The sequence below is a fragment of the Polynucleobacter sp. 39-46-10 genome (genome assembly GCF_002282275.1).
On sequence record NZ_NCJB01000005.1, the window covers coordinates 1 to 42,770 of the forward strand.

48 protein-coding genes are annotated in these 42,770 nt (G+C 46.0%); 24 read left to right on the forward strand and 24 right to left on the reverse strand.

Going from position 1 to position 42,770, the window contains the following annotated elements; genetic code table 11:
- Nucleotides 1–12: 12 nt before the first annotated feature.
- From phaZ to senB, 5 genes are read left to right on the forward strand one after another with little or no spacing between them, the layout of a single operon-like run.
- Complete coding sequence (gene phaZ / locus B7X71_RS01065) at nucleotides 13–1,311, forward strand: polyhydroxyalkanoate depolymerase (protein WP_293600127.1); 1,299 nt, start codon at nucleotides 13–15, stop codon at nucleotides 1,309–1,311.
- A gap of 54 nt (nucleotides 1,312–1,365) precedes the next feature.
- Nucleotides 1,366–2,058 carry an electron transport complex subunit RsxB gene (gene rsxB, locus B7X71_RS01070; RefSeq protein ID WP_293600116.1) on the forward strand — a complete coding sequence of 231 codons (693 nt, stop codon included), beginning with the start codon at nucleotides 1,366–1,368 and terminating at the stop codon, nucleotides 2,056–2,058.
- Nucleotides 2,058–2,714, forward strand: a complete 657-nt coding sequence (gene nth / locus B7X71_RS01075; protein ID WP_293600117.1) for an endonuclease III — start codon at nucleotides 2,058–2,060, stop codon at nucleotides 2,712–2,714. Before rsxB ends, nth begins: the two co-directional genes overlap by 1 nt.
- Nucleotides 2,707–3,132, forward strand: coding sequence for a DUF1841 family protein (locus B7X71_RS01080; protein WP_293600128.1), 426 nt, complete (start codon nucleotides 2,707–2,709; stop codon nucleotides 3,130–3,132). Before nth ends, B7X71_RS01080 begins: the two co-directional genes overlap by 8 nt.
- Before the next feature lie 24 nt (nucleotides 3,133–3,156).
- On the forward strand, nucleotides 3,157–4,113 hold the full coding sequence (senB, locus tag B7X71_RS01085; protein WP_293600118.1) for a selenoneine biosynthesis selenosugar synthase SenB: 957 nt from the start codon (nucleotides 3,157–3,159) through the stop codon (nucleotides 4,111–4,113).
- A 19-nt stretch (nucleotides 4,114–4,132) separates the two neighbouring features.
- Here the strand turns inward: senB and egtD are convergent, their stop codons facing one another.
- The 11 genes from egtD to clpB form a co-directional block, all read right to left on the reverse strand.
- Nucleotides 4,133–5,050 (reverse strand): L-histidine N(alpha)-methyltransferase, encoded by a 918-nt coding sequence (gene egtD / locus B7X71_RS01090; protein ID WP_293600129.1) that lies wholly within the window; start codon nucleotides 5,048–5,050, stop codon nucleotides 4,133–4,135.
- A 5-nt stretch (nucleotides 5,051–5,055) separates the two neighbouring features.
- Nucleotides 5,056–6,096: a selenide, water dikinase SelD gene (selD, locus tag B7X71_RS01095; protein WP_293600119.1), complete on the reverse strand. Its 1,041-nt coding sequence runs from the start codon at nucleotides 6,094–6,096 to the stop codon at nucleotides 5,056–5,058.
- A gap of 62 nt (nucleotides 6,097–6,158) precedes the next feature.
- Nucleotides 6,159–7,256 (reverse strand): SUMF1/EgtB/PvdO family nonheme iron enzyme, encoded by a 1,098-nt coding sequence (locus B7X71_RS01100; RefSeq protein WP_293600120.1) that lies wholly within the window; start codon nucleotides 7,254–7,256, stop codon nucleotides 6,159–6,161.
- Nucleotides 7,257–7,360: 104 nt separating this feature from the next.
- Complete coding sequence (locus tag B7X71_RS01105; RefSeq protein ID WP_293600121.1) at nucleotides 7,361–8,176, reverse strand: serine hydrolase; 816 nt, start codon at nucleotides 8,174–8,176, stop codon at nucleotides 7,361–7,363.
- Nucleotides 8,177–8,502: 326 nt separating this feature from the next.
- Nucleotides 8,503–9,009: a hypothetical protein gene (locus tag B7X71_RS01110; RefSeq protein ID WP_293600122.1), complete on the reverse strand. Its 507-nt coding sequence runs from the start codon at nucleotides 9,007–9,009 to the stop codon at nucleotides 8,503–8,505.
- A gap of 76 nt (nucleotides 9,010–9,085) precedes the next feature.
- Nucleotides 9,086–9,580: a peptidoglycan-associated lipoprotein Pal gene (gene pal, locus B7X71_RS01115; protein ID WP_293600123.1), complete on the reverse strand. Its 495-nt coding sequence runs from the start codon at nucleotides 9,578–9,580 to the stop codon at nucleotides 9,086–9,088.
- An 86-nt stretch (nucleotides 9,581–9,666) separates the two neighbouring features.
- On the reverse strand, nucleotides 9,667–10,020 hold the full coding sequence (locus tag B7X71_RS01120) for a hypothetical protein (RefSeq protein ID WP_293600124.1): 354 nt from the start codon (nucleotides 10,018–10,020) through the stop codon (nucleotides 9,667–9,669).
- A gap of 59 nt (nucleotides 10,021–10,079) precedes the next feature.
- Entirely contained in the window at nucleotides 10,080–10,520 is a 441-nt protein-coding gene (locus tag B7X71_RS01125) for an HIT family protein (protein ID WP_293600125.1), read from the reverse strand.
- Nucleotides 10,521–10,626: 106 nt separating this feature from the next.
- Entirely contained in the window at nucleotides 10,627–11,925 is a 1,299-nt protein-coding gene (gene aceA / locus B7X71_RS01130) for an isocitrate lyase (protein WP_215307964.1), read from the reverse strand.
- 270 nt (nucleotides 11,926–12,195) lie between these two features.
- Nucleotides 12,196–13,434: an MFS transporter gene (locus B7X71_RS01135; RefSeq protein WP_293596965.1), complete on the reverse strand. Its 1,239-nt coding sequence runs from the start codon at nucleotides 13,432–13,434 to the stop codon at nucleotides 12,196–12,198.
- 48 nt (nucleotides 13,435–13,482) lie between these two features.
- A complete protein-coding gene (gene clpB / locus B7X71_RS01140; RefSeq protein ID WP_293596966.1) occupies nucleotides 13,483–16,077 on the reverse strand; it encodes an ATP-dependent chaperone ClpB in 2,595 nt (864 codons plus the stop codon).
- Between the two features lie 114 nt (nucleotides 16,078–16,191).
- Here clpB and B7X71_RS01145 point away from each other — a divergent pair, with 114 nt between their 5' ends.
- A complete protein-coding gene (locus B7X71_RS01145; protein WP_293596967.1) occupies nucleotides 16,192–16,452 on the forward strand; it encodes a GIY-YIG nuclease family protein in 261 nt (86 codons plus the stop codon).
- On the opposite strand, the gene B7X71_RS01150 is transcribed toward B7X71_RS01145, so the two are convergent.
- From B7X71_RS01150 to B7X71_RS01170, 5 genes are all read right to left on the reverse strand, one after another.
- A complete protein-coding gene (locus tag B7X71_RS01150) occupies nucleotides 16,449–17,858 on the reverse strand; it encodes an exonuclease domain-containing protein (RefSeq protein WP_293596968.1) in 1,410 nt (469 codons plus the stop codon). The two genes, B7X71_RS01145 and B7X71_RS01150, sit on opposite strands and share 4 nt — an antisense overlap.
- Nucleotides 17,859–17,871: 13 nt before the next feature.
- Complete coding sequence (locus B7X71_RS01155; RefSeq protein WP_293596969.1) at nucleotides 17,872–18,345, reverse strand: tetratricopeptide repeat protein; 474 nt, start codon at nucleotides 18,343–18,345, stop codon at nucleotides 17,872–17,874.
- Nucleotides 18,346–18,359: 14 nt separating this feature from the next.
- The gene (locus tag B7X71_RS01160; RefSeq protein WP_293596970.1) at nucleotides 18,360–18,926 is read right to left on the reverse strand and encodes an Rrf2 family transcriptional regulator; all 567 of its coding nucleotides are present in this window, start codon (nucleotides 18,924–18,926) and stop codon (nucleotides 18,360–18,362) included.
- Between the two features lie 99 nt (nucleotides 18,927–19,025).
- Nucleotides 19,026–19,454 (reverse strand): DUF2244 domain-containing protein, encoded by a 429-nt coding sequence (locus B7X71_RS01165; protein ID WP_293600126.1) that lies wholly within the window; start codon nucleotides 19,452–19,454, stop codon nucleotides 19,026–19,028.
- Between the two features lie 32 nt (nucleotides 19,455–19,486).
- The gene (locus tag B7X71_RS01170; protein WP_293596972.1) at nucleotides 19,487–19,639 is read right to left on the reverse strand and encodes a hypothetical protein; all 153 of its coding nucleotides are present in this window, start codon (nucleotides 19,637–19,639) and stop codon (nucleotides 19,487–19,489) included.
- 111 nt (nucleotides 19,640–19,750) lie between these two features.
- Here B7X71_RS01170 and B7X71_RS01175 point away from each other — a divergent pair, with 111 nt between their 5' ends.
- The 4 genes from B7X71_RS01175 to B7X71_RS01190 are packed head-to-tail and all read left to right on the forward strand — an operon-like array spanning nucleotide 19,751 to nucleotide 21,993.
- Nucleotides 19,751–20,398 (forward strand): LON peptidase substrate-binding domain-containing protein, encoded by a 648-nt coding sequence (locus B7X71_RS01175; RefSeq protein ID WP_293596973.1) that lies wholly within the window; start codon nucleotides 19,751–19,753, stop codon nucleotides 20,396–20,398.
- 5 nt (nucleotides 20,399–20,403) lie between these two features.
- Nucleotides 20,404–21,273, forward strand: coding sequence for an oxygenase MpaB family protein (locus B7X71_RS01180; protein WP_293596974.1), 870 nt, complete (start codon nucleotides 20,404–20,406; stop codon nucleotides 21,271–21,273).
- The gene (locus tag B7X71_RS01185) at nucleotides 21,257–21,661 is read left to right on the forward strand and encodes a DUF4149 domain-containing protein (protein ID WP_293596975.1); all 405 of its coding nucleotides are present in this window, start codon (nucleotides 21,257–21,259) and stop codon (nucleotides 21,659–21,661) included. The genes B7X71_RS01180 and B7X71_RS01185 overlap by 17 nt, the downstream gene beginning before the upstream one ends.
- Nucleotides 21,658–21,993, forward strand: a complete 336-nt coding sequence (locus B7X71_RS01190) for a hypothetical protein (protein ID WP_293596976.1) — start codon at nucleotides 21,658–21,660, stop codon at nucleotides 21,991–21,993. The genes B7X71_RS01185 and B7X71_RS01190 overlap by 4 nt, the downstream gene beginning before the upstream one ends.
- On the opposite strand, the gene B7X71_RS01195 is transcribed toward B7X71_RS01190, so the two are convergent.
- Entirely contained in the window at nucleotides 21,965–22,156 is a 192-nt protein-coding gene (locus B7X71_RS01195; RefSeq protein ID WP_293596977.1) for a hypothetical protein, read from the reverse strand. The two genes, B7X71_RS01190 and B7X71_RS01195, sit on opposite strands and share 29 nt — an antisense overlap.
- A 92-nt stretch (nucleotides 22,157–22,248) precedes the next feature.
- On the opposite strand from B7X71_RS01195, the gene B7X71_RS01200 reads away from it, so the two are divergent.
- Both B7X71_RS01200 and B7X71_RS01205 read left to right on the forward strand, forming a co-directional pair.
- A complete protein-coding gene (locus B7X71_RS01200; RefSeq protein WP_293596978.1) occupies nucleotides 22,249–22,872 on the forward strand; it encodes an alpha-ketoglutarate-dependent dioxygenase AlkB in 624 nt (207 codons plus the stop codon).
- Entirely contained in the window at nucleotides 22,869–23,858 is a 990-nt protein-coding gene (locus tag B7X71_RS01205) for an FAD-dependent oxidoreductase (protein WP_293596979.1), read from the forward strand. Before B7X71_RS01200 ends, B7X71_RS01205 begins: the two co-directional genes overlap by 4 nt.
- 7 nt (nucleotides 23,859–23,865) lie before the next feature.
- Here the strand turns inward: B7X71_RS01205 and moaE are convergent, their stop codons facing one another.
- The 6 genes from moaE to B7X71_RS01235 are packed head-to-tail and all read right to left on the reverse strand — an operon-like array spanning nucleotide 23,866 to nucleotide 29,891.
- Nucleotides 23,866–24,324, reverse strand: a complete 459-nt coding sequence (gene moaE / locus B7X71_RS01210; protein ID WP_293596980.1) for a molybdopterin synthase catalytic subunit MoaE — start codon at nucleotides 24,322–24,324, stop codon at nucleotides 23,866–23,868.
- 1 nt (nucleotide 24,325) lies between these two features.
- Complete coding sequence (gene moaD / locus B7X71_RS01215; RefSeq protein WP_293596981.1) at nucleotides 24,326–24,583, reverse strand: molybdopterin converting factor subunit 1; 258 nt, start codon at nucleotides 24,581–24,583, stop codon at nucleotides 24,326–24,328.
- Between the two features lie 18 nt (nucleotides 24,584–24,601).
- Nucleotides 24,602–25,840: a gephyrin-like molybdotransferase Glp gene (gene glp / locus B7X71_RS01220; RefSeq protein WP_293596997.1), complete on the reverse strand. Its 1,239-nt coding sequence runs from the start codon at nucleotides 25,838–25,840 to the stop codon at nucleotides 24,602–24,604.
- 32 nt (nucleotides 25,841–25,872) lie between these two features.
- A complete protein-coding gene (gene thrC, locus B7X71_RS01225; protein WP_293596982.1) occupies nucleotides 25,873–27,315 on the reverse strand; it encodes a threonine synthase in 1,443 nt (480 codons plus the stop codon).
- Nucleotides 27,316–27,324: 9 nt separating this feature from the next.
- Entirely contained in the window at nucleotides 27,325–28,635 is a 1,311-nt protein-coding gene (locus B7X71_RS01230; RefSeq protein ID WP_293596983.1) for a homoserine dehydrogenase, read from the reverse strand.
- Nucleotides 28,632–29,891: a pyridoxal phosphate-dependent aminotransferase gene (locus B7X71_RS01235; RefSeq protein WP_293596984.1), complete on the reverse strand. Its 1,260-nt coding sequence runs from the start codon at nucleotides 29,889–29,891 to the stop codon at nucleotides 28,632–28,634. Before B7X71_RS01235 ends, B7X71_RS01230 begins: the two co-directional genes overlap by 4 nt.
- Nucleotides 29,892–29,970: 79 nt before the next feature.
- On the opposite strand from B7X71_RS01235, the gene B7X71_RS01240 reads away from it, so the two are divergent.
- The 12 genes from B7X71_RS01240 (at nucleotide 29,971) to B7X71_RS01295 (ending at nucleotide 41,284) form a co-directional block, all read left to right on the forward strand.
- Nucleotides 29,971–30,348, forward strand: coding sequence for an Mth938-like domain-containing protein (locus B7X71_RS01240; RefSeq protein WP_293596985.1), 378 nt, complete (start codon nucleotides 29,971–29,973; stop codon nucleotides 30,346–30,348).
- Nucleotides 30,348–32,042: a glycosyltransferase family 39 protein gene (locus B7X71_RS01245; protein WP_293596986.1), complete on the forward strand. Its 1,695-nt coding sequence runs from the start codon at nucleotides 30,348–30,350 to the stop codon at nucleotides 32,040–32,042. The genes B7X71_RS01240 and B7X71_RS01245 overlap by 1 nt, the downstream gene beginning before the upstream one ends.
- 15 nt (nucleotides 32,043–32,057) lie before the next feature.
- The gene (locus tag B7X71_RS01250) at nucleotides 32,058–33,230 is read left to right on the forward strand and encodes a DegT/DnrJ/EryC1/StrS aminotransferase family protein (RefSeq protein ID WP_293596987.1); all 1,173 of its coding nucleotides are present in this window, start codon (nucleotides 32,058–32,060) and stop codon (nucleotides 33,228–33,230) included.
- Between the two features lie 31 nt (nucleotides 33,231–33,261).
- On the forward strand, nucleotides 33,262–34,233 hold the full coding sequence (locus B7X71_RS01255) for a glycosyltransferase (RefSeq protein WP_293596988.1): 972 nt from the start codon (nucleotides 33,262–33,264) through the stop codon (nucleotides 34,231–34,233).
- Entirely contained in the window at nucleotides 34,234–35,103 is an 870-nt protein-coding gene (locus tag B7X71_RS01260; protein ID WP_293596989.1) for a formyltransferase, read from the forward strand.
- A gap of 46 nt (nucleotides 35,104–35,149) precedes the next feature.
- Complete coding sequence (locus tag B7X71_RS01265) at nucleotides 35,150–36,196, forward strand: bifunctional UDP-4-keto-pentose/UDP-xylose synthase (RefSeq protein ID WP_293596990.1); 1,047 nt, start codon at nucleotides 35,150–35,152, stop codon at nucleotides 36,194–36,196.
- A 12-nt stretch (nucleotides 36,197–36,208) separates the two neighbouring features.
- Nucleotides 36,209–37,126, forward strand: a complete 918-nt coding sequence (locus B7X71_RS01270; protein WP_293596991.1) for a polysaccharide deacetylase family protein — start codon at nucleotides 36,209–36,211, stop codon at nucleotides 37,124–37,126.
- Nucleotides 37,127–37,158: 32 nt separating this feature from the next.
- Nucleotides 37,159–37,626, forward strand: a complete 468-nt coding sequence (locus B7X71_RS01275) for a peroxiredoxin (RefSeq protein ID WP_293596992.1) — start codon at nucleotides 37,159–37,161, stop codon at nucleotides 37,624–37,626.
- A gap of 234 nt (nucleotides 37,627–37,860) precedes the next feature.
- Nucleotides 37,861–39,537, forward strand: a complete 1,677-nt coding sequence (locus B7X71_RS01280; RefSeq protein WP_293596993.1) for a PhoH family protein — start codon at nucleotides 37,861–37,863, stop codon at nucleotides 39,535–39,537.
- Complete coding sequence (locus tag B7X71_RS01285; protein WP_293596994.1) at nucleotides 39,518–40,057, forward strand: C40 family peptidase; 540 nt, start codon at nucleotides 39,518–39,520, stop codon at nucleotides 40,055–40,057. Before B7X71_RS01280 ends, B7X71_RS01285 begins: the two co-directional genes overlap by 20 nt.
- Nucleotides 40,058–40,164: 107 nt before the next feature.
- Nucleotides 40,165–40,986, forward strand: coding sequence for a mechanosensitive ion channel family protein (locus B7X71_RS01290; protein WP_293596995.1), 822 nt, complete (start codon nucleotides 40,165–40,167; stop codon nucleotides 40,984–40,986).
- A gap of 31 nt (nucleotides 40,987–41,017) precedes the next feature.
- A complete protein-coding gene (locus tag B7X71_RS01295; RefSeq protein WP_293596996.1) occupies nucleotides 41,018–41,284 on the forward strand; it encodes a hypothetical protein in 267 nt (88 codons plus the stop codon).
- A gap of 93 nt (nucleotides 41,285–41,377) precedes the next feature.
- On the opposite strand, the gene dnaB is transcribed toward B7X71_RS01295, so the two are convergent.
- Entirely contained in the window at nucleotides 41,378–42,751 is a 1,374-nt protein-coding gene (gene dnaB / locus B7X71_RS01300; RefSeq protein WP_293596998.1) for a replicative DNA helicase, read from the reverse strand.
- Between the last annotated feature and the right edge of the window lie 19 nt (nucleotides 42,752–42,770).

Below are 42,770 nucleotides of genomic sequence, written 5' to 3' on the forward strand. Positions count from 1 at the left end.
TCAGGAGGCAACATGCTATATCAGTTACATGAATTTCAAAAAGCTTTACTTCAACCAGTAAGCTCATGGGCTCGAGCAGCATCTGAAGCATTTATTAATGCTTCCAATCCTGCATCCAAGGTTCCAGGGTCAGATCGCTTAGCTGCTAGTTATGAACTGCTTTACCGCCTAGGAAAAAACTACAAGAAACCAGAATTTGGTATTCGCTCTGTACAGGCTCATGGTCGCGAAGTGGCGATTCATGAGAGAACTGTTGTAGCCAAACCATTTTGCAATCTGATTCGCTTCAAGCGTTTCTCCGATGATCTTGATGTCATCAAGAAGCTCAAAGACGATCCAGCAGTATTGGTTGTTGCCCCACTATCTGGACATCACTCCACATTGCTGCGTGACACCGTGCGCACACTCCTGCAAGACCACAAGGTATACATCACTGATTGGATTGATGCTCGCATTGTTCCTGCAGATGCTGGTGATTTTGGTCTAGACGACTATGTTCATTATGTACAAGATTTCATCCGCGCAATCGGCGCTGAGAACTTGCATGTGATCTCCGTATGTCAACCAACAGTTCCAACATTAGGCGCAATCTCTTTGATGGCCTCGGCTGGGGAAAAGACGCCGGCCTCCATGATCATGATGGGTGGCCCAATTGATGCACGTAAATCACCGACTGCTGTTAATAACTTGGCCGATCAAAAATCTTATGACTGGTTTGAAAGTCATGTGATTTACAAAGTGCCACCTAGTTACCCAGGTGCTGGCCGCAAAGTGTATCCAGGCTTCTTACAACACACTGGCTTTATTGCCATGAACCCTCAGAACCACTTGCAGTCTCATTGGGATTACTTCCAAAACTTAGTGCGCGGCGATGAACAAGATGCTGAATCCCACATTCGCTTCTATGATGAATACAACGCGGTTCTCGATATGGATGCGAAATTTTACTTAGACACCATTAAGACGGTATTCCAGGACTACTCATTACCAAATGGCACTTGGGCAGTATCCGGTGATCTAGTGAAGCCGCAGGATATTAGTAAAACCGCCCTTCTCACTGTTGAAGGTGAATTAGACGATATCTCTGGTAGCGGCCAAACCCGCTCAGCCCATGCCTTGTGTACAGGCATTCCGAAGGCCAATAAAGACCATTACGAAGTTGCGGGTGCAGGTCACTACGGCATCTTCTCTGGCCGTCGTTGGCGTGAGAAGGTATATCCAAAAATTAAATCGTTTATTCGTGAGCACCAAGGTGTGCAGAAAAAAACAAAAGCTAGACCCCCAAAGCTGGGAACTAAGAAAGCAGCATAAATCAGCGGCGCGACTTTCGGGTCGCGCTTCTAGTTTTAGAGCACTCAAATTGCAATGAATATCCAGCAGACGAAAGAACTTGCCAATCGTCTCGAGGATGCACTTCCTCAAACACAATGCACAAAGTGCAGCTACCCAGACTGCAGGGGCTATGCAGAAGCCATGGCGATGGATGAGGCTTTGCCTAATCGTTGCCCTCCCGGAGGTATAGAGGGCATTCAAAGACTGAGTGCCATCCTGACTCCCGTCTTTCCTCAGGACGCTTTTGAACTACACCCTACGATCGATCCTGAGTGCGGCATCGAACGCCCCAGAGCAGTCGCCTTTATTGATCCGAAGACTTGTATTGGTTGCACCCTGTGTATTCAGGCATGCCCTGTAGATGCGATTGTTGGTGCTTCAAAGCAAATGCACGTGGTCTTGAATGATTGGTGCACTGGTTGCGATCTTTGTATACCGCCCTGCCCTGTAGATTGCATCACCATGATTGATGTCACTAGCGAGAAAACTGGCTGGGATGCGTGGTCACCTGAATTAGCAGAGATTGCACGCTCAAGATACGAAACGCGTGACCTACGATTAGATCGCGAACAACGCGACAATGATGAGCGATTGGCCAAGAAAGCTGCAGCCAAATTAGTAGCAGTCAATGCAGAGAATCCAGACTCAGAAGAAGCTCTAAAAGAACAAGAAAGAAAGCGTGCCATCATCGCCGCCGCCATTGCGAGAGCCCAGGAAAAGAAATAATGAATCTCGAAAAGCGCCAAGCATTTTTTGAATTGCTCAGGGAAAATAATCCCCATCCAGAAACTGAGCTGGAATACAGCTCGCCATTTGAACTGCTGATTGCTGTATTGCTATCTGCACAAGCAACGGATGTATCAGTAAACAAAGGTACTCGCAAGCTATTTCAGATTGCTAACACACCACAAGCCCTTCTGGATTTGGGTGAAGAAGGCGTTAAGCCCTTCATTCAGCATATTGGCTTGTTTAACTCTAAAGGCAGACACATTCAAGAGACCTGCCGACTCCTCATAGAAAAGCATGGCGGTGAAGTACCCCAAAACCGTGAAGAGCTGGAAGCTCTCCCAGGCGTTGGCAGAAAGACTGCTAATGTCATTCTCAATACCGCCTTTGGTCAGCCAACCATGGCAGTCGATACCCACATCTTTAGAGTCTCAAACCGTACCGGCTTAGCGCCAGGCAAGGATGTTGTAAAGGTCGAGGAACAATTACTTAAGCGAGTGCCAAAAAAATTCTTAATGGATGCTCACCATTGGCTTATTCTGCATGGCAGGTATACCTGCAAAGCGCGCAACCCAGATTGCGAGCAATGTATTGTTGAACCACTCTGTGGCTTTAAACAAAAAACTGGTAAAGGAAAAGTGCGTGGCGATATTTAATCCAACCCGTGAAGAAGTACGGCGTTTTTTTTGTGAAACCTGGAAGAAGAAAACCGAAGTTCAAATTCTGACTCCAATGGAAATGATTGCAATCGACTGGATGGTGGAGCACCCAGAATTTCATGCCCTATTGGCAGATGCCGAAGGTGCAGTTGCACAAGACTACACACCAGAGCGCGGGGAAACCAATCCCTTTTTACACCTCTCGATGCATTTGTCGATTAGCGAACAAATCTCCATCGATCAACCGCCAGGCATTAAAGCGATTTCCGAAAAGCTTGCTAAGAAGCTGGGCTCCGAGCATGAAGCTCAGCACGCTATGATGGAATGCTTGGGGCAAGTGATGTGGGAAGCGCAACGAGAGGGTCAGCCACTCAGCCCGGATAAGTATTTAGAAGCCCTCAAGATGGCTGTTTAAGCATAAAAAGAATTGGGTTCTCAATTGAAGCCTAGGATAGAGATAGTCACACCAGCGCCGCCAGGGAGTCTGCATGGCAATCGCATTACTGCAATGCGGTGGCAGCGCATTTTAAAAGGCTTAGGCTACCAAAGCAGCATTACAGAATCCTGGTCAGGAAGCCCGTGTGACTTGCTGATTGCACTACATGCCAAGAGAAGTCACCAAGCGATTAAAAGATATAAAAAGTCATACCCTACCCATCCAGTAATACTGGCAATGACCGGCACAGATATTTACCGAGACTTAGGTAAAACGCCGAAGGTGATTGATTCCATGCAAATGGCCGATGCTATCGTTATCCTACAAAGCAAAGCCTTGGAGTCGTTACCCAAAAGATTTCATAAAAAAGTAACTGTGATCTATCAATCCATTTCAACGGTTGCCAGAAAACCACCACCTAAGGGATATTGGCTGAGTACTCTCATTGGACATCTTCGTCCTGAAAAGGATCCCTTTTGCGCGCCCCGTAGCCTTGATTTGGTTCCTACTCAAAGCAAGCTAAAGCTCATTCATCTTGGTAAGGCAATGAGTCCCTTGATGGGGAAACATGCAAATGTAATGATGGAGCATCAATCACGCTATCAGTGGCTTGGGGAGTTGTCGCATGGTAAGACTCTTCAGTGGCTCGCCCGCTCCAATGTCATGGTAATTACAAGTCGCATGGAAGGTGGCGCCCATGTTGTATCAGAGGCTATAGCAATTGGAGTGCCGGTCATTGCATCAGATATTCCGGGAAATCGAGGGCTACTTGGGGATGACTATCCAGGATACTTCCCGGTGGGTGACATCAAGGCATTGAGTGAGCTGCTATATAAGGCTGAGAGCAACCCTAAGTTCCATCAAAAGCTCAATAAAGCACTGCTTGCTAGAAAAAAATTGGTTCAGCCGGAATTAGAGAAAAAATCTATTCAAGTTTTAGTGGAAAGCCTACTAGGCTAATTTACTGCCCTCTTAGCCCTTAGGCAAAGCTTGCGTAAGTGACTAAAAATTGATTGCGGGGATCCGTCCACGACTGGGTACTCTTAAAGCCCGCAGAAATCAGCAGGGATTCAAAATGTTGTTGTGTGTACTTATAACTATTTTCGGTATGAATCAGTTCGCTGGCCTTAAATAAACGCTCACCACCTTGCCAAGTGACTCTCTGATCTTTGGTGGCTCGAAGATACATTTGAATGCACCCTAGCTCTTCATTGAAAATTGCGTAATGCTCCCAACAATCCAATTGAAAATTGCTTGAAAGAATCCGATTGATATTGAGCAAGACATTCTTATTGAATGCCGCTGTAATGCCCAAAGAGTCGTTATATGCTTTATTCAAGATATCCAGTGGCTTGATTAAATCGACACCGATCAATAGGCCACCAGCACCATCGCAGACTTTGGCAAGATTGTGAAATAAATTACTCGCTGCCTTAGGATCAAAATTACCAATAGATGAGCCTGGATAAAAAAATGTTTTCTTTCGCGTGGCTAGCTCTGGAAATGACAATGGGTTTTGCAAGTCAAATTCTTGTGCAGTCATCAAAATATGGGGGAATTTTGATTGCAGGCCTGCAATTGCTTCCTCAAGAAATTCCTTAGAAATATCGAGCGCCCTATACTCAACTGGCATGAGAGAATCAAATAGCGCGCTACCTTTTTGACAGTTACCTGCACCTAAATCCAATAAGACGTCGCATTTCCCAATTGCCTTGGCAATTTCCGCAGAATATTGGGACATGATTGCCCCCTCTGTGCGGGTCGGATAATACTCATCTAATAGAGTGATAATTTCAAAGAGACGTGAACCGAGACCATCATAAAAATACTTCGGGGAAATGGATGGATTTTGAGCCAACAGCCCACTCAAAATCTCTTGAACTCTTGCTCCCTCCATTGGACTCAAGCTACCGATACTCCGGCGCCCTGAACAAACTCGCCAATCTTCTTAGCCCGACTAAATCCATCTGCCCTTAAGATTTCCAATACATGGTCGGTTGACTCCGGAGAACAAGAAACAAGCAAACCACCACTGGTTTGTGGATCAGATAAAAGATTCTTCTGCCATTCATTCATATGAGCCCCTAGACTCATTTCATGGCCATAGCCCGACCAATTTCTAGGGGAGGCTCCAGTAAAGATATCTTGCTTTACCAAGTTAACCGCTTCCTCGATCACAGGAATGGAATCCCAATCTACTTTTGCAGACAACTTAGCACCTCTAGCCATTTCCAGCAGGTGTCCAGCCAAGCCAAATCCAGTGACATCCGTTAAGGCATGAACCCCTGATAGCTGCGATAGCGCAACACCTGGCTTATTGAGCTTGGTAGTTAAGGAGATCATCTCCTGATAAGCTGAATCCGAGAGCTGTTGTTTTTTAAGAGCTGCCGACAAAATGCCAACGCCTAAAGGCTTACTCAAAATAATACTGTCGCCAAGTCGAGCGCCATTATTTCGCTTGAGCTTCTTTGGATCGACTACGCCGATTGCCACCAAACCATAGATAGGCTCAACTGTATCAATGGAGTGGCCGCCAGCAATCATAATTCCAGCCTCGGCACATACTGACTCACCTCCAGCTGTAATTTTCTGAATGACGTCCAAAGGCAATACATTAATCGGCATACCCAAAAGAGCAAGCGCAAACAAAGGTTGTGCACCCATTGCATAAATATCTGAGATGGCATTGGTTGCTGCAATACGTCCAAATTCAAATGGATCATCAACAATCGGCATGAAGAAATCTGTTGTCGCCACGATAGCCTGGTGCTCATTGATTTGATAAACGGCAGCATCCTCATTATTGTCAGAGCCAGCTAATAGCTCAGGAGGAATATTACGAATCGGCGAGGATTTCAAAATATCACTGAGAACTCCTGGTGCAATTTTGCATCCACAGCCGCCGCCGTGGGATAAAGAAGTGAGACGACCGTCATAAGACATAGTTAAATACTCTTTTTAAAAGTGGGCGATACATTAAAGATAATCTAGCAAGCTTACTCAATTTAAGGCAAACATGTTCTAAACCCGCAAAAAGGGTCACTTCGAGACGGAAGATAGAAGTTTCTAAATTGTGGACGACGAAAATATTGTGGCGTAAAAATACTCCAACCCTTTAGCACTCGGTGTTTGCCATCAAACCATGGTTTTGAGTAATCCTCATAGGGGTCAGGGCTAAAGCCCGCAAATGGCATGAAGGCACTGCTCGTCCACTCCCACAAGCCGGAAGGTTGCCACCCTATTGGCGAGAGGCTCATGGCTGCAGTCAACTCTGGCTCGGTAGGCAAACGTAATCCACGCCAACTACAGTAAGCATCTGCAGCTTTAGCAGAGATATGTCGCACAGGATGATGCATCTCCATATCGCGCCAACGATCAAAGCACCTCTCCTGCCAAATATGCCCCACTTTTCTCCAGTGACTTGGAAGCATCGCTACACGATCCTGCTCCCCCCGAAGGTGGGCTTCAATAAATTCTAAATATTGTTGATTGGTGACTGCTTGGCTTGAAATAGAAAATCCAGGGATATGGAGCTCTTGCTCCCATTTTTCATTATCAAAAATAAAGCCGCTATTACTTTTTGAGCCAATAGAAACTGGGCCCGCTGGAAAATCAATGTATACGGGCTCCGAAAATTCATTGGATTTGGCGACGCTAGCAAGGTCAACCGAGATTGACCAAGAATAACCGAGGCCTTGCCACATGTATGCAAATGCCTCGTTATGCATATCCTGATGACAAATGGCTAACTGAATAAAATAATTCTGTTCAGAACTCAGAGATCTAGAACCTAAAATATCACAAGTTTTTTCCATCACTTGGTCAAAGTATTCCAGCAATACATCAAGAGAAGGAAGTCCTGCTGACCAACGGTCACCGTGAATGATCTCCGAGGAATTAAAGAGTTGATCAGAGTCAGGCAGTAAGGAGGGATTTGAAATTAACCCTCCTCTATGGGCCCAGAATTCATGAAACCAAGTAACGTGCCCAAATTCCCAATGAGGAGGGTTCACGGTACTCGAGAGAGAGACTTTTTCTAAACCCAGCTCCAGGCCAGCAATAACCGTACGTGTAATGTTGGCGCTATCTTTTAGACGCTGCAATAGCTCACAGGACTCCGGTGAATGCCCATAATGTAAACGAAAACAGCATCTAAGTCACCCTTATACAATAAGGTGCGATCCGACAATGCGCGTAGCAGACTAGCTTATTGAATTTTTTCCAATATAGCCCTTGCAAAAAGAGCATCCTTGAATCGGGTATTTTTGCCTTTCGATTGCAAAAAAACCATTGCAATATTTCTCCCCTTAATCTTCGCCTGCATAACCAAGCATCGCCCGGCTGCTGCTATATAGCCAGTCTTTTGTACCAGCACATTCATAATTTCATTGCGAACAATTGGATTGGTATTCACAAATGGCTGAGGCGCATGAATACCATCAATAACATCAAATTTTTCTGTTGTAGAAAATTCCTGAATCAATGGATGGCGCATCGCTTCACGCAATAAGAGAACCAAGTCCTGTGCCGTAGAAACATTTTGCGCAGAGAGGCCAGTAGGCTCCGTGAAATGCGTATGAGTCATTCCGATCTCCTTTGCTTTTTGATTCATGGCCTCAACAAAGGCGCCCCTTCCTCCGCCATAGGATCTTGCAAGAGCATTGATTGCTCTATTTTCCGAGGACATTAAACCAACCCGGAGAGTTCGTTTTCGACTCATTTCAGTACCCACCTTTAATTTCCATTTGGCATTGGATTGCCAGGCAATATCCTCTCGCTCAATCCTCAACGGCTCTGTTATGCTTTGATTAGATTCCAGCACAACAATTGAAGCCATTAACTTAGATATTGAGGCAATTGGCGAAATGGCCGAAGAATTACGGTCAACCAATACTTCCCCGCTGTCCACATCAACCACATAAGCAATATTTGATCGAAAATCTTCAGCCTGATGATTTTTTGCAAAGGTTGGGGTATGAATAAACGCTAGAACTAATCCGCAACTAATGAATAATTTATACATATTTTTATGTGGCTAATTAATATTTAAATGGCCGCTCAGCTTTTGTATTTGTGCCAGTCGCCTTCATTTTCATTTTGCATTGAGGGCACGTCAAACCATCCCAGAGTATGAGCTGTCTTGAAGAATGGCATCTTTTGCAAGCAGTAGTTCCCGAAGGCGGGTCTAGCATTACACCTGGGTTTGGCAAGACAAATGTGTCTAACTCTTTGCAGGTCGTGCATACCATAGCCGCCTTTGAAAAAAGGAGGCCTTTTTCAATACCAATCCCACAAATACACTCATATTTACAGGACCCACAAACAAATCGGTATTCTGCCTCCATCATTCTATGAGCTTTCTCTTTGAGATTTTAAAATTTTCGCCCATCTTTCCTTTGCGTAATGAATACGCATTGACCTCTCCTGATTCGCAACCCCAATAGTGATTCTCTTATCAATTAAGTCTTTGTAAACTGAATCAATATTGATATAGAAATTGGTATAGACCGCAACTAATTCTGGAGATGGCAATTCGCTTGCAATAGCTCGGCACTTGAGAGTCGACTCTTTAAATCTCTTTAGAACCGCTGCTTGATCTGATGCAATTTTGTCACTTGAACCAAACAACGCCTTTGCATTTTTGCTATTTTCCGTAAGAACCAAAATATGCTCATCAACATACTTCGCATCGTCTGACTGGTTTACCTCTGCAATACAAGTAGCGATCTTTTTCTGCACTTCGTTTACTTTTGCAATCGAAACATCATTACCAGACTTATTGATTGGTGATGGTGCCGTAGTACAGCCAGATAACAAAATAAAAAGCATTGCAATGCCGCGATAGATATTTTTCATATGAACCTCAGTGGTTAAATAAGTTCCGTCCAACTAAAAATCCCTCCACATAACGTCAAGCAGAGGGTTGATGGTGTTAGCGGTAAACAATGTCAGCGCGACGGTTCTCTTTAAAAGCAGCTTCCGTTTGCGCTGGATTTAAAGGCTTTTCCTTACCAAAGCTGACTGCCTCAACTTGAGACTCATTCACCCCTTGAGAAAGTAGCGCTCTTTTAACAGACTCGGATCTCTTTTGACCGAGTGCTAAGTTGTACTCCGCCGTACCCCGATCATCAGTATTTCCCTGAATAATGATCTGGGCTTTTTGGTTGCGAATGGTCTTGAGATAGGTCGCATGGGCTGCAACCATAGGGGCGTACTTTGGATCAATCACGTAACTATCAAATTCAAAGAAAATTGAACGCTGACCGTAAACGCCGGTTTTGGGATCGCTAATAGGGTCATAAGACGTTGACCCGACTGCACTAATAGATGTCACATGATTGGCATCGTCCAATTTGACCCCACTACTACATGCAGAAATGAATAACGTAGCGCATGCCAAAAGCGGCAGATTTTTAAGTCCATACATGATGGTAATTCCCCATAGTGGCTAACAATATTTAGCCGAAATAACAAAGGAGCCAATCATTTAAGACCAGCACCAAGCCTAAGAAACTAGACGATTACTTTTGGGGGTTTAAAGGCGGAGTCGGGGAAATTCTGGGTGATAAGAGTATTGCTGGTGCAATAGAAGGCAATAGCTTCTGCAGAACGAAAATGGATGACGATGCTGGTATCGCTTACATTGGCGGTCACATGGCTCATCAAAAATAATGAATGGGATTGTTGCTGACTATCAGTAGATTCTTTACTGGCGTGGCTCTGCTCGGATGCCGATCCGAGGAATAAGGTTTGATAGATTTGCGCTCGCTCAATAGCAGTATCAATAAAAACATTGCCTGCCGCCACCTTGAAGGAGATCAAGAAGAGGCAAAGAAGAATTACAAGAGATCTATTACGGGATCGCATAGCCAGATTCTATACCTAAATCTCTCAAATCGCCCCTAGGGTCGGTCTGATTCAGCCCTCTAGGATAACGCTGCTATTGCAGACCTAATTGCAACTGGCAAATCTTGGACTAGAGCCTTCCTTGCTGTGACATTCTCCGTAGGTGCTTGCTGCGCCCTTACGGACCATACGGACCCCGGAAAGAAGGCATCGTCTTTATATCTCGGAATCACATGCCAATGGATATGGGGCACCATATTGCCTAGTGCGGCGACATTGATCTTATCTGGATGCATCACGTACCTTACAGCTTCTTCCACAGCAAAAACCAATGACATCAGATGCTCACGCTCACTATGGGTAAGATCGGTCATTTCGACGACATGGTGATTCCAGATTACACGGCAAAAACCTGGCAGGTCTGGATCGTTCACAAGGATGACGCGGCAGTCATCTCCTCGCCAAATCAATTGACCCTCTTCAGGCTTGAGCTCTTCTTTACAGAGTACGCAATTAGTCATGGAATGAATGTAAACGAAAACGGCACCTAAGTCACCCTTGTGGGGTTATTTAGGTGCCGCGGCAGTATAGGTGTGTACTGCTTGCTACAGACTACTTAGGGATTTCTTAGTGGAACTGCTCTTCTTCTGTAGAACCAGTCAACGCAGTTACTGAAGACTTACCACCTTGAATCACAGTAGTTACATCATCGAAGTAGCCAGTACCAACTTCTTGCTGATGCGATACAAATGTATAGCCACGATCACGAGCAGCGAATTCCGGCTCTTGTACTTTCTCGATATAAGCAGTCATACCGCGCTGCATGTAGTCTTGAGCCAAGTCGAACATGTTGTACCACATAGAGTGAATACCAGCTAAGGTGATGAACTGATACTTGTAGCCCATGGCGCCTAATTCACGCTGGAACTTCGCAATAGTTGCATCGTCCAAGTTCTTCTTCCAATTGAAAGATGGTGAGCAGTTATAAGCCAACATCTTGCCTGGGAACTTCGCACGAATTGCCTCAGCAAACTTACGAGCAAAATCGAGGTCAGGAGTACCAGTCTCACACCAAACCATGTCAGCGTATGCAGCGTATGCCAAGCCACGAGAGATTGCTTGATCCAAGCCCTTACGTGTTTTGTAGAAGCCTTCTGGAGTGCGCTCGCCAGTCAAGAATGGCTTGTCATTTGCATCGTAATCAGAAGTCAGCAAGTCAGCAGCCTCAGCATCAGTACGGGCCAGAATAATAGTTGAAACACCCATTACGTCCGCAGCCAAACGTGCAGAAATCAATTTCTGTACTGACTCAGCCGTAGGCAACAATACTTTGCCACCCAGGTGACCGCACTTCTTAACTGATGACAATTGGTCCTCGAAGTGAACGCCAGCAGCACCTTGTTTGATCAATGCTTTGCTTAATTCAAATGCATTCAATACACCACCGAAACCTGCTTCAGCATCAGCAACGATTGGAGCGAAGTACTCAATGTAACCAGCGTCGCCTTTGTTGATACCTTTAGCAGTTTGGATTTCATCAGCACGTTGAAAAGAATTGTTAATGCGCTCAACCATCTTTGGAACTGAGTCAACTGGATACAAAGATTGGTCTGGATACATCGCTGCGTAAGAATTGCCGTCAGCTGCAACTTGCCAACCTGATAAGTAGATTGCTTGAACGCCAGCTTTAACCTGCTGCATTGCTTGACCACCAGTCAAAGCACCTAAACAGTTAACGTAAGCTTCGTTATTCACCAATTCCCAGAGACGCTCTGCGCCATGCTTAGCCAATGTGTGCTCAATCTTCAATGAACCACGGAGACGTACAACGTCCTCAGCCGTGTAACCACGAGTAATACCTTTCCAGCGTGGATTGGTATCCCAGTCTTTTTGTAGTGCTGCGATTTCTGCTTTGCGATCTGCCATGTTTTTCTCCCTAAGTTAAACAAGTACTTCAAATATTTGGACATTCAAGTCTTATGTCTTATATAAGAGTTTAAGGATTTGGAAAAAGCATGCAAGCACTATTTCAGTATTAAATGAAAATAATTAACTCAATTAATTCAGTATGTTACATATTATTTTTCGTAATATGAAATTATAATTCAAGGGGCGAGAGAGCGCCCAAGTGAGATTGTTGCACTGCATTTTGCGTACGGGAACGTCTTTTCACATCATGAAAAGGCTGGAGACCTTTTAAGCAGTACTAGGCTTGCCGATAGAGGCGACCTTAAATCCAGTCAAAATTATCATGAGCTGTAGAAGCGCCACACCTACAAATAAAAGCTTAGGCAAACCGATATCCAAGAAAATTCCGAAGATTAATGGACTCATCGCCGCTCCGAGATCAATCCCTGAATACACGATGCCGTATACCCTGCCCGATGAACCAGAGGGCGTCGCCGATCGAATCATGAGATCGCGAGATGGTGCAGCAATACCTAAACCAAGACCGATCACAATAAATGCAATCACAATCAGCTCGATTGGAATCAAGCCCGTTGCTAATAAAAGCCCCATGACAATATTCACAGTAAAGCAAATCGTAATGATGCGTTCAGGCACTTTTAATTTAGTTGCTAAATAACCACCTAACAACATGCCGCCTGCGCCACCCATAGACATCAGAGTGAGATAGTAATTTCCCGAGCTTACTGCTATGTCGTAGATCTTAAAAAGCGCAGTTGGGGCAAATGACTGTAGGCCTGTAGTTGCCGCCATGCTAAAGAAAAAGAAAATCCAGCAAAGCCATACAACTGGTAACTTCAAAAATCCAAAGGTGCTCATGGGCGCACCACCAGGATTGCTTTGAGCATGACTAGTCTGTGATTCCTCGCGCCTAGCATGAACATCATCAATTAAGCGTGCCCTACCAACCCAAAGAGTAAGCAGGATCAGGGCCTCAAGCACTGCCGCAGAGAGAAAAGCAATCCGCCAATCAGCAATACTTGCTACCGCCACCATAAAGGCTGGAGCTGCGGCCCAACCAATATAGCCCGTTACTCCATGAATGGAATAAGCGTAAGGCAAATTTGGTGGTGAAATTTTATGATTGATTAAGGTGTAGTCAACTGGATGAAAGACACCATTCCCACAACCCGCAATCACTGCACCCAAAACCAACATGGCATAACCATTACTTTGCGAGTAAGTGAGCGCTGCCAATGCCAGTAAAACCACACCAGCAAACAATACGGGGCGAGCCCCAATGCGATCCACTAAAAAACCAGAAGCTGCTTGAACAATGCAGGAGACTACAAAGAAAATGGTCATGAGCAGACCTAGCTCAGCATAGTTAAAGCCGAACTCCGCTTTCAACCATGGGAACATGGGCGGCAGGATTAAGTGAAAGAAATGGGAACTGCCGTGAGCCAGGCTAATGAGACCAACAACCCGGACATCACTGGCGCGCCTCATTTTTAGGGCGTCAGTCATGTACCGAGTTTACTTGGACAGGAAAATTCCTGCTGATGTTACTTTGCCTTACTTGCTAAAACTAAAGTCACCATTCTGATCGACGCCTACAGGAACCGTGTCCGAAGGGCCAAACTTGCCTTCCAAGATCATCTTGGAAACCGGGTTCTCGATATATTGCTGAATAGCACGCTTTAGTGGTCTAGCCCCAAATACCGGATCAAAACCAACTTCTGCGATCTTGCTCAGAGCAGCATCGCTGACTTCCAACTGCATATCCACTTTGGCCAAACGATCTGACAAGTTCTTGAGCAAGATCTTTGCAATATTAGCGATATTGCCTTTATCTAAACCATGGAACACCACGATCTCATCAATACGATTTAAGAACTCAGGGCGAAAATGATTCTTCAGCTCTTCAAATACCGCATCTTTGATCTCGGACTGTTTCTTATCAGTCATGGACTGGATGAGATGCGAACCAATATTACTAGTCATCACAATCACTGTGTTTTTGAAATCCACAGTACGGCCTTGACCATCGGTCAAGCGGCCATCGTCTAATACTTGCAAGAGTACGTTAAAGACGTCTGGATGTGCTTTCTCAATCTCATCAAACAAGATCACGCTGTATGGATGGCGACGAACTTGCTCGGTCAAATAACCGCCCTCTTCGTAACCTACATAGCCTGGAGGCGCACCGATTAAACGTGCCACGCTGTGCTTCTCCATAAACTCACTCATGTCAATACGGATGAGGTGATCTTCGCTGTCGAATAAGAAGCCGGCCAAGGCTTTGCATAGCTCGGTCTTACCAACACCGGTAGGGCCCAAGAATAAGAATGAGCCATAAGGACGATTCTCTTCAGCAAGACCAGCACGGGAACGACGAATAGCATCCGATACCGCACGAATAGCCTCTTCCTGACCTACCACGCGCTTATGTAACAGCTCTTCCATCTTCAACAACTTGTCGCGCTCACCTTGCATCATCTTCGACACCGGAATGCCAGTCGCACGAGATACTACTTCGGCAATCTCTTCTGCACCTACTTGTGTGCGCAAGAGCTTGTTCTTAGCGACGCCATCTTTATCACCTTTTGCTTCAGCAGCAGCAGCGGATTTGAGCTTAGCCTCAAGCTCAGGCAACTTGCCATATTGCAATTCAGCGACTTGTTCTAACTTACCGTCACGCTGTAGCTTTGCAATATCTATCCTTACTTTTTCAATCTCTTCCTTCAGGTGAGCTGCACCTAATACAGCACCCTTTTCTGCTTTCCAGACCTCCTCTAAATCAGCATACTCAGCGCCAAGACGCTTAATTTCATCTTCAATGAGGCCTAGGCGTTTTTTCGAAGCATCGTCCTTTTCCTTCTTAACGGCTTCGCGCTCAATCTTCAACTGAATCAAGCGACGTTCTAATCTATCCATCACCTCAGGCTTAGAGTCGATCTCCATCCGAATACGTGAGCCAGCCTCATCAATGAGGTCGATAGCCTTATCTGGCAAGAAACGATCTGTAATGTAGCGATGAGATAACTCTGCTGCCGCGACAATTGCCGGGTCTGTAATTTCAATACCATGATGCAATTCATAGCGTTCTTTGAGGCCGCGCAAGATGGCAACAGTAGCTTCAACGCTAGGCTCCTCTACCATGACTTTTTGGAAGCGACGCTCAAGCGCTGGATCCTTTTCGATGTACTTACGGTACTCATCTAAAGTCGTCGCACCAATGCAATGCAATTCACCGCGCGCTAAGGCAGGCTTGAGCATATTGCCGGCATCCATTGCACCCTCTCCTTTGCCTGCACCAACCATCGTATGAATCTCGTCAATAAAAATGATGGTCTGACCTTCGTCTTTAGCCACATCACTCAAAACAGCCTTTAGACGTTCTTCGAATTCACCGCGGTACTTAGCACCAGCTAATAGCAAAGCCATATCCAAAACAAGGACACGCTTGTTTTTGAGAGTTTCCGGCACTTCACCATTGATGATTCGTTGGGCAAGGCCCTCCACGATGGCAGTTTTACCCACGCCAGGCTCACCAATTAACACCGGGTTATTTTTACCGCGACGTTGCAAAATCTGAATGGTGCGACGAATTTCATCATCGCGACCAATGACAGGATCCAGCTTACCCATGCGGGCACGCTCAGTTAAATCGACAGTGTATTTCTTTAAGGCTTCACGTTGACCTTCAGCATCTGCACTATTCACTGATTCTCCTCCGCGGACTAAATCAATAGCCGCCTCTAACGATTTACGATTTAAACCATTCTCACGAGCAATCTTACCTAGCTCACCTTTGTCATCAGCCACGACCAGCAAGAAGAGCTCACCAGCAATGAATTGATCATTGCGCTTATTGGCTTCTTTTTCACATAAGTTGAGCCAGTTGCTTAAATCACGGCCTACCTGAACCTCACCACTAGTGCCCTGCACTTCTGGGAGGTTGCTAATGAGCTTTTCGGTTGCCTTCTCAAGACCTGGAACATTCACGCCAGCGCGAGTTAGCAAACTCTTGGCACCACCATCGGAATCACGCAACATAGCCAAGAGCAAGTGGGCTGGCTCTATATACTGATTGTCTTTTGCCAAAGCAAGGCTTTGCGCCTCGCTGAGGGCTTCTTGAAACTTCGTAGTTAATTTATCTATTCTCATTTGTAAGTCCTATCAACTCTATCTATTTTTATACATTTATACCTATAGAATATAGGGGCATTCTTATTAATTTCAAGTCTGTTAGACCACTTTTTAAGCGAATTTATCCCTATTTTGACCTGGCTTGTTTACCTCCTGGAGTGTTCTGATGGCAGCTATTACGCTGGCATTACCAACCGCCTAGAACATCGCTTGGCAGCTCATAATTCAGGGGAAGGTGCTCGCTATACGAGGGCTCGCAGACCAGTCGTCATTTTGGCCACCCAAGAGCACCCTGATCGATCTGAAGCCTCTAAGGCAGAGGCAAAGTTAAAGAAATTACCAAGGGCGGAAAAGCTAGGTTTTTTCAAAGCCCAAAAGATGGATCCGGTTTAAGCGGGATCCCTAAGCATTAGAGGAATTACCTGGTTCTTAAAGCTTCCTGCTAGTGCTTTTTTTAAGATCTTGTAAATATCCAGATCAAATTCAGATTCTCCTGAGTCGGCCAATTCGTAAAGCTCTTCCTCGTTGATTGCTGTTCCCAGATAACGCCAGCGGTCGACTACGTGCATATGCCCCGCCTCTTTTATTGCAACGGGGCCTAGATACGGCCAAACCTGAACCTGAAATAACTCCAATGCAGTCTTTAGCTGAAGATTGTGCAATTCGATGGGGGACTGACCGATGCAAGCGCCACCACATTGCTTTACTTGATAAGCAAAGCAAGCCTTACCTTCAATACGCTTCTCCAAACCCAAAAGCGCCTCACAAAGACGGTATTTTTTGGCTATTGCTTTTAGGTAAGCGTTGGCCTCTCTCTTACTGTAGAACAAGCCAAACAAGTTTTCTTGAATTCCAGGATCCAATTCACGATGTCCAACGAGTTGCGGTCTTAGCACACCACTCTCATCGAGCTCCAGTCTCCAAGCACAAAGATCCTTAGAGCGGCGTAATTTAATGTTCATGCTGGGCATGCGCTCTTTAATGAGCTGCGATTCCAAAATGAGTGCGCCTAACTCCCCACTGGTTTCAATCCAATCGATGTCTCTTACTTGTAAGGAGAGCCTCATTTCCTTGCGTTGGGTGAGCGCTCCTTGAAAATGCCCCATCACCCTACTGCGCAATGAAATACTTTTGCCGATATAGAGTGGGATCCGATTCTCGCCATAAAAAATATAGCAGCCCGGCCCCTCCGGAATGGAGTCCACTAGAGCTTTATCAATATTGGGCGGCAAGCTGGCATTTCCAATGAGCTGATTTACTGCTTTGAGCAGAGCCTCACGCCCAAGCTTAGCTTCACATACTCGCCAGAACTGGAGCAGTAAATCGGCGTCACCTAGGGCACGATGCCGCGAGCTAATCTTGAGGCCATGAACGCTGATGATGGTGTCAAGATTGTGTCTAGCCTGCTCTGGGAATAGCAATCTAGAAAGTTTCACGGTGCAAAGTACTTTAGGCTTAAAGTCGATGCCCACGCGCTTAAAGGACGCCTTTAAAAATCCATAGTCGAATCGGGCGTTATGGGCTACAAAAATCTTACCCTGTAGCTCTCGGGCAATCTCTGTAGCCAAACCTTCAAAGGGCGACTGCTTGCTCACCATGTCAGGACGAATGCCAGTCAAGGCTTGTATATTTTGCGGAATAAATGTTTGAGGATTGATAAGGCTTTCCCAAGTCTCAACTTGGTCATGAATCAGAGATTTGATGCCCACCTCAGTAATACGATCGCGCTCAAAATGAGAGCCCGTTGTCTCAATATCAACAAATGCTAACGGGGGATATTCACGCTCACCTGATGACATTAGCGGTAAAGAGTTATTTTTTTCCCTGATACTTCGCAATACTCGCCTTAAGGTCACTGTACTCTTCGCAACCAAACAGACAGGCCTTATCAAGTCTGGCTAGCATTGCTTCAGCCCCAGACAAGTCCTTCTTCATCAACATTAACTCACCGTAATACTCCAGAGCAGCCCTATGACTTGGGTCGATCTTGAGTGCTGCCTGGTAATACTTTTCAGATGCCACCAAATCAGGTGGCTGCTTTTTACGAAGACTGTACCCCATGAGGTTATTCCAGTCTGCAGAGTTGACTTCGTTTGCCGACTGCAATTGCTTTAAGGCTTGCTCGTAATTGTTAGATTTAATACTAGTGCGGACATCCGTTAGCCAAGCAGGATCAGATTTAGCTGGAGTGGTATCAGCGGCTACTGAAGCTACCCATGGTGTTATTGCAAGAACGAGAGATAAAAAAAGTTTGCGGGCGAAATTCCATCCATTTATCTGCATCATCAAGATCCTTATTGTTATCCTGCTTTGTGCAGGTAATCACCAAAACTAAAAATGGAGTTTGGGGCCAAGGGCACATCTTCGACCTTCTTAAACGGCACTTTAACTACCCTCTGAACCTCACCCTTAGATGGCTTACTCACCTTCAATTCTGGGTAAGAAAAAGTCTGACGCTCTGGTGCGGTTTTGGCATCGCTAAATCGCGGCACATAATCTTTAATGGCATCTGAGAGGTTCATATTGGCCATACAACCAAGCATATAAGTCTCTAAAGACTGGTAGAGCTCACTTGCAATATCACAAGCCTCAACCTTGCGTTTTTTAATGTAATTCATAGCCAGCACAACATCCTTAATGGTGACCATACGAGAATCTTGCAAGAGCGTGTAGCCTCCGTTTCGACCCTTTATACCCTTGACAATTCCGGCAGCACGCAATGCGCTGAGCAAAAGCTCAATTCGGCTAATGGATAATTTTTGGCGCTGCGCTAACTCAAGGCCGGTAACTGGTTGAATGCCCCCAGAATGGGTTGCTATGTCGACTAAGGTGTTGAGCGCGGCTTTTACTGCTGTATTGACATTCATGACGAATTTAGAAGAAATGTTGAATTAAAACCAGTATCAAGTTAAATGGCTATTTCTGCAGGATGCCAAGATTTAACCCTTGTGCACCTATGGTTGAAGTTAACCCAAATAAGGTCTTAATTCAGAAATGAGATTCTTAAATTGCTCACGCCTGAGAAACTGGCCAATCTCAACCTTCTGCCCCGTCTGCTCAATAAAAAAGATCTTTTCGTGCTCTCCCGGTTGAGAGAGTCTTGCCCAGTGCGTATTAAATTCAATCACAGTCTCTTTATAGGCAATAAACTTTCTCACCAATAATCGGGTGCCGCTAATTTCGATTTCTTCAAAATCCAAGGCATGACGGCAGTAGATTAAAAAACCAATCGTCACTGCAGTTAACTCAATAGCAGTGAAGATGAGGATAATTTTTACGCCAGCCAATAAAAACCCGGTGGCGACAGTTAATGAGAGGCAAACTAGGGCGATATAGAACTTGAGCAACTGACCTGGGGTCAATGCACAATTTCGCCTCATCTTCCAGATTTTCATGGCGGAATGCGGATCTCAGTTACGCATACAGTCTAGCTATTGGCAGACTGAGCTTGCTTAGCCTTTTCAAGCTGATCAGCACTGCGCTGCTGAAAATCAACCATGGAGTGGTACCCCATTTGGTAGCAAGGGCAATGTTTGCCTAGAATCCAGCGTGCGAGCTTAACCCGTAGTTTTTGAATCATTTTTATTCTCCCGTGAATGACCTCATTTTGACTGAAATCCGGGATTACTGCTGAACAGGGTGCCATTTCGAGCGCTCAGCAAACTAAACGCAAATCCTTTAAATTCAATGCATGATAAAAACTCCTTCGACAACTAGCTGGATACCACTTTTCCCACTGGGAACCACCCTATTTCCAGGCGGTGTAATTGCTCTCAAAATTTTTGAAGCTCGTTACCTGGACATGATGAAGCGTTGCTTACGTGAAAACTCGCCTTTCGGGGTTGTGAGCATTCTCGACAATAAACCGATTGATTCAGATGCAAGTGCTCTCGCCAATTTTTCAAACATTGGGACCTTAGCAAAACTGGAGGAATTTGATCCGATTCAGCCCGCTCTTTACATGACTAAGTCCTATGGAACTCAGCGCTTTCATATCTTGCACATTAAGCAAGAATCCGATGGCTTATGGATGGGCGAAGTTGAGCTGATTGATGCTGACCCTGAAATACCATTGCCAAAGGAGCACGAAAAAGTGGCTGCTCTTCTTCATGAGATTATTGCTGTCATCAAAAGTGAAGATTTGCTTGGGGATGGGTCATTCAAAATCCCAGAAAATCTAGATGATTGCGGATGGGTCTCTAATCGATTGGCCGAACTCCTGCCGCTTCCCCCAGCCCAGAAGAATCACTTACTCGCTCAGAGCAATCCCAGAATCCGACTCGATTTAATTTCAGAAATTATTGAGGACAATGATCTTCGCAGCACTCTCATTCATTAAAAAATATGATTGATGAGCTCATTCGTCGGTCAATTCGAGAAATGGTGGGCGGCGGTGGTCCGCCAGTCGCATTTCTCGAGCCCGCTGGTGATAGAGGCTTATTCGGTCCAGAATCTATAGCCTGGAAAGTGCATGCTGATTTTATTTCGATGATGATCGGTGGCATTAGTTCATTGGTAATGCAGGCTCTTCACCCAAAGGCACTTGCTGGCGTATGGGATCACTCAAGCTTCAGAGAGGATCTCAAAGGTAGATTAGGCAGAACAGCGTTCTTCATTGCTGCAACTACTTATGGCTCTCATGAAATGGCCAACAACGCTATTCATCGCGTCAATCAGATCCACCGGAAGGTCACTGGGTTTGATGAATTTAACGAGCCCTATAGAGCTGATGATCCCAAGCTACTCGCGTGGGTTCACCTAACAGAAACCCGAAGCTTTATGCGCTCTTATGAGTCTTATCAAAGTGAGTCTCTCCGCGCACAAGAAAAAGATCAGTATTTCTTGGAAATGAAAATGCTGGGCGAAAAGTTGGGGGCTATTAATCTTCCAGACAGCTATGCCGGCACTGAGCATGCGATCAAGCAGTACATCCCCAAACTTCACTACGGTGACAGGGCCAAAAGTATTGTTGCAATGCTAGACAACTTTCCAAGCAATCTCAGCGCCAAGCCTTTTGTAAAGATAATCAGTCGCGCAGGATTTCTGAATCTACCAGATTGGGTATACCCCATCATTAACCGACCCCAACCAAGAAGGCTAGAGAGATTGGCAATGAGTTCTGCCATTCGACTCATGGCCATCCCAGTGAGAGAGGCGCTAAAGGATGGCGTAGCTGCCCATTCCCTTCGCAGAGTGTATGGATCATCCAAATGAAAAGGCAAACATGATTACAAATTATCTGATTTCTGGCATGGTGGGAATCATGTTGTTCTTCACCGTTATAGTAGCGCCCACCGTATTCAGAGTCCTTCCTGTAGAGTGGTCTAGCAAGTACGTAAGGAACTTTTTTCCAAAATACTATGCCAGCCTTGGGCTTGTCACTTTGATAGCTATATTTACAGAACAAGATGCTGCGAGCAGGCTGTACCTAATTGCATGTGCGATTTTATTCGCCTTCACCTTATTTTTTCTCACAGGGAAAATCAATGCCGCAAAAGACGAAGGTAAGAATAAGCAGTTCCACATACTGCACGGCTTAAGTGTTGTTATCAATATCACTCAACTTGGTATTTTTATTTACTTACTGACTAAAACACTATGAAACCATTCAAGAAATATATTGTTACCGGCCTACTCACTTCAGCAGCTCTATCGTCATATGCTCAAGATGCTAGTCAAGGGAAGTTCACCCAGAACTACAAAGAAGCATGCATCAAGAAGCAAGTCCAACTACATGTGAAGTTAAAAGAGGTGTCGGCCGATTCTTTTGGCGAGTATTGCGATTGCGTCACACGTAAACTCGTGACAAATCTCAGTCCAAATCAATTAACAGAGCTCACCCACCAGGGCAAAGGTCGCCCCGCTTGGCTAAAGGCAGAAGAGCAATCAGCCAGTAAGTCTTGTATTAAAGAGGGTCCTGGGATTCGGACTTAGCCTGATCAGGTTCGGAACCTAGTTTGGTAGCCTGAGTTTTTGCCGACAATAAAGGGGCTGCGCTCATTTTCTCGCCATCCCACACTTGGCCACACCAACACTCTCCTGCATCATTAATGATGCAGACGCCTGAGCCACAACAACGCTTATCTGGTGCTTTCATGATTAACCTATTTGTTCCGAACAATTCATAATGAAGCCTATTCTAGAGTTTTTATCGTAATTGTGTACACGCCCCACCAAGATTTACCAAGCATGCAAAATTCCTTATTTAACCAATTAAACTCATCCGATCCAATATGCCTACTGGAAAAAGATGGGCGGGCTGAATATTTCCATCATTTTTATGATGCAGATGAATCTGATCATCTTTACAAATACCTACTGAGCTCTCTTGTCTGGGAGGCGGATGAGATCAAAATGTTTGGTAACTTAGTAAAGACCGCAAGAAAAGTTGCGTGGGTGGGCGATCCTGAGTGCACATACACTTACTCTGGAGTTCAAAAAATACCTCAGACCTGGATTAGTGCGTTATTGGAAGTAAAGCATAAGCTTGAACAATTTACTGGCCACACCTACAACTCTTGCTTACTCAATCTGTATCACAGCGGTGCCGAGGGAATGGGCTGGCACAGTGACAATGAGAGAGAGTTAGGCGGTACGAACCCCATTGCATCTATCAGCTTGGGCGCTCGACGTAAGTTTGCATTTCGCCATAAGCAAGATAAAACAACTTGTCCAATATTTCTAGAGCATGGCAGTGCATTAATCATGTATCCACCTATTCAGGAACATTGGCATCACAGTCTTCTCAAGACAACAATGGTTAAAAGCCCTCGAATTAATCTGACTTTTCGAAAAATACTTCCCCGCATATGAATAGCAATAAAGAAATTGAGAGAGTGGCAATTATTGGCGCAGGAATTGCAGGCCTTTCTTGTGCGCGGGAGCTCAAGCTGCAAGGAATCTCAGCAGATATCTTTGAAAAAAGTCGTGGCCCCAGTGGGCGCATGAGCACTCGTCGAAGTGAAGGGTGGTCAGCAGACCATGGTGCCCAATACTTTACTGCTAGAGATCCCCGCTTTATTCAGGAGGTGCAACAATGGATGCGGGCCGGTACTGCCGCTATTTGGACACCCAAAATCAAGGTGTATGAGGCCAAGGCATGGCGTGAGAGCAATTCACAAGAAATTCGCTATATTGGCACCCCCAATATGAACTCCCCGGGAAAGCATCTTGCCGAAGAATTATCAATTCAATATGAGACAACAATCTCACAGTTAGATCGGAGATCTGACAAGTGGCATCTTCGAAGCAATGAGATTGGCGATATTCCAACATCATATGATTTTGTCGTATTGGCTATACCTGCACCTCAGGCAAGCGCCTTAGTGAGGAGCCTTGATATCAGAGCTTCTGATATCGCCGACTCAGCACAGATGAAGGCCTGCTGGACAATGATGGCGAATTTTCCCAATCAGAAAACAGCAGATTTTGATGCGGCATTTATCAATCAAGAAATCATTGGCTGGATTTGCCAGAATGGATCCAAGCCAATGCGTCAAGGAAATACTTGGACCATTCATGGCAGCCCAGCCTGGAGTCAAGAGAATGTGGAGCTCAGCAAAGAGGATGCCCAAGACCAGATGGTGCAATGCCTGACAAGGCTGGGATTAAATTGTCGGGATGCCGAAATCAGCATGCACCGTTGGCGTTATGCAAGTGGCGGCTTAGAAAATTCAATCAGCTTTCTTTCGCTACCCGATATTGGTCTGGGACTTTGTAGCGACTGGCTCAATGGCGGAAGAGTCGAGGGCGCTTGGTTAAGTGGTCTCGAGCTAGCTTTGATGCTAAAAGAAATTTAGCGGGAAATTATTTCCAACGCGCCATTGCAGCATCATCGGTCACGCGGGCATCAACCCACTTACTGCCTTCTGGGGTTTCTTCTTTCTTCCAAAATGGTGCTGCTGTTTTTAGGTAGTCCATGATGAACTCACAAGCAGCAAATGCCTCGCCTCGATGAGCGCTAGTTACTGCTACCAAAACAATTTGGTCTTCGGGCAACAGCGGTCCTACTCGATGGATGACTAGCGTCTTGTAAAGATCCCAGCGACCTGTAGCTTGCTTAATGATTTCCTCTAAGGCTTTTTCCGTCATGCCAGGATAGTGCTCCAGCATCATGCCCTTGACTTGACTGCCGTCATTCATATCTCGGACAGTACCCACAAAAGTCACTATTGCACCAACACGCGGATCATCCTTGCGCAGCGCCTTAACTTCTGTAGTGAGATCAAAGTCTTGCTCTTGAATGCGGATGAAATCATTCTGCATCTTAACCACCAGTAACCGGGGGGAAGAAAGCCACTTCAGAACCTTCTACTAGCGGAGTGGAATCAGCCACCATCTCTTGATTTAAGGCGCAACGAATTACCTTGCTACTCGCCAATACTTGAGCCCAGGGATTTCCTCGTTGAATAAGATAGCTTCTTAAGTCAGCAATGGTTTTGACCTCTGCCGGTACAGCAATGCTCTCACCAGAAAGACTAAGACCCTCTCTCAAGGAAGCAAAGAATCGCAATTCGAGTTTCATATAAGAATCGTAATACGATTAGTAGAGGAGTGCGTTAAATGGAATGTACTTCACTATATCGCCAGCTTTAAACGCTTGGCCCGGCGGACAATCTACTAAGCCATCACCCCATGAAGCACTTGTAAGCACTCCAGAGCTTTGGTTTGGGAATAAATCTAAACCGCCCTGCGCGTTGATCTTAACCCTCAGAAACTCGTTACGACGATCCCCTTTAAGCCAATCAAAGTCAGCGCGCATTGGGTAAGACTGTGGCATACCTGCATCTCGGCCTTGTAACTTCAGAATAAACGGTCGCACAAATAATAGGAAGGTTACAAAACTGGATACTGGATTCCCAGGAAGTCCGATAAACCAAGTTTCTGCTTCGGACCCATTGCTCTTTGGGGCATCTGATTTGCGCACAGCACCAAAAGCTAGAGGCTTGCCAGGCTTAATGGCAATCTGCCAGAGATCCAATCGTCCCTCAGCAGTCACTGCTGGTTTTATGTGATCCTCTTCGCCAACAGATACACCACCAGAAGTAATGATCAGATCATGATCTTTGCTGGCCTTGCGAAGCGTTTCTTTGGTGGCCTCCAGGCTATCGGGAACGATTCCAAAGTCTGTGGCATCGCATCCCAAGGATTTAATACACGCTAACAAAGTATCGCGATTGGAGTTGTAGATGCCACCCGGCTTAAGCGGCTCACCTGGCAGAGAAAGCTCATCGCCAGTGAAAAATGCAGCAACTCTGACCTTACGTTTTACATTTAAATGCGTCAGACCAGCAGACGCTGCAACACCTAATTCTTGTGGCCTGAGAAAAGTACCCGCAGTCAGAGCTGTTTGGCCTGCAGTCAGGTCCTCACCTCTTCGACGGATCCATTGACCTGAAATTGGCGCAATATTGACCTGCACTTGATCGGTTGAGCCCTCTGATATAGCGCAGTCTTCTTGCATGACAACCGCATCAGCACCTGGGGGCACTGGGGCGCCTGTAAAAATTCTGGCAGCAGTGCCAGGCTCTAGCTCGGTACCCATGGATCCCGCTGGAATACGCTGTGCAATCTTGAGAGTGCTTCCAGGAGTTTGCGTATCCGCAGTACGCACAGCATAGCCATCCATGGAAGTGTTATCGAGTGGAGGCACATCGACCAGACTGCTTACATTCTCTGCAAGCACACGGCCTAAGGCGGTTTGCATCGTGACCATTTCACTATCACCTACCGCTTTTGCATTTGACAGCAGGTGATCTAAAGCCTGCTGAGCAGTCAACATCGGAGGCTTAGTCATAGGGCTTTATTTTTGAGTTAGTTAACGTGGGTAGTAATGAAGTGTTTCACTTGATTGACATCAGCCTCGATATTTTCAACGCGTTGCGGCTTTGATTTGATATCTTTAAATGCTGGCGGGCATTCTGCTGGACGCCCCAATGCCACTTCAATCGTTTCTTCAAACTTAATAGGCAAAGCAGTTTCCAAAACAATCATTGGAATGCCTGCTTGCAAATGCTCGCGCGCCACCTTCACACCATCAGCTGTATGCGTATCAATCATCACGCCATACTGTGAATCAATATTGCGAATGGTGTCTAGGCGATTCTGATGAGTACTGCGACCGGATTGGAATCCGTACTTGGTAATGTCTTTAAATACGGCGTCTTTTGAAATATCAAAGCCGCCTGCTTCATCAACCTGCTTGAACATGCCAGCAGTTACTTTGCCGTCCTTACCCATAAGATCAAATACAAAGCGCTCAAAATTACTCGCTTTAGAAATGTCCATAGATGGGCTAGAAGTATGCAAAGTTTCGGCAGACTTACGTGCACGGTAAACACCGGTGCGGAAAAATTCATCGAGAACATCGTTCTCGTTAGTAGCAGCAATGAGGTGCGCAATTGGCAAACCCATCATGCGAGCAATATGGCCAGCGCAGATATTGCCAAAGTTACCCGATGGCACTGTGAAAGAGACTTTTTCTGTGCTGGATTTTGTTGCCAGCAAATAACCTTGGAAGTAATACACAACTTGAGCCACTACACGACCCCAGTTAATGGAGTTCACGGTTCCAATTTGATGATTTGCTTTAAAGCCATGGTCATTACTGACTGCCTTGACGATATCTTGACAGTCATCAAATACGCCGGCAACTGCCAAGTTAAAAATATTCGGGTCTTGCAGGGAATACATTTGCGCAGACTGGAAAGCACTCATCTTGCCGCGTGGTGAGAGCATAAATACTTTCACGCCTTCTTTGCCGCGCATCGCATATTCAGCAGCGCTACCAGTATCGCCAGAAGTCGCGCCCAAAATATTGAGCTTCTGACCTTTCTTCCTTAGCGCGTATTCAAAGAGATTGCCGAGCAATTGCATCGCCATATCTTTAAATGCCAGTGTTGGTCCGTTAGACAGGCTCAATAAGCCGATACGAGTACCCTGCTCTTCACCCAACCAATGTAATGGCGTGATGTCTTTGGCATTATCTTCAGTGCGGCCATTGCAATAGACCTGCTCTGTATACGTCTTACGCAACAAAGCACGTAAATCTGCCTCAGGTATATCGTCGCAATATAAACTCAACACTTCGTAAGCGAGATCAGCATAGGACATCCCGCGCCAAGAATCCAGCTGCTCTTTAGTTACTTGAGGGTACTCGGTAGGCAGATATAAGCCACCATCTGGAGCTAATCCACCGAGCAAGATTTCTAAAAAGGATTGCTGTGGGCTATTGCCCCGAGTTGATTGGTAACGCATGTATTTATCTTAAGAAAGATTTTCTAAACGGATCTTCACTACTTCGCCAGCAACAGTTTTCAGATTCTGAATTTCCTGAATCGCTGCCAGCATGTGTTTTTCTTTGGTCTCGTGAGTCAGTGCAACCAAATCAGTTTGACTTTCACCTTCATCCGCTTCTTTTTGCAAGAGCGCATCAATAGAGATGCTATGGGACGCCAAAATCTTAGTGATATCCGCTAACACGCCCGCCTGATCGGCTACGCGCAAACGCAAGTAATAGCTGGTGGTGATCTCACCCATTGGCAATACAGTGATATCGCGCACTGCATCAGGCTGAAATGCCAAGTAAGGAACACGATTCTCAGGGCTAGCACCCAATAAACGCGTGATATCTACCAAGTCAGCAATCACAGCCGAGGCTGTCGGCTCAGAGCCTGCGCCTTTACCGTAATAAAGCGTAGTTCCGACTGCATCTCCAAATACCTGAACAGCATTCATAGCACCTTCAACGTTTGCAATGAGGCGCTTAGTCGGAATCAAGGTTGGGTGCACACGCAATTCAACACCGGCAGTTGTCTTCTTAGCAATACCAAGCAACTTAATGCGATAGCCCAACTGCTCAGCGTATTTAATATCGACGGCATCAAGCTTCGTAATACCCTCAACATGAGCTTTTTCAAATTGCATTGGAATCCCAAATGCAATTGCGCTCATGATGGTTGCTTTATGAGCGGCATCTACACCTTCAATATCGAATGTAGGGTCTGCTTCTGCGTAACCTAAACGCTGCGCCTCTTGCAAGACGGTCGCGAAGTCCAAGCCTTTATCACGCATCTCAGAAAGAATGAAATTCGTTGTGCCATTGATAATGCCAGCGATCCACTCAATACGGTTTGCAGTCAAACCTTCGCGAAGTGCCTTGATGATTGGAATGCCGCCAGCAACAGCCGCTTCAAATGCAACCATCACACCCTTCTCATGGGCAGCCTTAAAAATCTCATTGCCATGTACAGCGATCAAAGCCTTGTTGGCAGTGACGACATGTTTGCCAGCAGCGATTGCCTCCATCACCAAATCCTTAGCAATGCCGTAACCACCGATCAATTCAACAACGATATTAATCTCAGGATTATTAATAACTGCACGCGCATCACTCACTACTTGGGCGTGATCCTTAACCAACTCTTTGGCACGCTCTACATTGAGGTCAGCAACGGTATTGATACGAATGCCACGACCAGCGCGACGGGTAATTTCATCCTGGTTGCGCTCGAGAACAGTAAATACACCACCACCTACAGTGCCAATACCTAATAGACCAACTTGAATCGGTTTCATGATGCCTTTGTTGCTGTTGAGTTAGCCGCTTTACGACTATGTTTTTGACGATAACGCTCAAGAAAACGTGCAAGACGGCCAATAGCCTCTTTAAGCACATCCTCATGAGGTAAGAACACGACACGGAAGTGGTCTGACTTGCCCCAGTTAAAGCCGGAGCCCTGCACCAACAACACTTTTTCCTCTTTCAAGAGATCAGCTACAAACTGCTGATCATCTTCGATTGGATACATTTCAGGATCTAGCTTTGGAAATAAATACAAAGCGGACTTTGGCTTAACGCAAGTCACGCCAGGGATTTCTGTAATGAGTTTCCATGCGAGATCACGTTGCTTAGCCAATCGACCACCTTCGCTGACTAGGTCATTAATGCTTTGATAGCCACCCAATGCCGTTTGAATGGCGTACTGGCCTGGCACATTGGCGCACAGGCGCATTGAGGACAGTATGTTTAGACCCTCGATGTAATCGCGAATCATCTCTTTATCGCCAGAAACCACCATCCAGCCGGCACGATAGCCGCAAGAGCGATAGTTCTTGGACAAACCGTTGAAGGTAATTGTGACCACATCAGTGGATAAGGATGCCAAAGAGATATGCTTCTCTTGGTCGTACAACATTTTGTCGTAAATTTCATCCGCAAAGAGAATCAAACCATGCTCACGCGCAATTGAAGTTAGCTCAGCCAATACTTCTTTTGAGTAAATTGCGCCTGTTGGGTTGTTGGGGTTGATCACCACAATCGCTTTAGTGCGCGGCGTAATTCGTTTACGTAAATCTGCTAGATCTGGGGCCCACTCCTTAGACTCATCACACAAGTAATGAACTGGAGTACCGCCAGATAGGCTGACAGCAGCTGTCCATAATGGGTAATCAGGGGCTGGCACCAAAACTTCATCGCCGTTATTGAGTAATGCGTTCATTGCTAATACGATCAACTCGGAAACACCATTACCGGTATAGATGTCATCCAAAGTAACACCCTGGATGCCTTTTTCTTGGCAATACTGCATGATGGCTTTGCGAGCTGCAAAAATTCCTTTGGAATCGGAGTACGCTGAGGCATTACCCAAATTACGGATCATGTCCAACTGAATCTCTTCTGGAGGATCGAAACCAAAAACACCCACATTACCGATGTTTAATTTGATGATTTTGTGACCCTCCTCCTCCATGCGCTGAGCAAGCTCCAGCACGGGTCCACGAATGTCGTAGCAGACGTGATTGAGTTTTTCGGACTTTAGGATCGGTTTCACAATAAATTAAAGGGTAAGTTCTTGAAAACTAGGAAAAAACAGCTAGCTATAATCCACATAATTATGACAGAGAGTCCACGTGAAGCTTCAATCTGACCCCCATTCCGGAGCCAATACGATCACCGGTTACGGTGACGGCTACATTGAGATCAATAAGATCCCCTACAGTCACGGGGTTTTATTGAGCTCAGATGGCGAAATCCTGGAGTGGACTATCAAGTCCTTTGAGGAACTAAGTTCGACAGATTTCACTCAAATGGCCTCTCTCAAGCCTGAATTGATCATTATTGGCACCGGCAAACGCCAGCGCTTCCCAAAGCCTGAGCTCTTAAAAACCCTGATCGAGGCCAAAGTTGGCTTCGAAGTAATGGATTCTCAAGCCGCTTGTCGCACTTACAACATTCTTGTTGGAGAAGGTCGCCAGGTTCTACTCGCTCTTATCGTGGAAGCCGTCTGATGCAGTTTGGCCAAATTCGGCAGTCTAGCGCCCTCAATCCAATCTCGATTTTGATTCTGGTCCTAATCTATGGCTTGCTGTGGTTTGGCACCCTCAACTACCGCCACCTCATTCCGTCTGATGAAGGACGTTATGCCGAGATTGCGCGTGAGATGCTCGTCACTGGAGATTGGGTTACACCCCGCTACAACGGCTACAAGTATTTTGAAAAACCCCCATTACAGATTTGGGCTACCGCTACCGCCTTTAATCTTTTTGGTATCGGTGATTGGCAGGCGCGCTTGTGGACTGCACTCACTGGCTTTATAACAATTGTATTTATTGGATTTACTGGCGCACGCATTTATAGCCCACGGGCAGGCTGGTTAGCTGCAATTGCTTTAGCGTCCAGCCCAATGTGGGTGATTGGTGGACACATCAACTCACTGGATATGGGGTTGTCAGCATTTTTAGTTGCTGCACTGTGTAGTCTTTTGTTGGCACAAACTGCTCGCAACACGAGCAACACCAGAAAGTGGATGTGGGCCTGCTGGGTCTTCATGGCCCTAGCAACCTTATCTAAAGGCGTCATTGGGGTTGCCATCCCCGGCATGGTCTTTATTGTTTATTCCATTACAGCGTGGGACTGGAAAATCTGGAAACGGCTACACATTATTAGCGGCACGATTTTATTTTTAGCAATTACTGCGCCTTGGTTTGCTCTAGTAGCGCAACGTAATCCAGAGTTCCTGGAATTCTTCTTTATTCATGAACATCTGCAACGATTCACGCAAACGGCTCACAGTAGAACGGGTCCAATTTATTACTTCATACCACTGCTACTACTAGGCTTTTTGCCATGGATTGCGCAAACTCCTGGCGCCCTTACTCAGGCCTGGCGAGAGCGTAATCGTGAGTTCTCCAGCGGCTGGTTGCTCACCTGCTGGTTTGCAGTAATCATGGGGTTCTTTAGCATCTCTCAATCTAAATTACCTGGCTACATCATCCCAGTCTTTCCAGCACTGGCAATGCTTGTCGGCCATCGCTTAGATCGCAATCTGGGTTTTAGTAATTCACTGGGATTGCCTTGGAAATTACAAGCCCTCTTCTTTGCAATCTTAGGTGGTATTGGATTTTTCTTCTTAGGCGAAGTTGGCAAACAAGCTAGGCCAGATGAAATTGAATCCTACGCCCAATATACTTATTGGATCATTGCGGCACTCATCGCATTGATTGCATTTAGTCTTCTAGCGTTGGCGCAAAGCAAACGCAATGGCCTGAGCAGTATCACCAGCTTTGCGAGCAGTTTTTTTCTCTGTGCAATCATCGCGGGCACGGGCCATGAAACTCTGGGGCGCGCAGTCTCGGGCATCGACTTAGTAGAAAAAGTAAAAGCTGGCATCCCAGATAAAGTCAATTTTTATTCCATACGAATCCTAGATCACACAGTACCCTTCTATTTAGGTAGAACCATGATCATGGTGGAATCTCCAGATGAGCTTGAGTTTGGCGTGAAACAAGAGCCCCAATTGTGGCTTCCCACATTTGATGCTTTTATCGAGCGCTGGAAAGAAGATCAGACGGCTTATGCCTTAATGGTTCCAGAGCAATATGTTGAGTTACAGAAATTAAACGTCCCCATACAAGAGGTGGGTAGAGATTCTCGGCGCGTGATTGTTAAACACCCAGAGTTGCAAAATAGCTCAGCACAATAAATTCTTAAGGCCACTATGTCAGTCACTCAAAGTACCCTGCCTTTTATTCCGTTTACGCGCCCACACTTCAATCAAGAAACTATTGATGCCGTTGCCGAGGTATTGCGCTCAGGCTGGGTAACCTCGGGACCAAAACTAGCTGAGTTTGAGGCTACCTTGAGCGAATACTTTGGTGGTCGTCCAGTTCGTTGTTTTGCCAACGGCACTGCCACTATGAAAATCGCCTTACAGGTTGCTGGCATTGGTCCTGGTGATGAAGTGATTACTACCCCAATATCATGGGTTGCAACGTCCAATGTCATTCTGAGTGTTGGGGCTACCCCCGTCTTTGTGGATATTGATCCCATCACCCGCAATATTGATTTAAGCAAGCTAGCTGCAGCTGTTACACCGAAGACGCGCGCCATCATGCCGGTTTACTTGGCCGGGCTACCCGTCAATATGGATCAACTCTATGACCTCGCTAAGCAATACAAGCTGCGCGTAATTGAAGATGCAGCACAAGCGTTTGGATCGCAGTGGAAAGGCCAAAAGATTGGCAGCATCGGTGATCTCGTGAGCTTTAGTTTTCAGGCAAATAAAAATTTATCTACTGTTGAGGGTGGCTGCCTTGTTCTCAACACTGATGATGAAGCTAAGCTTGCGGAGAAGTTTCGCCTGCAAGGACTCACACGCCAAGGCGTCGATGGCATGGATGTAGATGTCTTAGGCGGCAAAGATAATTTGACTGATGTGAATGCAGTCATTGGCTTGCATCAACTCAAAATGTTGCCGGGGTTTCAGGCGCGTAGGAGTGCTTTAGCAAGGCAGTACTTTGATGCCATTCGCAGTGAATTGCGGTCTGCTGGTTTAGATAAACTCAACTTAGAGTTGCCAGTAGAAAACTTTGCCGATAGCAACTGGCATATGTTCCAAGTTATTCTGCCGCTTGAGCAATTGAACGTAGATCGAGCACAGGTAATGACCGAGTTAAAAGATTTGGGCATTGGCACAGGCGTTCACTACCCCACCATTACCGGATTTACGCTTTATCAAGAGCTGGGTTACAAAGTTCAAGCCACTCCAATCGCAGAGCGTATTGGTCGCTCCATTTTGACTCTACCCCTCTTTCCAGGCATGGCGGATGAAGATATTGGCCGTATAGCCAGTGCTTTGACTGGAATTTTGAAGAAACACTGTAAAAAATAGAGTTGAGAGCAGAATCAGGCAAAATTACAGCATGACTGCAAATTTAGCTACCCAAGCCTGCAATCCCACACTTAGCATTGTTATCCCCGTTTATAACGAGGAAGATGGTCTTCAAGCACTCTTTGATCGCCTATACCCTGCACTAGATATGATGGCTAGCAAGCGCAACATTGCTTATGAAGTGGTGTTTGTAAATGATGGCAGCAAAGATCGCTCCGCTGGCATCCTAGCCAAACAAGTTGAGCTGCGCCCTGATGTCACTCGTGCAGTCTTATTTCACAGCAACTTTGGTCAACACATGGCCATCATGGCTGGCTTTGAATATTCCCGTGGCGAATATATCATCACCCTCGATGCCGATCTGCAGAATCCGCCTGAAGAAATTGATGCTCTGGTAAATGAATTACGCAAAGGTCACGACTACGTTGGCACTATCCGCGCTAATCGTCGCGACAGTTTCTTCAGAAAATTCGCTTCCCGTGCGATGAATCATTTACGCCAGAAAATCACACGGATCACAATGACTGACCAAGGGTGCATGCTGCGTGGCTACAGCCGTCGCATCGTTGACCTAGTACGTCAGTGCGATGAAAGCAATACCTTTATTCCAGCCCTGGCCTATACCTTCGCATCTAATCCGACTGAGATTAGCGTCAAACATGAAGAACGCTTTGCCGGCGAATCTAAATACAGTCTGTATCAACTTATTCGCCTGAACTTTGATTTGGTGACTGGATTCTCCGTAATGCCTTTGCAGATTTTCTCGATTCTGGGAATGTTGCTGGCAATGGCTGCAGGTAGCCTGTTTATATACCTCTTAGTTCGCCGCTTCGTTCTAGGCGCTGAGGTTGAAGGGGTTTTCACACTCTTCGCCCTCACCTTCTTCTTAATTGGTGTAATGCTATTTGGCCTTGGCTTACTCGGTGAATATATTGGCCGCATCTACCAACAGGTTCGCGAGCGTCCACGCTATGTTGTGCAAACTGTTTTAGAGAAAAAATAATTGCACGCAGTCGTCTTTGCTTATCACGATGTTGGTGTTAATTGCCTCAAGGCATTGCTGGGTGCAGGCATTGAGATTGATCTAGTGGTGACTCATCAAGACGATCCCAATGAGAATGTCTGGTTTGGAAGTGTTGCCAAACTTTGTGAGGATAAAAAAATTCCTTACATCACACCAAATGCAAATCAGTTAATGGATCTTGTGCCGCAGATTCAGAAACTGGCACCCGATTATCTCTTCTCCTTCTACTACCGTCATATGATTCCGCCTGAGCTCTTGGCCTGTGCCAAGATTGGCGCCTTGAATATGCATGGGTCACTGCTACCAAAGTTTCGTGGGCGGGCACCAGTCAACTGGGCCATTCTGCACGGAGAAACTGAAACTGGCGCCACATTGCACATCATGGAATCCAAACCAGATGCAGGAGACATTGTGGGGCAATCAGCCGTCTCAATTGGCTCCAATGAAACCGCCACAGAAGTGTTTGGCAAAGTCAGCAAAGCAGCGGTTATCGTAATGAATCAGGTATTATCCGAGCTTGTTCAGGGCCACATCCCCAGAAAACCCAATTATCTGGCTCAGGGAAGCTATTTTGGCGGCCGCAAGCCTGCAGATGGTCAAATTCTGTGGAATAAGACAGCTCAGCAGGTTCACAACCTCGTCAGAGCGGTTGCACCCCCCTATCCCGGGGCTTTTACCGACTGGGAAGGTCAACGCAGGATTGTGTCTCGCACCAGCCTAGAAGGCCCATTCCCGGGGGAGCTAGATCTTCAGGCTCCCGGTATCCAAGTGGTTGATAATCAAGTATTCGGCGTTTGTGGCGACCAAAAAGCAGTAGCGATACTGGACTGGTTCCCAGCTAACAGCTAACAAATTAAAAGTAGCACTCTTTAGATTAAAAAACGAGGCAGTAAAGATGAAAAAAGTACTCATTCTTGGCGTAAACGGTTTTATCGGTCACCACCTTTCAAAGCGCATCCTTGAGACAACCGATTGGGATGTCTATGGCATGGATATGCAAAACGATCGCCTTGGTGATTTAGTAAACCATCCTCGCATGCACTTCTTTGAGGGTGATATCACTATCAATAAAGAATGGGTTGAATATCACATCCGTAAATGTGACGTCATCCTGCCTTTAGTGGCAATTGCGACACCAGCAACTTACGTTCAGCAACCGCTCAAAGTATTTGAGCTCGACTTCGAAGCCAATTTGCCCATCGTTCGCTCAGCCGTTAAATACAAAAAGCATTTGGTGTTTCCATCTACATCTGAAGTCTATGGCATGTGTGAAGACGGCGAATTTGATCCCGCTAAATCCAATATGGTTTATGGTCCGATCAATAAACCACGCTGGATCTATGCTTGCTCTAAGCAATTGATGGACCGCGTGATCTGGGGTTATGGCATGGAAGGTTTGCGCTTTACCCTCTTCCGTCCGTTTAACTGGATTGGCCCTGGTCTGGATAGTATTTACACACCAAAAGAAGGCTCTTCCCGCGTAGTGACGCAGTTCTTGGGTCATATCGTTCGTGGTGAATCTATCAATGTCGTAGATGGCGGCGCGCAGAAACGTGCGTTTACTTATGTTGATGATGGTATCGACGCCTTAATGCGCATCATCGATAACAAAGATGGTATTGCTAATGGCAAGATCTACAACATTGGCAATCCAAAGAACAATCATTCTATTCGTGAACTCGCCAATCAGATGTTGGAGATTGCTCGCAGTATTCCGGAGTACGCAAAGACAGCTAATGAAGTGAAAATTGTGGAAACAACTTCTGGCGCTTACTACGGCGAAGGCTATCAAGACGTTCAGAATCGCGTTCCTGCAATTGACAATACGATGAGTGAATTAGGTTGGAAGCCAACAACCAATATGAGCGATGCGTTGAAGAATATTTTTGAAGCCTATCGGGAAGATGTAGAAAAAGCGCGTCACTTGGTTGACAACGAATAAGCTCCAAGGTTCATGGCTAAGATTGCACTCAAGGTAGATGTTGATACCTTACGCGGCACCAAAGAAGGCGCCCCTAATCTAGCCCGTACGCTTGAACGCTTTGGTCTTAAAGCCACTTTCTTATTCAGCTTAGGCCCCGACCATACTGGCTGGGCACTTAAGCGAGTTTTTAGACCGGGCTTTCTAAAGAAAGTGAGTCGCACTTCTGTTGTTGAGCACTACGGCATTAAGACTTTGCTCTACGGCGTCCTACTTCCCGGTCCAGACATTGGTAAGCAAGCTGCCACCGAAATGCGTGCGATTGATGCTGCTGGCCATGAAACTGGAATTCACACTTGGGATCATGTGGCTTGGCAAGATGCCGTGCGCAATCGTGATCCCGAGTGGACTAAGGCACAGATGCAAAAAAGCTGGGATCGTTTTATGGAGATCTTTGGTCACCCACCAGTTACTTATGGTGCAGCTGGCTGGCAAATGAATGAAGCTGCTTTTGAGCAACTGGATCAATGGGGCATTAAATATTCTTCCGACGGCAGAGCTGAACCTAACTTGATGCCTTATCGTTTTGAACTTCCATCTGGCAAAGCAAAACATGTCCAGTACCCTACTACCCTCCCCACTTTTGATGAGTTAATTGGCATTGATGATGCCGATGAGTTTGGCGCTGTTAAGAAGCTACTAGAAATCACCCAAAGCAATCCGAATGACCAGGTCTTCACACTACATGCCGAGCTCGAAGGTCAGAAGCTTCTACCAGCCTTTGAGCAACTCTTGGCAGGCTGGCTGAACCAAGGGCACGACCTAGTTACGATGGGTGAGCTTCATCAATCTTGGGAAGCCACCAAGCAACTCGATAAAATAGCCGTACAGCCCATCACCTGGGGAGAGATTCCCAACCGAAGTGGCGAACTCATTTTGCAAGCCGTATAAGTAGCACTAAAGTTAATTAAGAGAGCCTCATCATGACAGTAGAAATCGGTAAACCAATGCCCCAGTGCGCAATCCCAGCAACATCGGGGCTGACCTTTACACCAGATTCAGCCAAAGGCAAAAAACTGGTTATCTACTTTTATCCAAAAGACATGACCCCTGGTTGCACTGCGGAGTCCGGTGAATTCCGTGACAATATTGAAGCCTTCGCCAAGGCCAATACTTTGATCGTTGGTGTATCTCGAGATAGCCTCAAATCTCACGACAACTTCCGCAGCAAACTGGAGTTGCCATTTGAGCTCGTTGCCGATACCGAAGAAATCTTATGCCAACTCTTTGGCGTGATGAAGATGAAGAATATGTACGGCAAGCAGGTTCGCGGTGTTGAGCGCAGCACCTTCCTTTTTGACTCTTCGGGCAAGCTCGTTAAAGAGTGGCGTGGACTTAAGGTTCCAGGGCATGTGACAGAGGTATTACAAGCCGCTCAAGTTACTAAATAATTTTTAAATTAATTTAATCCGGGGTACTTGCAAAGCCCAAAATTTGGGGTAAAGTTGTTTATATGCACCGTAAACGACGGGAAAGTCTAACAATCCGTTTGACTCATCAGCCTGAATACTTAACAGCAGGCTCGGTAAACAACCCCCGCCGTTTTACAGATCGTTTTGCACCCAGTTTCGTTATAAACCGTCAATGCAATCCGCTTGGCGGTTTTTTCTTTTAGGAGAGTATGCATGCCATTGCCCCCAATCCCAACTCAAATTGCTGGTCAAGTAAAAATTAGCAGTAAAGATACTCCAAATTTAAAGAAACGTCCTGCACCAGCGAAAACCGTTTCGATGGAAAACCATACTCCTGATTGGGCGACAGATGCAGAGGAGGATCTTTCTGCCGCTGAAGTGGCGCTCGAGAAAATCAAAGGTGATCGTAGGCCAACAGTAACTCGTAGTGAGCGCGGCGATAACAAAGTGGCTAGCGTTCCAGAAAAGCCAAAGCGCATTATTCGCACTGGCCCTCCAAGCCTCTTTGTCCTCGATACCAATGTATTGATGCATGATCCGAGCTCTCTGTTCCGCTTCTCCGAGCATGACCTTTTCTTGCCAATGACCACTCTGGAAGAATTGGACAACCACAAGAAGGGGATGACTGAAGTTGCGCGTAACGCGCGTACTGTCAGCCGCTCTCTAGATCAACTGGTCGCCGGGACTAGCGGCACATTAGATGAAGGCATTCCACTCAATAAGCTTGGCAATCAAGATGTTTCAGGCCGCCTCTTTTTCCAGACCAAACTCACCACCCAAGCATTACCAGAGGGATTGCCTGAAGGTAAAGGTGACAACCTGATTCTTGCTGTTGTGAGCGAGCTCCAAAAGACGCGTAAGGGTCAAGAAGTTGTTTTGGTATCCAAAGATATCAATATGCGTATTAAGGCTCGTGCATTAGGTCTGCCTGCTGAAGATTATTTCAATGACCAGGTGCTGGAAGACCGAGATTTAATGTATTCCGGAGTCATGGCATTGCCAGCAGACTTTTGGCCAAAGCATGGCAAAGATATGGAAAGCTGGGCTGACGGTAAATCCGGCACGATGTTTTATCGCGTAAACGGTCCTTCGGTTCCGAGCATGTTAGTCAATGAGTTTGTCTATCAAGAAAATCCAGATGGCTCGACTCCATTCTATGCTCAAGTAAAAGAGATAAATGGCAAGACCGCCCTACTTCAAACCTTGAGAGACTTCTCTCATCAAAAAAATAATGTGTGGAGTGTTACTGCCCGTAATCGCGAACAGAACTTTGCCATGAACCTGCTGATGAACCCAGATGTGGATTTCATCACCTTGTTGGGTCAGGCGGGTACCGGTAAAACCTTGCTGGCCTTGGCTGCTGGCTTGGAGCAAGTACTTGATAGCAAGCGCTATAACGAGATCATCATTACCCGCGCCACCGTGCCCGTTGGTGAAGACATTGGATTTTTACCAGGTACAGAAGAAGAGAAGATGCAACCTTGGATGGGTGCATTTGATGACAACCTCGAGGTGTTGCAACGCAACGAGGATGGCGGTGCTGGCGAATGGGGTCGTGCCGCTACACAAGAATTGATTCGTTCACGTATCAAAGTAAAGAGCATGAACTTCATGCGCGGCAGAACCTTTGTCAGCAAGTTTGTAATTATTGATGAGGCGCAAAACTTAACCCCTAAACAAATGAAGACTTTGGTCACTCGAGCAGGTCCAGGCACCAAGATTGTTTGTTTAGGCAATATTGCGCAGATCGATACGCCTTACTTAACTGAGGGATCCTCAGGTCTAACGTATGTAGTGGATCGCTTCAAAGGCTGGCGTCATGGTGGACATGTGACTCTAGCCCGCGGAGAACGTTCACGCCTTGCGGATCATGCTGCTGACGCACTCTAAGCAACCCCTCTCATGCCGCACTCTAATGGGGTGCGGCATTTTTATTTGCGCCCTAGCAATACTGTCGGGTTGTAGCAGCTTTAGCTCAAAAAATAATGCAGTTAAAGTTTCTCAGTTCAAGCAAGACACGAGTGTAGGCACAGAAGACATCTCTATTGCAGCAGTAGGTTTGGTTGGTGTGCCATATCGCTATGGTGGCAACAATCCTAAAGGTGGATTCGATTGCAGCGGTCTGATTGCTTACGTTTACAACAAGTCGGCTAATATAAAACTGCCGCGGACTATTCAAGAGATGAGTAATCGGGGTCAAAGCGTAGATAACGGGCCACCTGCACCAGGAGATTTAGTTTTTTTTAATACTACTGGCGCAAAGTACTCACACGCGGGCATCTATGTAGGGCAAGGCAGGTTTGTCCACGCTCCAAGTGCTGGAGGAACCGTGCGCCTGGAATACATCACTACGCCATACTGGGCGGCTAGATTTACTGAGGCTAGAAGACTGACATCTTCGACTCAGTAATTAACTCGATGATTATCTCAATAGCCACTATCCTTTCAGATGCATATTAGAAATAATCCTTTATAGAATTTATTTGCAAAAGCCTTCCACAGCATAGGAATTAAGCAATGAAAGAATTAGATTTAGACCGCATTCAAGAGATTTTGGTCGCTGCAGCAACCGATATCGGCCTCAAGATTTTGGCTGCAATTGCTTTTTGGGTTATTGGCCGCTGGTTAATTGGCATCTCTTTAAAGGTGATTCGCAGGGGGCTTGAAACTCAAAAATTAGACCCAACGATTCTTCGTTATGTAGGCTCTATTGTATCTGTCACTTTGAACATTCTTCTAGTTATTGGAATCCTGGGTTATTTCGGTATTCAGACAACCAGCTTTGCCGCCTTAATTGCAACTGCCGGCATTGCAATCGGTGCTGCATGGGCAGGATTACTCTCCAATTTTGCTGCAGGTGTATTTGTAATCGTGTTGCGCCCTTTCAAAGTAGGTGACTTTGTTACTGCAGGCGGCATTACTGGTACCGTTAAAGAGATTGGCCTATTCTCATCGACTATCTATACACCAGATAATATTGCCACTATGGTTGGCAATACGAAAATTTTAGCCGACACCATTCAGAACTTTAGTCATAGCCCCTATCGACGCGTTGATCTCAAGTACCAACTATCTGGCGCGGCAGATCAAAACGCTGCGATGGCGCTTCTTCGCGAAAAGATTGCCTACATTCCAAACGTATTACAAGATCCAGGTGTTGAGGTAAATATTTTGGAATTTAATTTAGTTGGTCCAGTACTAGCCGTTCGTCCTTATTGCAACAATAATGACTACTGGCAAGTCTACTTTGATAGTAACCGCGTTATGAGCGAGTCCCTAACTGCAGCAGGCTTCCCCGCTCCAGTGGCCACTCAAAATATGGTGATGAAACAGAATTAACTTTTGCGGCAACCAACCAGGAGATGTTCACATGAAGAAAATTATCATCGCTTTAAGCATTGCATTCAATTTTTTAATCCCATCGCTTGCTTTTGCAGATCAAGCAGCCTGTGAAGCCAAAGCAGTTAGCAAAGAAGGTAAGCCACTCTACGGCGCTGCTAAAGATGCATCTATTAAGAAATGTATGGGGGATGCCAAGCCCAATGATTGCGAAGCTAAGGCAGTCAGCAAGGATGGCAAGCCGCTGTATGGCGCTGCTAAAGCTGCATCCATTAAGAAGTGTGAGGGCAGCAAGTAAATACCCTTCTCTTTAAGTTAAAAAGCCTCGTAATGCGAGGCTTTTTTATTCTGATTTGTTGTTGCTGATTTGTTTCAGCATTCTGCTTTTGACTTAGAACGGTTCGTATCCACCAGAGGAGTAGCCAACTGATCCCATCGCCAAGTTGTCGAACTTGGTATACGGACCCTGCCAGCTTAAACGCACAGTACCAATTGGTCCGTTACGCTGTTTGCCGATAATGATCTCTGCCATACCTTTGTCTTGCGTTGTATCTGGGTGATACACCTCATCACGATAGATGAACATAATTAAGTCGGCATCTTGCTCGATCGCGCCTGACTCTCGCAAATCAGACATGATTGGGCGCTTATTCGGGCGTTGCTCAAGACCACGGTTTAACTGTGACAAGGCAACAACTGGACACTGCAATTCTTTTGCGAGCGATTTAAGAGAGCGTGAGATTTCAGAAATCTCGGTTGCGCGGTTCTCAGAACCAGAGCCGCTCATCAACTGCAAGTAATCAATCACAACAAGGCCAAGCGTTCCACCAAAGTTACGCGCGATACGACGTGCGCGTGCACGCAGTTCTAGACTTGATAAGGCACCTGTCTCATCAATCAAAATTTGGGTATTACTTAAACGAGCAATCGCATCAGTAACGCGTGGCCACTCATCATCTTGCAACTTGCCGGTACGCATGCGACCTTGATCAACGCGCCCCACTGAACCCAATAAACGAGCTGCCAATTGCTCACCCGACATCTCCATTGAGAACACAACGACTGGTAATCCTTCGGCCAATGCGACGTTCTCTGCAATATTAAGTGCGAAAGCTGTTTTACCCATCGACGGTCTTCCAGCAACAATGACTAAGTCGCCTTTTTGCAGGCCGCTAGTTTGTTTATCAAGATCAATAAATCCAGTTGCAATTCCGGTGATGTCGCTTCCACCTTGACGGTTGTAAAGCTCATCAATACGAGCAACAACGGTTTTGAGCAAGGGCTCAATCTCGAGGTAGTCTGCTTTGCGACTACCCTCCTCACCAATTTGGAGAATGCGGGATTCCGCTTCATCCAAGAGTGTTCTGACAGAGCGACCCTCTGGAACAAATGCAGAGTTGACAATGTTGTCAGATACTTCGATCAGGCGACGCAGAATGCTGCGGTCACGAACAATGTCTGCATAGCCTTTAATGTTCGCTGCACTTGGTGTGCTTTGCGCTAACGAATTGAGGTAATCAATACCAACTAAATCGCCACCTTGCTCAGACTTAACAGCCTCATGAACAGTAATGACGTCAGCGGGATGATTGTCGCCAACTAAACGCTGAATGACCTTGTAGATCAGAGCATGCTCAGGACGATAGAAATCTTTATCAGTTAACACACCACCTAGGCGATCCCAGGCTGTGTTATCGATCAGTAAACCGCCGAGCAAAGATTGCTCGGCTTCTACAGAATGCGGAGGTACTTTTAAAGCCTGCAAGGCTGGATCCCCAGAACCC

Coding starts and splice junctions, on each gene's coding strand:
- moaD (WP_293596981.1), bottom strand. CDS start 24,583: ATGAAACTCGAATTGCGATTCTTTGCTTCCTTGAGAGAGGGTCTTAGT.
- B7X71_RS01270 (WP_293596991.1), top strand. CDS start 36,209: ATGGCTAAGATTGCACTCAAGGTAGATGTTGATACCTTACGCGGCACC.
- B7X71_RS01110 (WP_293600122.1), bottom strand. CDS start 9,009: ATGAAAAATATCTATCGCGGCATTGCAATGCTTTTTATTTTGTTATCT.
- B7X71_RS01175 (WP_293596973.1), top strand. CDS start 19,751: ATGATAAAAACTCCTTCGACAACTAGCTGGATACCACTTTTCCCACTG.
- egtD (WP_293600129.1), bottom strand. CDS start 5,050: ATGGAGGGAGCAAGAGTTCAAGAGATTTTGAGTGGGCTGTTGGCTCAA.
- B7X71_RS01290 (WP_293596995.1), top strand. CDS start 40,165: ATGAAAGAATTAGATTTAGACCGCATTCAAGAGATTTTGGTCGCTGCA.
- B7X71_RS01285 (WP_293596994.1), top strand. CDS start 39,518: ATGCTGCTGACGCACTCTAAGCAACCCCTCTCATGCCGCACTCTAATG.
- phaZ (WP_293600127.1), top strand. CDS start 13: ATGCTATATCAGTTACATGAATTTCAAAAAGCTTTACTTCAACCAGTA.
- B7X71_RS01165 (WP_293600126.1), bottom strand. CDS start 19,454: ATGAAAATCTGGAAGATGAGGCGAAATTGTGCATTGACCCCAGGTCAG.
- aceA (WP_215307964.1), bottom strand. CDS start 11,925: ATGGCAGATCGCAAAGCAGAAATCGCAGCACTACAAAAAGACTGGGAT.
- B7X71_RS01105 (WP_293600121.1), bottom strand. CDS start 8,176: ATGTATAAATTATTCATTAGTTGCGGATTAGTTCTAGCGTTTATTCAT.
- B7X71_RS01125 (WP_293600125.1), bottom strand. CDS start 10,520: ATGACTAATTGCGTACTCTGTAAAGAAGAGCTCAAGCCTGAAGAGGGT.
- pal (WP_293600123.1), bottom strand. CDS start 9,580: ATGTATGGACTTAAAAATCTGCCGCTTTTGGCATGCGCTACGTTATTC.
- B7X71_RS01230 (WP_293596983.1), bottom strand. CDS start 28,635: ATGAAACCGATTCAAGTTGGTCTATTAGGTATTGGCACTGTAGGTGGT.
- B7X71_RS01245 (WP_293596986.1), top strand. CDS start 30,348: ATGCAGTTTGGCCAAATTCGGCAGTCTAGCGCCCTCAATCCAATCTCG.
- B7X71_RS01190 (WP_293596976.1), top strand. CDS start 21,658: ATGAAACCATTCAAGAAATATATTGTTACCGGCCTACTCACTTCAGCA.
- selD (WP_293600119.1), bottom strand. CDS start 6,096: ATGTCTTATGACGGTCGTCTCACTTCTTTATCCCACGGCGGCGGCTGT.
- nth (WP_293600117.1), top strand. CDS start 2,058: ATGAATCTCGAAAAGCGCCAAGCATTTTTTGAATTGCTCAGGGAAAAT.
- B7X71_RS01150 (WP_293596968.1), bottom strand. CDS start 17,858: ATGTCATCAGGTGAGCGTGAATATCCCCCGTTAGCATTTGTTGATATT.
- glp (WP_293596997.1), bottom strand. CDS start 25,840: ATGTTGACTGCTCAGCAGGCTTTAGATCACCTGCTGTCAAATGCAAAA.
- B7X71_RS01135 (WP_293596965.1), bottom strand. CDS start 13,434: ATGACTGACGCCCTAAAAATGAGGCGCGCCAGTGATGTCCGGGTTGTT.
- B7X71_RS01255 (WP_293596988.1), top strand. CDS start 33,262: ATGACTGCAAATTTAGCTACCCAAGCCTGCAATCCCACACTTAGCATT.
- B7X71_RS01180 (WP_293596974.1), top strand. CDS start 20,404: ATGATTGATGAGCTCATTCGTCGGTCAATTCGAGAAATGGTGGGCGGC.
- B7X71_RS01250 (WP_293596987.1), top strand. CDS start 32,058: ATGTCAGTCACTCAAAGTACCCTGCCTTTTATTCCGTTTACGCGCCCA.
- thrC (WP_293596982.1), bottom strand. CDS start 27,315: ATGCGTTACCAATCAACTCGGGGCAATAGCCCACAGCAATCCTTTTTA.
- B7X71_RS01160 (WP_293596970.1), bottom strand. CDS start 18,926: ATGAATGTCAATACAGCAGTAAAAGCCGCGCTCAACACCTTAGTCGAC.
- B7X71_RS01275 (WP_293596992.1), top strand. CDS start 37,159: ATGACAGTAGAAATCGGTAAACCAATGCCCCAGTGCGCAATCCCAGCA.
- B7X71_RS01295 (WP_293596996.1), top strand. CDS start 41,018: ATGAAGAAAATTATCATCGCTTTAAGCATTGCATTCAATTTTTTAATC.
- B7X71_RS01205 (WP_293596979.1), top strand. CDS start 22,869: ATGAATAGCAATAAAGAAATTGAGAGAGTGGCAATTATTGGCGCAGGA.
- B7X71_RS01195 (WP_293596977.1), bottom strand. CDS start 22,156: ATGAAAGCACCAGATAAGCGTTGTTGTGGCTCAGGCGTCTGCATCATT.
- B7X71_RS01185 (WP_293596975.1), top strand. CDS start 21,257: ATGGATCATCCAAATGAAAAGGCAAACATGATTACAAATTATCTGATT.
- B7X71_RS01155 (WP_293596969.1), bottom strand. CDS start 18,345: ATGATGCAGATAAATGGATGGAATTTCGCCCGCAAACTTTTTTTATCT.
- B7X71_RS01200 (WP_293596978.1), top strand. CDS start 22,249: ATGCAAAATTCCTTATTTAACCAATTAAACTCATCCGATCCAATATGC.
- B7X71_RS01170 (WP_293596972.1), bottom strand. CDS start 19,639: ATGATTCAAAAACTACGGGTTAAGCTCGCACGCTGGATTCTAGGCAAA.
- B7X71_RS01120 (WP_293600124.1), bottom strand. CDS start 10,020: ATGCGATCCCGTAATAGATCTCTTGTAATTCTTCTTTGCCTCTTCTTG.
- B7X71_RS01280 (WP_293596993.1), top strand. CDS start 37,861: ATGCCATTGCCCCCAATCCCAACTCAAATTGCTGGTCAAGTAAAAATT.
- moaE (WP_293596980.1), bottom strand. CDS start 24,324: ATGCAGAATGATTTCATCCGCATTCAAGAGCAAGACTTTGATCTCACT.
- clpB (WP_293596966.1), bottom strand. CDS start 16,077: ATGAGAATAGATAAATTAACTACGAAGTTTCAAGAAGCCCTCAGCGAG.
- rsxB (WP_293600116.1), top strand. CDS start 1,366: ATGAATATCCAGCAGACGAAAGAACTTGCCAATCGTCTCGAGGATGCA.
- B7X71_RS01265 (WP_293596990.1), top strand. CDS start 35,150: ATGAAAAAAGTACTCATTCTTGGCGTAAACGGTTTTATCGGTCACCAC.